This window comes from Streptomyces ficellus, from assembly GCF_030406405.1.
Classification (GTDB): domain Bacteria; phylum Actinomycetota; class Actinomycetes; order Streptomycetales; family Streptomycetaceae; genus Streptomyces; species Streptomyces ficellus_B.
This window is the reverse complement of sequence record NZ_JAUEPL010000002.1, coordinates 230,686-284,633: the sequence shown is the minus strand read 5'-3', so window position 1 is coordinate 284,633 and position 53,948 is coordinate 230,686. Positions and strand designations below refer to the sequence as shown.

The following is a 53,948-nucleotide window of genomic DNA, read 5'->3' as shown; positions in this document are numbered from 1 at the left end:
CCGTGGAGCACGGCGCGCAGATCGTGCTGCACAGCGCCACCAAGTACCTGGGCGGGCACGGGGACGTCCTCGCGGGCGTGGTGGCGTGCGACGAGGAGTTCGCCGGGAAGCTGCGCCAGGTCCGGTTCGCCACCGGCGGCGTCCTGCACCCGCTCGCCGGCTACCTGCTGCTGCGAGGGCTGTCCACCCTGCCGGTACGGATGCGGGCCGCCTCCACCTCCGCCGCCGAGCTGGCCCGCCGGCTCTCGGTCGACCCGCGGATCGCCCGGGTCCACTACCCGGAGATCGGCGGGGCCATGGTCGCCTTCGAGGTGTACGGAGACCCGCACGACGTGATCGCCGCGGTACGGCTGATCACGCCGGCGGTCAGCCTCGGCAGCGTCGACACCCTGATCCAGCACCCGGCCTCCATCAGCCACCGCATCGTGGACGAGGGAGACCGGCGCTCGGCGGGCGTCAGCGACCGGCTGCTGCGCATGTCGGTCGGTCTGGAGGACGTCGAGGACCTGTGGCGCGACCTGACGGAGGCGCTCAGCGCCCGGCCCGGTCGGCGTGCTGCCGGGAACGGCGTGCGGGAGCGCCACTCAGCCGGGCGGTGATCACCAGGGTGCCTTCCTCGATCTGGTAGTCGAGGGGCAGGTGCAGACCCCGCATCGCGGCGACCATGCCCGTGTTGGACGACTGGGTCACGGCGTACACGCTCTCGCAGCCGGCTTCCACCGCGAGCGCCACCAGCCGGCCGAGCAGTTCGGAGCCGATGCCCCGGCGCTGCCAGTCGTCCTCGACGAGCAGGGCGACCTCCGTCTCGTCGCCGTCCCACAGCAGGTGGCCGAGGGCGACGAGCCGGCCGGCCGCCGTCTCGACGGCGAGGGTGCGGCCGAAGCGGGGGCTGAGCAGATGGTTCAGATAGCGGTCGGCGTCGGCGACCGGGCCGTGGTAGCGCAGCCCGAGGGTCCGGTCCGAGCAGCGGTCGTGCATGGCCCGGGCGGCTTCCAGGTCGCCCTGGTCGGCGCGGCGGACGGTGATCTCGTTGCCCTCGGGGAGCGTCAGCACGTCCTGGCTGCGGGGGATACGGGGCCCGAGGCGGGCGTCGAGCTCCACGAGGGCGCGGGCCCGGGCGAACTCGGTGGGCGTGAAGGGCAGGTACGGGCGCTCGATGGTGAGGGTGCCGCCGTTCGGGTCGCGCAGCCGCATCACCGTCTCGCCCTCCTCCAGGGCGCCTTCCACCGGCGCGGTCTCGCCGGTGGGGCGCCCGGTCAGCGAGACGGCCGGAAGCGAGTGGATGGTGCACCGGCCGAGCAACTGGCGCAGGGCCAAGGGAAGTTCGGCGGCATCCAGGGCGGTACGGGTGGCGAGGCCCAGCACCCGGGTCGGGGTGTCCACCAGGTCGTGGGTGTCGGCGCGCTCGATCCACGTACCGCTGCCGCCCGCCCCGGAGACCTCCCGGGTCAGCTCCGCCGCCTGGAGGGAGGCCGGTGCCCGCAGCAGGAACTCGTCGACGGTGCCCTCGGCCAGTGGATGCGTCTGGAGGGTGAGGATGTCGACGTGGAGGTGGGCGAGCGCGGTGCACAGGGCGGCGAGGCTGCCCGGCTCGTCGCGCACGGTGGTCCGCATCCGCCATAGCGCGGTGGCCGTCTCGCTCCTGCGTGCCGTGACGGTGGCGGCCGGGGCGGGCCGCGCGGCGGGTGTCCCGCCGGTATCACCGGCCGGTGGCGCATGGCTGTGGCGGCGTGCCCACCAGGTGTGGAACGCGGCCGTGGCGATCAGGACGACCGCCGACACGGCGAGGAGGTACGGGCCGTCAGGACCGTGCGCGATGGTGTTCGCGATCGCGTCCGCCACGGCCACGGCGGTGAACAGGGCGGCCAGCTCGACGAGATCCCGCCGCCAGTGGTGATGACGGCGGGCGCTCTTCGGCGAAGTCACATCAGTCATGGCATCACTGTGACCCAGCGGTGTTGCGTGATCACGAACGCTTTGTGACTGATGGGTTAAGCGAGCATCTGGTCGTTTAGTTCTTGATTTGTCTAGTTTTACTGCTGGCCCGTATCACTCCTGGCCGACGCGGCCCGGCTGGAGCGTACGGGTGAACAGCGTCGCCCCGTCGTCCGCGCGCAGCCGTACGGTCAACTCCCCGCTGCCGCCGTCGATGTCGACCTCGCCGAAGTGCTGCGGCCACTCCATCGGCGAAACGTTCCCGCGCTCCGGCGCACGGACGAAGACCCGCCGCGGGCCGAAGGTGGCGTCGAGGGCGTTCGCCGGGAAGCCCCCCGCGGCCAGCGGCCCCGAGACGAACTCCCAGAACGGTGCGAAGTCCTTGAACGCCGCCCGCTCCGGCGCGTAGTGCTGGGCCGATGTGTAGTGCACGTCCGCGGTGAGCCACAGGGTGCCGGTGATCCGGCGGTGCTTGATGAACCGCAGGAGCTCGGCGATCTGGAGCTCACGGCCGAGCGGGGCCCCCGGGTCGCCCTGCGCCACCGCCTCGAAGTTCGTCGCCCCGTCCGGCACGACCAGCCCCAGCGGCATGTCGGCGGCGAGCACCTTCCATACCGCGCGGGAGCGGGACAGCTCCCGCTTCAGCCAGGCGAGTTGCTCGGCGCCCAGGATGCCGGTGGCGTCATCGGTCTGCCTGCCGGGCGAGTTGGCGTTGCGGTAGGTGCGCATGTCGAGGACGAACACGTCCAGCAGCGGCCCGTAGCGCACCACCCGGTGCATGCGGCCCTCGCGGAGCGTCGACACCGGGACGTACTCGCCGAAGGCCTGGAGCGCGCGGGCCGCGAGGACGTCGACGTCCTTCTCCGTATAGCGCGGGTCGTCCAGGATCTGGCCCGGGTACCAGTTGTTGCGCACCTCGTGGTCGTCCCACTGCACGACGGAGGGGACCTGTGCGTTGAAGGCGCGGACGTTGTGGTCGAGGAGGTTGTACCGGAAGTTGCCCCGGTACTCGTCGAGGGTCTCGGCGACCTTCGACTTCTCCGGGGTCGTGACATTGCGCCAGACGCGCCCGTCGGGCAGCGGCACCGCCGGCTCGATCACCCCGTCGGCGTAGACCGTGTCACCGCTGCACAGGAAGAAGTCCGGGTCCAGGCGGCGCATCTCCTCGTACGCGCGCATACCGCCGATGTCCGGGTTGATGCCCCAGCCCTGCCCCGCGATGTCGCCGGACCACAGGAACCGCACCCCGTCCCCGCGCCGGGCGGGCGCGGTGCGAAACGTTCCCCGGACCGGTTCGGCGGTACGCCGCGGGTCGTCCGGATCGGCGAGCGTGACCCGGTAGTGGATCTGCTCGCCCGGCGGCAGACCGCGCAGCGGGGTCGTCCCGGTGAAGTCCGTACCGGGGCCGAGCAGCGGACCGTGCCGGCGGCGGGCGTTGCGGAACGACTCGGTGGCCGCCGTCTCCACGATCATGCGGGCCGGCCGGTCCGACCGTACCCACACGAGCCCGGACGACGAGGTGACGTCGCCCACCTGCACGCCCCAGGCGGCCCGCGGCCGACCGGAACGGGCCAGCGCGGGGGCGGTGGCCGCCGTCAGGCCTCCGGCCGCGCCGAGCGACAGTGCCGCCGACGCGCGCAGCACCGTACGGCGGCCGGGCGACGGACTCGGGTGGTGGGACATGGGTGCGCCTCCAGTGGCTGTACGAGGGCGGTACGAGGTGTCGTGGCATGCCTAGCGGGCGGTGGAGGCGGGCACGGGAACCGCGCGTGAACACTCCACGGACGAGGCGAGGACGCACGCGGCCACCGACCGGTCGCCCTGCCCGGGCACGCTCCCTGTCCTGGCACCGTCGTGGAGGTGCTGTCCGTCACCATCGCCGTGCGGCGGCCGGGAGTTCAAGAGGCGTGACCTGCTGGACACGACGAGGGGTGTGGCTGAGAAATCCCCACACCCCGTGTCCGTACCGCGCCCGCACCCGGGCATTGGTCTTGACCAAGGGGGTGAGCCGCCTTATGGTCGCAGGGATAGTGCAGGAACCTTTAATAAACAAGGCACGGAAAGCCGCCGGAATCCCGGCGATTGCGGAGGATCAGGGTGGGGACCACGCAGCTGGAATCGGTGCCGGAGCCCAAGTACTGGCACCTCAAGACCGTGATCGGCGAAGCACTCGACACGGATTTCTCCGTGGGGGAGATCCTGCCCAACGAGCGTGAACTGGCCGCCCGTTTCGGCGTCGCCCGCGCCACGCTCCGGCAGGCGCTCGAACAGCTGGAACTGGAAGGCCGGTTGCAGCGCCGGCGCGGCGTCGGCACCACCGTCGCCCCGCCCCGTATGGGCGTGGACGTCTCCACCACGCAAGCCCAGTGGCCCGGCGCCGGCGAGGACACCTGGGAGTCCGTCGACTGCACGGCCGCCGCGCCGCCCGCCGCCGTGGCGCGCCTCCTCGATGTCGACACGGAAGCCGCCGAGCCGGTGCACACCCTGCGCCGCCTGCGGGTGACGAACGGCCAGGCCGTCGCCGCCGAGCAGCTGTACGTCCCCGCGGGCTCCGTGCCGGACCTCACCGCCATCGACGCCCCCTCCGGCGCGGCCCGCGCCCGCGCGGTGCTGCGGGAGTTGCGACGGCTCACCCTGGAGGGCCAGGACCGCGCCGTGGAGCTGGGCTCCGCCCGCGCGGACGACGCCAAGGAGCTCGACCGGCTGCCCGGCGCCCCGGTCCTCGTCGTCACCACCCGCTACTTCTCCGGCGGCCGTACAGCGGCGGTCTGCGTCGCCACCTACCGCGCCGACACCTGCCGGCTCACCTTCGGTGGCGCGGGGGACCTCCAAATCGCGTCCTGACCCTCACGACCGTGCCACGGCCCGTCGCTCAGCGGCGGGCCGTCACCGTGGTCTCGACCGCGAACAACTGCTCCTCCACATGGTCGAGCGCCAGCCGCAGCGCGCCCGTCGCCACGGCGGCCTCGCCCAGCAGCGACAGCGCCACCCGCGGCGGCCGCAGACAGAACCGCTCCAGCTCGTCCCGCAGCGGCTGCAGTACGCCGTCCAGGCCGGCCGCCCAGCCACCGACCACCACCAGCTCCGGATCGAGCGCCAGCACCAGCGCCGCCACATCGTGCACAAGGCGCTGAAGGAACCGGTCCACCGCCGCCCGGGCCCGCGCGTCCCCCTCCCGCGCCAGCGCGAACACCTCCGCCACCGCCTGCTCGTCCAGCGGGGTCAGCGGCTCGTCCGTGGTCGACAGCAGCGTCTCCGGCGTCGCGCCCTGCCCCAGCAGGTGCAGCGCGCCGATCTCCCCGGCCGCCCCGCCGAACCCCCGGTGCAGCCGCCCCCCGATCAGCGACCCGGCGCCCGGACTCAGCCCGGCCAGTACGAAGACGATGTCGTCCGAGTCGGTCGCGGCACCCTTCCACTGCTCGGCCACGGCCGCCGCGTTCGCGTCGTTCTCGACCAGCACCGGGCACCGGAACGACCGCCGCAGCCGCTCGCCCAGCGCCAGCCCGGTCCAGCCGGGCAACGCCGTACCGAGCCGGATCGTGCCGTCCGCCTCCACGATGCCGGGCGTGCCGACGCCGACCGCCCGCAGGCTGCCGCGCGCCACACCGGTCCGCCGCAGCACGTCGGCGACGACCGCCCGTACCCGCTCCAGCCGCTCGTCCGCCGACGCCGTCTCCGACACCTCCCGCGAACCGGCGCCGATGATCCGCCCGTCGAGCCCCGACATCAGCGCGGCCACCCGGCGCGGCCCGATCTCGATGCCCAGCAGATGCCCGGCCTCCGCCCGGAACCGGAACCGCCGCGCGGGCCGCCCCTGCCGCCGCGCCTCACCCTCCTCGGGCGCCGCCTCGACCACCAGACCCGTGCCGATGAGCCCCTCGATCACGCCCTCGACAGTGGGCCGCGACAGCCCCGTGATCCGGGTCAGGTCCGTGAGGGTGCGCGCGTCGGCGCCCCGCAGGGCATGGAGTACCACCGCGGAATTGATCCGCCGCAACAGCGAGGGATCCCCGCCGGTCAGCCGCCCCACGGTGTGTCCTCCCAGGTCGCGAGCGTGTGTCTGCCGGATGGTACTCAACGGCTGGACCACCGGCGACCGCCAGACCCCCGCCCCGCCGCTTCGTCACCAGCCGGCGAGAGTGCCGCTCCGCAGCCCGGGCCACGCCGCCGACGGGCTGGTTCCTGGTCGGGCGCCGGGCCGCGTCACGAGCCGCGCTCTCCTGACGGAACGCCAATTGTCAGTGGTGCGGGCTTTACTGGAGCCATGACCACCGCACGGCATCTGGCGACCATCGACCTGCTGCGCTCGCGTCCCTTCCCCGGCGAGCGCGGCAGATCCGATGTGGGCGACAGCGGTCCGGGCTACCACATCGCGGAACTCTCCACGAGCGAGGACTTCTGGGACGACGACGGCACGCGGCACCACATCATGGAGGACCAGTACGAGGCGGAGCGCGACGCGCTGGCGACGCTCCTGTCGGCCCGCTGGGGTGAACCGCAGGTCTTCAGCCTGTGGTCGGTGTTCGACCGGGGCATGGCGGGTGAGGAGATACCCGCCCCGTGGGGCGCGCTGAGCCAGTCCGTCCCCGACGTCCACCTCTGGCGGGTGGACGGGCACTGGATAGCCCTGGGCGTCTCGCAGTGGGACAAAGAGCTGCCCTTCCAGCTGGTCGCCGCCGTCACGGAGATAGACCCGCCCTAGGGTTCCTCCTGCGCCGCCTCGCGCAGCCGGGCGAACTCCTCCGCCATCGTCTGCACCGTCCAATGGGCGTTCAGCCCGCTGGGGTTGGGCAGGGCCCAGATCCGGGTGTCGCCGATCACACGGTCCTGCGGGCCTATCCGGGCCTTGGGGTCGTGGAAGGCCGCGCGGTACGCGGTGACACCCGCCACCGCCAGCCAGCGCGGCCGCAGCCGTTCCACCTTGAGGGCCAGCAGCCGGCCGCCCTCGCGCAGCTCCTCGTCGCTGAGCTCGTCCGCCCGCGCGCTCGCCCGCGCCACCACGTTGGTGATGCCCAGCCCGTACGACAGGAGCTCGTCCTGCTCGGAGGGCCGCAACTGGCGCGGGGTGAAGCCGGAGCGGTGCAGCACGGGCCAGAAGCGGTTGCCGGGCCGGGCGAAGTGGTGGCCCGTCGCCGCCGACATCAGGCCCGGGTTGATGCCGCAGAACAGCACGGACAAGCCGCCTGCGATCACATCCGGGACGACGCGGTCGCGAGCGGCTTGGAGTTCCTCAGGGGTCATACGGGTCGTGTGCCCCAAGATCAGAGGATCGCACCGGGCGTGTAACCGGCTGCCCGCGGGTGCTGCTTGGCGATCTCCTCGATCCGGGAGATCACCACGCCGACCTGGTCGGCGGCCGCACCCGTGAACGCCAGCTTGTCCGCCATCGCCGCGTCCAGCTGGGCCCGGTCCAGGGGGATGCGCTCGTCGGCGGCGAGCTTGTCCAGCAGCTCGTTGCGCTCGGCGCCCCGCTCCCGCATGGCCAGCGCCGACGCGACGGCGTTCTCCTTGATGGCCTCGTGCGCCACCTCGCGGCCCACCCCGGCGCGTACGGACGCCATGAGGACCTTCGTCGTGGCCAGGAAGGGAAGGTAGCGGTCCAGCTCCCGGGCGATGACCGCCGGGAAGGCGCCGAACTCGTCCAGCACGGTCAGGAACGTCTCCAGCAGGCCGTCGAGCGCGAAGAACGCGTCCGGCAGCGCCACCCGGCGCACCACCGAGCAGGACACGTCACCCTCGTTCCACTGGTCGCCCGCCAGCTCCCCGGTCATCGACGCGTAGCCGCGCAGGATGACCATCAGGCCGTTGACGCGCTCGCAGGAGCGGGTGTTCATCTTGTGCGGCATCGCCGACGAGCCGACCTGGCCCGGCTTGAACCCCTCGGTGACCAGCTCGTGGCCGGCCATCAGCCGGACCGTCTTCGCCAGCGACGACGGCGCGGCCGCCAGCTGCACCAGCGCGGTCACGACCTCGTAGTCGAGCGAGCGCGGGTAGACCTGGCCCACCGAGGTGAAGGCGTGGGCGAAGCCCAGGTGAGCGGCGATCCGCTGCTCCAGCTCCGCGAGCTTCGCCGCGTCCCCGCCCAGCAGGTCCAGCATGTCCTGGGCCGTGCCGACCGGACCCTTGATCCCGCGCAGCGGGTAGCGGCCGAGCAGCTCCTCCACCCGCGCGTAGGCCACCAGCAGCTCGTCGGCCGCGGTCGCGAAGCGCTTGCCCAGCGTCGTGGCCTGCGCGGCCACATTGTGCGAGCGCCCCGCCATCACCAGCTCGGCGTGCTCGGCGGCCAGCTTCCCGAGCCGGGCCAGCACCGCCACCGTACGGTCGCGCATCAGCTCCAGCGAGAGCCGGATCTGCAACTGCTCGACGTTCTCGGTGAGGTCGCGGGAGGTCATGCCCTTGTGGACCTGCTCGTGGCCGGCGAGCGCGTTGAACTCCTCGATCCGCGCCTTCACGTCATGACGCGTCACCTTCTCGCGCTCGGCGATCGACGCCAGGTCGACCTGGTCGAGCACCCGCTCGTAGTCGGCGAGCGCCGCGTCCGGCACCTCGATGCCGAGGTCCTTCTGGGCGCGCAGGACGGCGAGCCACAGCCGGCGCTCCAGCTTCACCTTCTGCTCGGGAGACCAGAGGACGGCGAGCTCCGCGGAGGCGTAGCGGCCGGCCAGAACGTTGGGGATGCGGGGCTTCGCAGTCTGAGCAGTCACGTGACCAGATTCTACTGTCGGTTTGTGCAGGCCAGCGCCACGGCCCCGGTTGTCGCTTGCTACGAGACGTGCGTCTCGTACGGCAGCAGCTCCGGTCGCTTGGCCGGCCGGCCATCGCCCGAGGACCGGCCGGTCAGCCGCCGCGCGATCCACGGCCCCAGGTGCAGGCGGGCGAACCGGGCGTCGCTCACCCGCTGGGCCAGCCAGCGCCCGGGCACGGCCGGGGGCAGTGGGGCGCGCCAGTCGTCCTCCGCCTCCAGGCCCAGCGTCTGCCACACCGCCTCGGCCACCCGCCGGTGCCCCTCCCCGGTCAGGTGCAGCCGGTCCAGGTCCCACAGCCGCGGGTCGCCCAGCACCTCGGCCCCGTACAGGTCGACCACCAGGGCTCCGTGCCGGACGGCCAGTTCGTCGACGTAGGTGAAGAGCTGCTCCATGCGTGGCCGGAACCGTTCCATGACCGGCCCGCGGCGGCCTGGGCTGCGCATCAGCACCAGCCGGCCGCACGACGGAGCCAGCCGTTCCACGGCCTCTTCCAGCAGTCCGCGCACCCTGCCCAGGTCGCACTTCGGGCGCAGCGTGTCGTTGAGCCCGCCGACCAGCGTCACCACGTCCGCCTTCATGGCCGCCGCGATGTCCACCTGCTCCTCGACGATCTGGCCGATCAGCTTTCCGCGTACGGCGAGGTTCGCGTACCGGAAACCGGGGGAGCGGGCGGCGAGGCGGGCGGCCAGCAGGTCGGCCCAGCCCCGGTAGGAGCCGTCGGGCAGCAGGTCCGACATCCCCTCGGTGAAGCTGTCGCCCACCGCGACGAAACTGTTGTAAGTGGCATTCATCTCCATGGCGGAGGGATCGTATCGCGTACCTGCCGTACGTCTCCCGCGCCGCCGAACCGGTCTCCCGACCCCGGGCGTACGGGCGGTACGGGCGGTACGGCGCCGACGACCGGCGGCCGGGAGAAGGGCCTCAGGCCGGCCGGCCCACCAGCTCCCGCAGCACGTCCTCCATGGTGACCAGGCCGGCCAGCTTGCCGTCCTCGTCCAGGACGGCCGCGAGGTGCGTACGGCTGCGCCGCATCGCCGTCAGGACGTCGTCCAGCGGGGTGGCCGCCCGCACCCGGGCGATCGGCCGCATCGCCGACACCGGGAACGGCAGGTCGCGCGGCGTCACGTCCAGCGCGTCCTTGACGTGCAGGTAGCCGAGGATGCGCCGGGTGGAGTCGACCACCGGGAAGCGCGAGAACCCGGAGTCGGCGGCCAGCGCCTCCAGTTCCTCGGGCGTGGTGCCGACCCGGGCGTACACCACCCGCTCCACCGGCATCACCACATCGCGCACCGGACGGCGCCCCAGCTCCAGCGCGTCGTGCAGCCGCTCGGCCGCACGGTCGTCAAGGAGACCCGCGTCGCCAGCGTCCTTCACCATCCGCGCCAGCTCGTCGTCCGAGAAGGTGGCGGAGACCTGGTCCTTGGTGTCCACGCGCAGCAGCCTCAGCAGCGCGTTGGCGAACGCGTTGATGGTGAAGATCACCGGCCGCAGCGTCCGGGCCACCGTCACCAGCGGCGGGCCGAGCAGCAGTGCCGCGCGCGTCGGCTCGGCCAGGGCGATGTTCTTCGGCACCATCTCGCCGAGCAGCATGTGCAGGTACGTCGCCAGGCTGAGCGCGATCACGAAGGAGATCGGGTGCACCAGGCCGTGCGGCACGCCGATCGTGTCGAACACCGGCTCCAGCAGGTGCGCGATGGCGGGCTCGGCGACGACACCGAGCACCAGGGTGGACAGCGTGATGCCGAGCTGCGCCGCCGCGAGCAGCGCCGAGACGTGCTCCAGGCCCCAGATGACGCTGCGCGCCCGCCGGTTCCCGGCCTCGGCCTCGGGCTCGACCTGACTGCGGCGTACGGAGATCATGGCGAACTCCGCGCCGACGAAGAAGGCGTTGACGACCAGCGTCAGAAAGCCGATCAGCAGCTGGATCGCGATCATCGTCCCGCCTCCCCGGAATCGTGCGCCGTCCGGCGATGGGCCTGCGGCCCGCCGGCCCGGGCGTCAGGCGCCCGGCGCCCCCGAGCCCCCGCATCCCCGGCCCCCGAGCCGCGAGCCCCGCTCTCCCCCGAGCCGGCCTCCGGCGTATCGGGCCATCCCGCCCCGGAGAAGGGCGGGTGCGGATGCTCCCGCGCGTCCTGCGCCGGCGCGTGCAGCAGCACGCGCGCCGCGCGCCGGCCGGAGGCGTCCACGACGTCCAGCCGCCAGCCGGCCAGCTCGACGCTGTCGCCGACGGTCGGGATCCGGCCCAGCTCGGTCGCGATGAGCCCGGCCAGGGTCTCGTACGGGCCGTCCGGCACGCGCAGCCCGACCGTCTCCAACTGGTCGGTACGGGCGGCACCGTCCGCCGACCACAGGGGCCTGCCGTCGGCGTCCTCGCCCGCACGCGCCAGGTCCGGCGTCTCGTGCGGGTCGTGTTCGTCGCGTACCTCGCCGACGACCTCCTCGACGATGTCCTCCAGGGTCACGACACCGGCCGTACCGCCGTACTCGTCGATGACGACCGCCATCGTCGTCTTGCCGGACAACTGGTCCAGCAGCCGGTCGACGGTCAGCGTCTCCGGTACGAGCAGCGGCTCGCGGAGGATCTCCAGGACCGGCGTGCGGTGCCTGCGCTCGGCGGGAATCCTCAGGACGTCCTTGATGTGCGCGACGCCGATGACCGAGTCCAGGCCGCCCCGGTAGACCGGGAAGCGCGACAGGCCGGTGGCGCGGGTGGCGTTGGCGACGTCCTCGGCGGTGGCCTGCGCCTCCAGGGCGGTGACCTGCACGCGCGGGGTCATCACGTTCTCCGCGGTCAGCTCGGCCAGGTTCAAAGTCCGTACGAACAGCTCCGCGGTGTCGGCCTCCAGCGCGCCCTCGCGGGCGGAGTGGCGGGCGAGTGCGATCAGCTCCTGCGGGCTGCGCGCGGAGGCCAGCTCCTCGGCCGGCTCCATGCCGAGCCGGTGCACGATCCGGTTGGCGGTGTTGTTGAGGTGGCTGATCAGCGGCCTGAACGCGGCGGTGAAGAGCCGCTGCGGGGTCGCCACCACCTTGGCGACGGCCAGCGGCGAGGAGATGGCCCAGTTCTTGGGGACCAGCTCACCGACGACCATCAGCACGATCGTGGACAGCACCGTACCGATGACCAGGGCGGCCGAGGAGGCCACCGACGACGACAGACCGATGTCCCGCAGCGGCCCGCGGATGAGTTTGGCGATGGACGGCTCGGAGAGCATGCCGACGATCAGGTTGGTGACCGTGATGCCGAGCTGCGCGCCGGAGAGCTGGAAGGTGAGGGAGCGTACGGCCTTCAGGGCGCCCGGCGCTCCTCGCTCCCCCCGCTCGACGGCCCGTTCGAGCTCGCCGCGCTCAACGGTCGTGAGGGAGAACTCGGCCGCGACGAACGCGCCGCACGCGAGGGAGAGCAGCAGCGCCACGAGGAGCAGAAGCACTTCGGTCATCGGTTCACCCCCGTCCCATGGTCCGGTACGGAGGGGTCGGATGCGCGATGTCGGCTACTGGGAGGCTCGCCCATGGGCGGACGCTCACACCTTTCGATCGAGGGTGAATGGTCCTGACTGGTCCACCCATCGTAAAGGAGCAGCAAAGCGATCACTCGTGCGTGACAACTCACTCCGCCATGGGCTCGCGCCCGGATGCTCTTGCCGGTGCTAGCGGGAACGCGCTAGCGTGAGCGTGTGGCCAAGACCCAGCTGAACGTACGCGTCGACGAGACCACCGCCGAAGCCGCCCGCCGCCGGGCGCAGCAGCGGGGCGTGAGCGTCAACCGGTACATCGAGGAGCTCGTCCAGCAGGACGCGGGCGAGGCGGGACGCACCTTCGTGGAGGCCGCGGCCGATTTCATGAAGCAGTACGAGTCCCTCTTCGCGGAGGAGTTCGGCGACCGGGACCGTACGCCCGGCAAGCGCTGACGGCGGACACCCTGCCCGTATGAACCTCTCGATCGACCTCGCCTGGCTCCTCATGATCGCCGAGCACAAGACGCCGGGCGACCCCCACGTCACCGACTGGGGCGCACTCGTCGCCGCCGTGAGCCGGCACGACGCGGAGATCTTCGGCGTACCCGTCTACCGCGACCCGCACTCGCGCGCGGCCGCACTGCTCCAACTCCTGCTGCACGTCCCGGCGCTGGAACACTCCAACGCCATGTACGCCTCCGCCGTCGCGTACGGCTACCTCGTCGCCTCCGGGCTGAAGGTCGTCACCTCGCCCGAGCAGGTCCGGGACCTGGCCCGGCTGGTCAAGGCCGGCCAGGCGGACGTCCGCGCCATCGCCGCCGAGCTGCGCCGCTGGAGCGAGTCGTAACCGATCGGTCCCGGCACGGCGCAGGTCCTACCCCGGGCGGCGCGCCACGCCCAGGACGCAGGGCGAGGTGGGCAGCCGCACGCCCTTCTCCGGTACGCGCAGTCTGCGGTACGTGACGATCTCGAACCCCGCAGCCTCGATCGCTGCCAGGGCGTCCCGCGCCGTGTGGCAGCCGCCGAACAGCACCGGCCACACCGTGCGGTCCAGCGCCCGCTGCATCCGGGCCATCGCCCGCCCCTCGGCCACCCCGTGCTCGAAGAACCGCAGCTCACCGCCCGGCCGCAGCACCCGCCGCAACTCCGCCAGCGCCCGCGGAACGTCCCGTACCGTACACAGCACCAGCGACGCGACCGCCGCGTCGAACCCCTCGCTCTTGACCGGCAGCGCCTCCGCCACCCCCGGCACCACGTCCACCGGCACCTCCGCGCGCAGCGCCGCGCCGACCGCCAGCTGCCGCAGCCGGCGCTCCGGTTCGATGGCGACGACCTCCGACACCGTGCCCGGGTAGTGCGCGAAGTTCAGGCCGTTGCCCGCGCCGATCTCGATGACCCGCCCCGACAGGCCGCTCAGCAGCTCCCCGCGGTGCGCGGCGATCCCGCCCTTGGTGTCCGCGGCCACACTGACCCGTGCGTAGAAGCGGGCGAAGACGGGGTGGTGGACGGTGTCCCGGTGGTGGACGGTGTCCCGCATCGCGGGCCTCCTTGCGAGAGGGGCAGGTGTGGACACCGTCAGTTTCCCCCCGTCAGCCGCCCACGAAGCAGAACTCGTTGCCCTCCGGGTCGCGCAGCACCTGGAAGTAGCCGTGGTCGTCCGTCACGATGCCGCCGGCCCGTACCGCCCCGAGCCCTACCGCCCAGGTCGCGGCGGCGTCCACGTCGCCCGCCTCCAGGTCCAGATGGAGCCGGTTCTTCACCGCCTTGCCCTCCGGTACGCGCTGGAAGGCGACCCGCGGGAAGCCGGGAGGGTCGACGTACGACCAGTCCGGGCTCCGGTCCACCGGCTCGCCGCCCAGCAGCGCGGCCCAGAACCGGACCAGCGCCGCCGGGTCGGCGCAGTCGAACACGATCTCGTTGACAGAAGCACGCATGGTCAGGAGCCTACGGCCGCGGCGAACACCGCCGCATCCCAGTGGCCGCCGAGCTCCGGGGCCAGCCACCCGGCCGCCCGCGCACGGAAGTCCGCCACGGCCAGCGCCCCGGCGCCGGCCGGCACCGCACCCAGCAGTGGCGCCCCGGCCACCTCCGGCAGGTCGGTCACATTGCACCGTTCCGCCAGCCCCGGCGCCTCCGGCCAACTCCCGACGACCACCCCGAGCTGGGTCAGCCCGCGCGCCCGCAATGCCTCACCGGTGAGCGTGGCCATGTTGAGCGTGCCGAGCCCGGCGGGGGCCACCACCAGCACCGGCGCGCCCAGCAGCCGAGCGGCGTCCGCGAGCGTGCGGCCCTCCTCGTCGTACCGCACCAGCAGCCCGCCCGCGCCCTCCACCAGGACCAGGTCGTGCTCATCGGCCAGCTTCCGGGCGGCCTCGGCCACCTCGCCCGGCCCGACCGGCGCCATTCCCGCCCGCCGCGCGGCCGTCGCCGGGGCCAGCGGCTCGGGGAACCGCGCCAGTTCGACGGGCGTGACGCCGTCCCCGGCGAGCCGTACGACCTCGTCGGCGTCACCCCGCTCGCCCGGCCCCACCCCGGTCTGCGCGGGTTTCAGCACGGCCACCGACCGCCCCGCCGCCCGCGCCACCGCCGCCACGGCCGCCGTGACCACGGTCTTGCCGATCTCCGTCCCGGTGCCACTGACCACCAGTACCGTCATCTCAGCCCTCCCGCGCCGCCGCGCACACCGCGCGGCAGATCCGTGCCAGGTCCTCGTCGCCCGTGACGTACGGCGGCATCACGTACACCAGGTCGCGGAACGGCCGCAGCCACACGCCCTCGCGCACCGCCGCCGCCGTCGCGGCCGCCATGTCCACCGGATGGTCGAGCTGTACGACGCCGATGGCACCGAGCGCGCGCACCTCACGCACCCCCGGCAGCTCGGCCGCCGGAGCCAGCCCGTCCAGCAGCCCCGTCTCGATCCGCTTGACCTCCCGCGCCCAGTCCTGGCCCAGCAGCAGGTCGATCGAGGCACAGGCCACGGCCGTCGCCAGCGGGTTGCCCATGAACGTCGGCCCGTGCGCCAGCACCGGTACCTCGCCCCGCGAGATGCCCTCTGCCACGCGCGCGGTGCACAGGGTCGCCGCCAGCGACAGGTAGCCGCCGGTCAGCGCCTTGCCCACGCACATGACATCGGGCGCCACGCGCGCGTGCTCCGCCGCGAAGAGGGTGCCCGTGCGCCCGAAACCGGTAGCGATCTCGTCGAACACCAGCAGCACGTCGTGCGCGTCGCACGCCTCCCGCAGCACCCGCAGATACGCCGGGTCGTGGAACCGCATCCCGCCCGCGCCCTGCACCACCGGCTCCACGATCACGGCGGCCACCTCGTCCGCGTGCCGCCCGATCAGCTCGCGCAGCTCATCGGCGTACGACTCCTCGTATGCGACCGGCGGCGGACCCGCGAAGACCTGCCGCGGCAGCACCCCGGACCACAGCTCGTGCATGCCGCCCTCGGGGTCGCACACCGACATCGGCTGCCAGGTGTCGCCGTGGTAGCCACCCCGCCAGGTCAGCAGCCGCCGCTTCGCCGGGCGCCCGAGCGAGCGCCAGTGCTGGAGGCACATCTTCACCGCGACCTCGACCGACACCGAGCCCGAGTCGCACAGGAACACATGCCGCAGCGGCTCCGGCGTGATCTCCACCAGCCGGGTCGCCAGCCGCACGGCGGGCTCGTGGGTGAGCCCGCCGAACATCACATGGCTCATCCGGTCCAGCTGCCCGCGCGCCGCCTCGTTGAGCACCGGGTGGTTGTAGCCGTGGATGGCGGACCACCAGGACGACATGCCGTCGACCAGTTCGTCCTGCCCGTGCGCCGGTTCGGCGAGCCGCAGCCGTACCCCGGAGGCGGACTCCACGACCAGCGGATCGGTACGGCCGGGCATGGGGCCGTACGGATGCCAGACGTGCGCCCGGTCCAGGGCGATCAGCTCGGCCGGCGGGAGCGGCTCAGGCATTGGGCGCGAGGTCGGTGCCGGCGCCCCGGCGGCGTACCGCCACCAGGTCGGTACGGGCGGCGGGCACCTCCGGCGCCTCGTCCGACGAGCACAGGGAGCCCGAACCACAGCCGCCCTCCGCCCGGTGCTCGGGCAGCGTCGTCGTGTCCGTACCCTCCACCTCGAACCCGGCGTCCGCGATCATGTCCAGGTCGGCCTTGCCGGCCTGGCCCTCACTGGTGAGGTAGTCGCCCAGGAAGATCGAGTTGGCGAGGTGCAGCGCGAGCGGCTGGAGCGTGCGCAGGTGCACCTCGCGGCCGCCCGCGAGCCGGACCTCCACGTCGGGGCAGACGAACCGCACCATGGCCAGGATGCGCAGCGCGCGCTGCGGCGTCAGGTTCCACTCCTTGGCCAGCGGCGTGCCCTCGAACGGGATCAGGAAGTTCACCGGCACCGAGTCCGGGTCCAGCTCGCGCAGCGCGAAGACGACGTCGACCAGGTCCTCGTCGCTCTCGCCCATGCCCGCGATCAGCCCGGAGCAGGCGGACAGGCCCGCCGCGTGCGCCTTCTGCACGGTGTCGACGCGGTCCGCGTAGGTGTGGGTGGTGGTGATGTCCCCGTATGTCCCCTCGGACGTATTGAGGTTGTGGTTGTACGCGTCGGCGCCCGCCGACCGCAGCCGCTCCGCCTGGCCGTCCGAGAGCAGCCCGAGGCACGCGCACACCTCGACGCCCTCGTTCTCCTCCTTGATCGCCTCGATGGTCTTCGAGACACGGTCGACGTCCCGGTCCGTCGGCCCCCGGCCGCTGGCCACCAGGCAGACCCGCTTGGCGCCGCCCGCGACACCCGCGGCGGCCGCCTTCGAGGCCTCCTCCGGCTTCAGCCAGGTGTACTTGAGGATCTCGGCCTTCGAACCGAGCCGCTGCGAGCAGTACGAGCAGTCCTCCGGGCAGAGCCCGGACTTGAGGTTGACCAGGTAGTTGAGCTTCACCCGCCGCCCGAACCACTGACGGCGGACCTTCCCGGCCGCGGCCACCACATCCAGCAGCTCGTCGTCGGAGGTCGCCAGCACGGCGAGCGCTTCTTCGCGGGTCGGCAGCTCGCGCCGAAGCCCCTTCTCCACCAGCGTGTTCAGCAGGTCCATGGCGCTGATCCTGGCCTACGGCACGGCCCCGGGCCAAGGAGGAACTCCACAGGAGAGCCGGTTTCGAGTGTGTGTATAACCACACTCCGGCCGCACCCCACCACCATTAGGGTCTGTTCGCTGTCTACAAAAGGACCCGAGACATGCCCCAGGCCCCATTCGACTGGACCGATACCGAGGCGCGCCGCCGCGCGGACGCCGGTCTGGTCCGTACGCTGCGCCCCCGCCCCGCCGAGCCCGATGTGCTGGACCTCGCGAGCAACGACTACCTCGGGCTCACCCACCACCCGGACATCACCGCCGCGGCCGCCGCGGCCGCCCGCCGCTGGGGCGCGGGCGCCACCGGCTCGCGCCTGGTGACCGGCACCACCGAGCTCCACGCGGAGCTGGAGCGGGAGCTCGCCGCGTTCTGCGGGTTCGAGGCCGCGCTCGTCTTCTCGTCCGGGTACGCGGCGAACCTCGCCGCCCTCACCGCGCTCAGCGCCCACGGCTCGCTGATCGTCTCCGACGCGGGCAACCACGCCTCGATCGTGGACGGCTGCCGGCTCTCGCGCGCCGAGACCGCGGTCGTCCCGCACGCCGACCCCGCCGCCGTCGCCAAGACCCTGGAGGCCCACCCCGGCCGCCGGGCCCTGGTCGTCAGCGACTCGGTGTTCTCGGTGGACGGTGACGCGGCGCCGCTGGGCGGTCTCGCGGCGGCCTGCCGGGCGCACGGGGCGGCGCTGGTGGTGGACGACGCCCACGGCCTCGGGGTGCTGGGCGAGGGCGGGCGCGGGGCGCTCGACGCGGCCGGGCTCGCGGGCGGCGCGGACGTGGTCGCCACGCTCACCCTCTCCAAGTCCCTCGGCAGCCAGGGCGGAGCGGTACTCGGCCCGGCGCGGGTCATCGACCACCTGGTCAACGCCGCCCGTACGTTCATCTTCGACACGGGCCTCGCCCCGGCGGCCGTGGGCGCCGCGCTGGCGAGCCTGCGGCTGCTGCGCGGCGAGCCGGGCCTGGCCGTCCGTGCGCGTACGGTCGCGGCCACCCTGCACGCCCGGCTCACCGCCGCCGGCCTGACCGCCGTGCGGCCGGACGCCGCCGTCGTGTCCGTCCGCGCCCCTTCGCCGGAAGCGGCCGTGCGATGGGCCGCCGACTGCCGCGCCGAGGGGCTGGCGGTCGGCTGCTTCCGGCCGCCGTCGGTGCCGGACGGCATCTCGCGCCTGCGGCTCACCGCCCGGGCGGACTTGACGGCGGATCAGATCGAGACGGCCGTGGCCACGATCCTGCGGACGGCGCCGCCCGTCAGCCCGCCTCCTTCAGAGAGGTGACGAACGACGCCCAGGCCGCCCCGGAGAACCGCAGCGGCGGCCTGGTGGTGTTCTTCGAGTCCCGTACGGCGAGTTGTGCGGCGCCGAGGCGGGCGGCCTCGACGCAGTTGTTCATGCCGACGCTGCGGCTGCTGCGCCGCCAGCTGAGGCTGGTCTGTGCGAGGTAAGCAGACATGTGGGGTGCCTCTCCCTACGCGCCGTCACCGATCCCGGCGATGAGTTCCGACGTGTCCTCGGGCGACAGGGCGTGCGCCTGCATGGTGCGGAACGCGGCGCAGTACGCCTCAAGGTCTTCCGTGCGTTCGAGATAGAGGCTACTCGTCAAGTGGTCAAGAGCAACCACGTCCAGATCAGAAATGTTCGGAAAGGAGAAGATAACGAAAGACCCGGAGAGGCCGACGTACCCGCCCATGGAGAACGGCAGTACCTGTAGCCGCACATGAGGCAGCCGCGCCAGCTCCACCAGCCGCCGCAACTGCTCCCGCATCACCCGCGGACCGCCCACCTGCCGCCGCAGCACCGCCTCGTCGAGGACCGCCTCCAGCCGCAGCGGCGGATCACCGTGCAGGACCTCCTGGCGTGCGATCCGCACCCGCACCAACGAGTCGACCGTCGCCGCCGGCAGCCCCTCCAGCGCCGCCCGCGTCACCGCCCGCGCGTAGGCCGGCGTCTGCAACAACCCCGGCACCACCGACGTCTCCAGCGTCCGCGCCGTGCACGCCTGCGCCTCCAGGCTGATGAAGTCCTGGTACGGCGGCGGGATCACGCCCCGGTACGCATGCCACCACCCCGTCCCGCCGGCGTCCGCCGCCGCCCCGGTCAGCGCCTCCAGCAGCGCGCGCAGCCGGGCGTCCCGGACCCCGTAGGCGTCCAGCAACCGCGTCACATCGGCGCTGGTCACCCCGCTCGCACCCGTCTCGATCCGGCTCACCTTCGACTGGTGCCAGCCGACCAGCCGCGCGGCCTCCCGGCTGGTGAGGCCCGCACCCAGGCGCAGCCCGCGCAACTCCTCACCGAGCTTGCGCCGACGCACCGCCGGGCCGTGCCGCGCGCCCCGCATGACCGCCTCCTCCCGACCTAGGTCGCGTCCGCAAAGTCCCGTCTGCCCGTCGACGCCTGGCACGCGCGCTCGCGGCGTTGTCGTCAGTCGCCAATGTCCCCCGTAGCCCTTCGGGCACGGGAGGTGCCCCCACCGCAGTGGCTCCTTCCTCCGCCTTGCGATCGCACGCACCAGACGCCGCCGGGCCCGCCCTGCGGGCGGACGACGCTACTTTGCGGACACTCCCTAGGGCCAACCCGTCAGTTTGCCGTCCACATCCGTTCTCGCGTCGCAGAGTTCACCGCTTCGAGCGACAGATATATGCACATCTTGGGGGATCGCCCCCGCCGGGGGCGACATCAGTGGCAGTCTGGCGCGAAGCACAATCCGAGGCCGTCCTCACAAAACATCCGCGTCATGTCGGAGTCCGGCCCCGGTGGGAAAGGGACAGCCTCGCCATGGCAGACCATCAGGAAGCATCCGTCACTCTGCCGAGCGATCCCGCCTCGGTCTCCGCCGCCCGCAGATACGTGGCGGGCGTCCTCGCGGAATGGGGCCTCCCCGACGAGGCCGACACGGCCGATACGGTCCGGCTGATCGTCTCGGAACTCGCCACCAACGCCGTCCAGCACACCTTCGGCCAGTCACCGACCTTCACGGTCGACGTACGTCTCGAACGCGACGAGCGGCTGCGCATCGGCGTCACCGACAGCCACCCGCGCTGGCCGCAGCGGCTGCCCGCCGCCGTGCAGCAGGACAACGGCCGCGGGATGGTCATCATCCGCTGGCTCACCGCGGAGTGCGGGGGCCGGCTCTCGGTCACCCCGACCAAGGAGGGCGGCAAGACGGTCTGGATCGCCCTGCCCTGGACGGCCCCCGTCCAGAGCTGAGATCCAACCCTCACGATCCGTTACCGGCGGCGCGTTCGCCGCCCTTGGTGCGGTCCTTCCGGCTGCGGTGGCGCGACGCCGAGCCGGCGCCGTACGAGGTGGGGCAGCACGCCCCACAGCCCGACGCACACCAGCAGCGTGAACCCGCCCGCCGCCAGCCCCTCGGGCCTGCCGTACACCACGTCCACGACCAGCAGCACCGAGCAGGTCAGCGTCAGCGCCAGGACGGCCAGCCCGATCCTGGCCAGCCGTGACGAGATGGACACGATCCGTGCCTTGGCGCCCCGCTGGAAGAGCGTCCGGTGCAGTGCGGCCGGGGCGGTGAACAGCGTTGCCGCCACCACGGCCAGCAGCAGCGTCCCCACGTACGTGCCTCGCTGGTAGGAGTCGAGGAAGGCGAACCGGGGGGTGAAGGCCAGGGTCAGCAGGAAGGCGAACAGGATCTGGATGCCCGTCTGGGTGACGCGCAGTTCCTGGAGCAGCTCGGCGAAGTTGCGGTCGGCACGCTCCAGGGGCGTCTCGTTACGCGCGGTACAGGGGCTCTCGCCGGACATTTGGGACGAGTACCCCCGTACCACGGATCATGCCCTGCCACGGGGATCAGCGCACCCGGCCGTACCAGACCGACTTCGACCAGATCTTGTCCAGCTTCACCACGGAACCCGACTTCGGTGAGTGCCAGATCTTGTTGTTACCCGCGTAGATCCCGACGTGGTAGACGCTGCTCCCACGGTGGAAGAACACGAGGTCGCCCTTGACCCGGCTGGAGGCGGAGATGTGGCGCGTCTTGTTGTACTGCTGCTGCGCGGTGCGCGGCAGGCTCTTGCCGGCCTTCTTGTACGCGTAGAGCGTCAGGCCGGAGCAGTCGAACCGGGACGGGCCCGCCGCTCCGTACCTGTACGGTGCGCCCTTCTTGGACGCGGCGATGTTCAGTGCCTTGGTCGCGTGCGCCGGTGCGGCCTGTGCCTCGGATGTGGCGCCGGGCGCCAGCATCGTGCCGCCGACGGCGGCGAGGGTGAGTGCCGAGACGGCACCGGCCCGGGACAGCAGAGACGGGACATGAATCTGCGCGGTCATAGCGCAACCCTTCGTCAGCCGCCTGTGAAGGATGACCTGTCGGGTTCGGGCTGGCGAAGTTGCCCGGCCGCTGACGCGGCTTCACCCCAAGGACGACCGGCTGGACGAACATCGTCCGGTCACCCGTACTGCTTGGGTCCTCCACTCCTGCCGATCCACTCCTGTCGACCAGTCATCCGGACGGCGGCAGGACTCGGCGTCCGCCCGGACCGCCCCGCCGCGGCGGCGGGGGCTTGTCGTCAGACGGATCTTGACCCATGGCGCGGGGAAATTCCGAGTCGAAACGGCCTTTTGTGAGGCTCCTCACGACTGATCCGTTCGGGTGGACAGAGGTGATTTGGCCTCGTCCGGCGTAGGCCTGACGATCCCCGTACCAGGGGTGGAAGCTGATATTCCGCCAGATGAGTAGTGCACGTGCGCAACTCGCGCCGTACGAAATTCGTCCGCTTGCGTACGCTGAACGAGGGAGCGTTTCTCGTACTCCTGAGCCCATCCGGGCGAGCCCTACGTCGGTCCCATGCCTCGATCCTGAGGCACCGTCACGCGACCCGCGCGCCGTTCGCCGTCAAGGACCCGCAGCGCGCGCGCCAGCGTATGGGCATGCACCTCGCTCTCGCCGCGCTCGTGCATCGAGGTCAGGGCGTCGCGGAGCGCCGTCGCGCGCCCGACGAGGGCCTGCGCCGCGCGCAGGGCGCCGTAGGTGTGGGTGGAGCGCGCCGGGTTGATGCGCCCCAGCAGGTCGACCACTTCGAGCCAGCTGTCGACGAACGCGCATTCGGCACGGGTGAGGGCGGGGAGCGGCGGAGGTTCCGGGGCAGCAACGCTCACCTCTTACGGCTGGGGACGACGTGGTCCACGAGGCCGTACGTCACCGCGGCGGACGCGTCGAAGACCGTGTCGCGCTCGATGTCGGCGTCGATGCGCTCACGGCTCTGACCGGTGTGGCGGGCCAGCATCGTGGCGAGTTGCTCGCGCAGCCGCAGCAACTCCCGGGCGTGGATGTCCAGATCGCTCGGCTGACCCCGCAACGGCTCTTCCATCGCCGGCTGCCGGACGAGCACCCGGGCGCCGGGCAGGGCCATGCGCTTGCCGGGCGTGCCGGCGGCGAGCAGGACGGCGGCGGTCGACGCGGCCTGGCCGATGCACGTCGTCTCCACGTCGCAGTTGATGACCTGCATCGTGTCGTAGATCGCCGACATGGCGCTGATGGGGCCGCCGGGGGAGTTGATGTAGAGCGAGATGTCCCGGTCCGGAGCGGCGTACTCCAGGTGCAGGAACTGCGCGATGACGTCGTTGACCGCGGTGTCGTCGATGGGGGTGCCGAGGAAGATGATCCGCTCCTCCAGCAGCCGGGAGTACGGGTCGAGGCTGCGGGTTCCGGTGCTGGTGCGTTCGGTGAACTCGGGCAGCACATAGCGCGCGGCGTGGTTCATGACGGTGACCTCCTCTATGCCTGCATGCTTCTGTGCAAAATGTACAGGACGTACAGGCCGTTATGATGGGGAGCATGGCCTACGAGATTCCGGTGACGCAAGCCCGCGCAGAGCTCGCCGAACTGATCAACCGCGTCGTCTACGGCGGCGAGCGGGTGGTCGTGACCCGTCACGGCAAGCCGCTCGTGGCCCTGGTATCGGCCGCTGACCTGGAGCGACTCGAAGCGGAGCAGGAGGCGGCGCAAGCCCCGGCGCAGGAGCAGGTGATCCGCTCCGTCTCCACCGTCCGTGACGTTCCGTCCGCTCCCGGCGAACGCGGCCGCTTCGGTATCGCCGCGGAACACCGGCCGGGCGGCGACGCGTCGGGGTACCGGCCCGGAGGCCCGCGGCGCCCGGACGCCTGACGGGCCCGGGGGCCGGGGGCGCCCGACATGCCGGCTGGGCCCGGAGGGCGGGGGTGTCCGACGTGCCGGCTGGCCCGGAGGCCGAGGGCGTTCGGCACGCCTGACGGGCCCGGTACCGGGTGAGGACGCGCGCCCGGTGCGCTACAGCGGGGACACGCGGCCGGTCGGGTGGGGCGCGCGGGACCGGGCGGGCCAGCGGGTCGAACCGCGCGTGCCGGTTCGTGGGGCGGGCCCGCTCGCGCGGTCGCGGTGAGCGGTCGCGGCCCTCGCGGTCCGGCGACCACGGCGCTCCGTATACGACCCGCTCCTCGATGGCGGTACGGGCGGCGCTGCTTCCGCTCCGTACCCGTCTCCGACCTCCAGGACCGGCTGCGCGGCCTGATGTCCATGGCCGGGCAAAGGGCCGGTTAACCTCCCGGAAAAACTTCTGCCCGAGATTGAAATATCTCTCCGCCACACTCGTTATCGCAGGTCAACAGAGTGTTGAAGCCGGATAGGGTCCCGCTGCGCCCGGGACCGGATCCGGCGGGAGACTGTGAGGTGGAATGTGCAACTGACCCCGCACGAGCAGGAGCGCCTGCTCATTCATGTGGCCGCCGACGTGGCGGAGAAGCGCAGGGCGCGCGGGGTGAGGCTCAACCACCCCGAGGCCGTCGCCCTCATCACCTCCCACATCCTGGAGGGTGCCCGCGACGGCCGCACGGTGGCCGAGCTCATGGCGTCCGGGCGCAAGGTGCTCAGCCGTGACGACGTCATGGACGGCATCGCCGAGATGATCCGCGACGTCCAGGTCGAGGCCACTTTCCCGGACGGCACCAAGCTCGTCACCGTCCACGACCCGATCGTCTGACGGGGGAGTACCACCGATGATCCCCGGAGAGATCCTGTACGCGGACGAGCCCGTGACCCTCAACGAGGGCCGCCCCGTCTCCCGCCTGACCGTACTCAACGCCGCCGACCGGCCCGTCCAGGTCGGCTCCCACTACCACTTCGCCGAGGCCAACCCCGGCCTGGAATTCGACCGTTCGGCCGCGCGCGGCCTGCGGCTCAACATCGCCGCCGGTACCGCCGTGCGCTTCGAGCCCGGCATCCCCGTCGACGTCGAACTCGTCCCGCTCGCCGGACTGCGCGTGGTCCCCGGTCTGCGCGGGGAGACCGGAGGTGCCCTCGATGCCTGAGCTCGACCGCATGGTGTACGCCGACCTCTTCGGCCCCACCACCGGCGACCGCGTCCGCCTCGCCGACACCGACCTGCTCGTCGAGATCGAGCAGGACCGCTGCGGTGGCCCCGGACGCGCGGGCGACGAGGCGGTGTTCGGCGGCGGCAAGGTGATCCGCGAGTCCATGGGCCAGTCCCGTACGACCCGCGCCGAAGGCGCCCCCGACACCGTCATCACCGGCGCCGTGATCATCGACCACTGGGGGATCGTCAAGGCCGACATCGGCATCCGCGACGGCCGGATCACCGGCATCGGCAAGGCCGGCAACCCCGACACCATGGACGGGGTGCACCCCGACCTCGTCATCGGGCCCGAGACCGAAGTCATCGCCGGCAACGGCAAGATCGTCACCGCGGGCGCGATCGACGCGCACATCCACTTCATCTCGCCGACGATCGTCGAGCAGGCGCTCAGCTCCGGCATCACCACCCTCGTCGGTGGCGGTACCGGACCCGCCGAAGGCACCAAGGCCACCACCATCACACCCGGCCCCTGGCACTTGGCCCGGATGTTCGAGGCGCTGGAGACCTACCCCGTCAACATCGGCCTGCTCGGCAAGGGCAACACCGTCTCGCGCCAGGCCATGCACTCCCAACTGCGCGGTGGCGCCCTGGGATTCAAGATCCACGAGGACTGGGGAGCCACCCCGGCGGCCATCGACGCCTGTCTGAACGTCTGCGACGAGACCGGCGCCCAGCTCGCCATCCACACGGACACCCTCAACGAGGCCGGGTTCGTCGGCGACACCCTCGCCGCCATCGCCGGCCGCACCGTCCACGCGTACCACACCGAAGGGGCGGGCGGCGGGCACGCGCCCGACATCATCACGGTGGTCTCCGAGCCGTACATCCTGCCCAGCTCCACCAACCCCACCCGCCCGCACACCGTCAACACGCTCGAAGAGCACCTCGACATGCTGATGGTGTGCCACCACCTCAACCCGGCCGTCCCCGAGGACCTGGCCTTCGCTGAGTCCCGCATCCGGCCCTCGACCATCGCGGCCGAGGACATCCTCCACGACCTGGGCGCCATCTCGATCATCTCCTCCGACTCCCAGGCCATGGGCCGCGTCGGTGAGGTCATCATGCGGACCTGGCAGACCGCGCACGTGATGAAGCGGCGCCGGGGCGCGCTCCCGGGCGACGGCCGCGCCGACAACCACCGGGCGCGTCGCTATGTCGCCAAGTACACGATCAACCCGGCCGTCGCGCAGGGCCTCGACCATGAGATCGGCTCGGTCGAGACCGGCAAGCTCGCCGACCTGGTGCTGTGGGAGCCGGCGTTCTTCGGGGTCAAGCCCCAGACCGTGATCAAGGGCGGCCAGATCGCGTACGCGCAGATGGGCGACGCCAACGCGTCGATCCCCACGCCCCAGCCGGTCATGCCGCGCCCGATGTTCGGTGCGCTCGGTACGGCACCGGCGGCCAACTCGCTCAACTTCGTCACCGAAACGGCGATCGAGGACGACCTGCCCGAACGGCTGGGCCTCGGCAAGCGGTTCGTGCCCATCCGCAGCACCCGGCGCGTCGGCAAGGCGGACATGCGGGAGAACGACGCCCTGCCGCGTGTCGAGGTCGACGCCGACACGTTCACGGTGACGATCGACGGCGAGCCGGTCGACCCGGCGCCCGCCGCCGAACTGCCCATGGCCCAGCGCTACTTCCTCTTCTGACGGCCCGCCGATGACACGCGCTGCTCTTCTCGTTCTCGCCGACGGCCGGTTCCCCGCCGGTGGCCACGCCCACTCCGGCGGCGCCGAACCGGCCGTCAAAGCGGGACGCCTGCGCGACGCCCGCGACCTGGAGGACTTCTGCCGGGGCCGCCTGCACACCGCCGGGCTCACCTCCGCGGGCCTGGCGGCCGCGGCCGCCCTGGGCCTGGACCCCGTGGCGCTCGACGAGGCCGCCGACGCCCGCACCCCCTCGCCCGCGCTGCGCGCCACCGCCCGCAAGCTCGGCCGCCAGATGCTGCGGGCGGCTCGCGCGACCTGGCCGAGCCCCGAACTGGACGCGCTCGCCCGGTCGTTCCCGCGCGGCGCGCACCAGCCGGTCGTGCTCGGGCTCGCCGCGCGGGCGGCGGGACTCGGGCCCGAGGACGCCGCGCACTGCGTCGCGTACGAGACGGTCAGCGGGCCCGCCACCGCGGCGGTACGCCTGCTGAGCCTGGACCCCTTCCAGGCCACCGCCGTGCTCGCCCGCCTCGCGCCCGACATGGACCAGGTGGCCGCCCGGGCCGCGGTTGCCGCCCGGGACGGCATCGACGCGCTGCCCGCCGCGTCGGCGCCGCTGCTCGACATCACGGCCGAGCAGCACGCCACCTGGCCGGTACGCCTCTTCGCCTCGTAACGCCGTGTCCCTCGTAACGCCCCGTAACCCTCGTAACGCCTCATCACGACAAGGAGAGCCATGCACCTCGACCACAGCCACGACAAAGAAGCCCCCGCCGCCCTCAGCGCCGACGCCCACCGCCCCGACGGCACCCGCCGCGCCCTGCGCATCGGCCTCGGTGGGCCCGTCGGCTCGGGCAAGACCGCCACTGTCGCCGCCCTGTGCCGGGAACTGCGCGACCAGCTGTCCATCGCGGTCGTCACCAACGACATCTACACCCGCGAGGACGCCGAGTTCCTGCTCCGCAACGCTGTGCTCCCGCCCGAGCGCATCCAGGCCGTGGAGACCGGCGCCTGCCCGCACACCGCGATCCGCGACGACATCTCCGCCAACCTCGAAGCCGTCGAGGACCTGGAGGACACCGTGGGCCCGCTCGACCTGATCCTCGTCGAGTCCGGCGGCGACAACCTCACCGCCACCTTCTCCAAGGGCCTCGTCGACGCCCAGATCTTCGTCATCGACGTGGCGGGCGGCGACGACATCCCCCGCAAGGGCGGCCCCGGCGTCACCACCGCCGACCTGCTCGTCATCAACAAGACCGACCTCGCCCCGTACGTCCGCTCCGACCTGGAGCGCATGGCCCGCGACGCCAAGGAGCAGCGCGGCGACCTGCCCGTCGCGTTCACCTCGCTCACCGGCGAGCAGGGCGTCGGGCCGGTCGCCGACTGGGTACGGGCGCGGCTGGCCGCCTGGGCGGCATGAGCGTCCACGCCACCGCCCGGATCGTCGCCACCACCGCCGGGCTGCCGGTCCTGGAGAGCGACGGGCCGCTCGCCCTGCGCCGCACCCGCGCGACCGGCCCGTACACCCGCGTCACCGTCGTCGGCGCGATGACCGCCCCGCTCGGCGGCGACCGGCTGGCCATCGAGGCGGACGTACGGGACGGGGCGCGGCTCGCCGTCGACTCGGCGGCCGCGACCGTCGCGCTGCCCGGCCGCGCCGCCGAAGAGGCCCGTTACGAGGTACGGCTGAGGGTCGGTGAGCAGGCGGAGCTGCGCTGGCTGCCCGAGCAGCTCATCTCCGCGTACGGCTCGGACCTGCGGATGCGTACGGTGGTGGAGCTCGCCGGCAGCGCGCGGCTGGTGCTGCGCGAGGAGCAGATCCTCGGCCGCCACGGCGAAGCGCCAGGCACCCTCGCCACCCGCCTCACCGTCCGTCGCGCCGGCCGCCTCCTGCTGGACCAGGAACTGCGCTACGGCCCGGGAGCGCCCGGCGGCTGGGACGGGGGAGCGGTACTGGCGGGGCGCCGGGCGGTGGGCCAGCTGCTGGTGGTCGACCCGGAACTGGCCGACAAGCCCGCGAAGCCGCGCCTGCTGGGCGAGACGGCGGCGCTCACCCCGCTCGCCGGCCCCGCGCTCCTGGTCACCGCGGTGGCCGGCGACGCACGGGAGCTGCGGCACGTCCTGGACGAGGCGCTGGCCACCCTGTGAGGCCCGGCCCGCCGGCCCGTGTCCGGGCGCGGGTGCGCGGCCCGGCGCCCGCCGGGACACGGCGCGCCCCCGGGCGATTCCGCCGCGGGCCGGGCGGGTGCTCAGCGTCGCAGCCGCGGGAACTTCCGTGGCTGGCCGGCCTGTTGGGCCGCCTTCACGTCGGCCGCGTAATCGTCCACGTACTCCTGACCGGACAGCGCGAGAATCCGGTACATGATCTCGTCGGTCACGGCCCGGAGCACCGTCTTGTCGTTCTCCATCCCCGCGTACCGCGAGAAGTCCAGTGGCTCGCCGAACCGGATCGTCACCCGCTTGATCTTCGGTACGACCTGTCCCGGCGGCTGGATCTCGAACGTGCCGACCATCGCGCACGGGATCACCGGAACGCCCGCCTTCAGGGCCATGACGGCGACCCCGACCTTGCCCTTGTAGAGCCGCCCGTCGTGCGAGCGCGTGCCTTCCGGGTAGATGCCCAGCAGCTCACCCTTGCTCAGCACGCCGAGCCCTTCGCGGATCGCCGCCTGCCCGGCCTCCTTGCCGGACCGGTCCACCGGAATCTGGCCGGCGCTGCGGAAGAAGGCGGCGGTCAGCCGGCCCTTGATGCCGGGCCCGGTGAAGTACTCCTGCTTCGCCAGGAAGGTGATGCGCCGCTTGAGGACGACCGGCATCAGGAAGTGGTCCGAGAACGACAGGTGATTGCCCGCGACGATCGCGGCGCCCTGGTCCGGAATGTGCTCCAGTCCCTCGGTCCTGGGCCGGAACAGCAGCCGCAGCACCGGCCCGAGGAGGACGTATTTGAGCAGGTAGTAGAACACTGGCTGGCTCCCCACTGCACCGGACGGACCCTGAGCTGGTGTGGCCACCTTCGAACGGACAGGGCGTCAGGTAATTCTGCCCCATTGTCCGGCGCTTACCGGTCCATCCCCTGCGGCGGAAGCGGGGCGCGAGAGGAGAGTCAGAGCTTCCGGGTGTCGCGGGGTTCGACATAGGGCTCTTCGCCGGGTGGGTGACCTGTGCCGATGGCTCGCTCGCGTTCGAGCTCGGCGTTGAACTCCAGGCCGAGCAGGATGGCGATGTTGGAGATCCACAGCCAGATCAGGAAGATGATGACGGCCGCCAGGCTGCCGTAGGTCCTGTCGTAGCTGGAGAAATTGGCCACGTACAGCGCGAAGAGGGCGGAGGCGACGAGCCAGATGAGCACGGCCAGAAGGCTGCCGGGGGAGACCCAGCGGAACCCGCGTTTGACATTGGGGGACGCCCAGTACAGCAGGCCGATGATCACGCTGAACAGGAGGACCATCACGGGCCATTTGGCGATGTTCCACACCGTCATGGCCGTGCCGCCGATACCGAGGATGTCCCCGGTCTTCTGGGCGAGGGTGCCGGTGAAGACCACACCGATGGCGATGAGCGCCAGGAGGACCACGACCACGAGAGTGATGATCAACCGGGTGGGCAGTGTCTTCCACACCGGGCGGCCTTCGCCGATGTCGTAGATGGCGTTGGAGGCCCGCATGAACGCGGCGATGTAGCCGGAGGCCGACCACAGCGCCACCACCAGGCCGATAACGAGCGCGAGGCCCGCCTTGCCCTGCCCGCGTTGGAGCTGTTCGAGCAGGCTGGTGAGGATGTCGCGGGCGGCGCCGGGGGCCAGCGTGCCCAAGTTGTCGATCAAGGGTCTGATGGTGCCGGAGCCCAGCAGGCCCAGGATGGAGAGCAGGGCCAGCAGGGCGGGGAAGATCGACAGCACGCCGTAGTACGTGAGGGCGGCGGCCCAGTCGGTGAGGTTGTCGTCCTTGAACTCTCTGACGGTTCGCTTCAGCACGGCCCCCCAGGACCGCTTGGGCATCCGGGTAGGTGCCTCGGCCGGCTTCCTGCCTGTCGTCTGCCCCTGCTGGGGTGCGCCGTTGTCGTCCCGCGCGTTCCGGGCCATGGCCGCGTCCTCCTTCCGGTGCCGCCACGCATCGCCGGGCGGGAGGAACCGTGGACCCGGCCCGCGCGGCGGCAACCTTGATCAGTTTCGTACGGGCGGTCCGCCGGGCGGCGGGCTCGCGCAGGCGGGCGGCGGGCCCGCCCACGCGGCGGCCGTCCCGGCGGCGCGACTACGGGGTACCGGCGGATCCGGTGGTACCTGCGGGGCCGGTGCTCTGCCCGCGTGCTTCGCCGGCCACCTGCTGCCCGGACTCACGGGCCTGCTCGGTCACCTGAGTGGCCTGCTCCCGCGCCTGTTCCTGGGTGCTGCGGGCGGCGTCCGCGGCGGTGTCCTTGACCTGCTGGGCCGCCTGCCTCGCGGTTTCGGTGGCGTCCTCCTTCAGGTGCTCGACGGACTCCACGGCCGCCTGCTTGACCGGCTCGATGGCCTCGCTCGCCCGGTCGGCGATCCGGCCGGCCGCCTGCTGTTCGGCCTGGGACTCCGGCAGGAGGGAGGCGGCCAGCAGTCCGGCGCCGAAGGCGATCAGGCCGGCGGCGAGCGGATTGCCCTGTGTCTGCCGTATCACCTGTTCGGGAGCCTGCTTGGCCGCCTCGCCCACCTGCCCCACGCTCTGCTGGGCGGACTGCGCCGCCTGCCGCGTCCCGTCGGCGGCCTGGCCGCCGACGTCCGACGCGGCCCCCATGACGCGCTCGCGCAGACCCGATGCCGCCGAGCGCACCCGGTCGGTGCGCCGGCGCACCATCCGCTTGGGACTCGTGCGGTCGGTCAGCCGGTCGACGTTCTCCGAGAGCCTTTCGCGCGTCGCTTCGATGTCGGCCCTCACTTGGTCGGGTGACGTGCCCACTGTGCGTCCTCCTTCAGCGTCTCGACGGTCTGCTCAGGCTTGGGCGACACGGTGCGCATCCGCGAGCGGCCCATCACGAACAGCACGGCCATGATTCCGGCCCACACGGCGGTGACGATCAGCGCCGCCCAGCCCGTATCCATCACATTGGCCAGTCCGAACATGGCCGCCAGCGACAGGAACAGGGCCACCATGTAGCCGGCGAACCCGGCCCCGCCGTACATCCCGGCGGCCTTGCCCGCCTTGGTGGCCTCCTCGCGGATCTCCGCCTTGGCCAGTTCCACTTCCTGCCGGAACAACTGCTGCACATCCGCGGTCACCGCGGACAGCAGCTCACCGACCGAGCGGTCCTCGCCGGGGCGGTTCGCGCCCCGCTGTTCGGGCGAACGCGGCGAATGCGGTGAGATGGATGACATGTCACACCCCCGGATACCCCGGCAGCTCGGGCCGCGCCGCGCCGCCCTGCGGCAGCGTCTCCTGTGGAGCCGGAGCCGGCTGGACCTGAGCCGAACCCGGAGCCTGAGCCGGACCCGGAGCCTGGCGGGCGCCGTCCGAGGACTGGGCCGCCTTGCCGGCCTTCGCGAGACGGCCGACCACCAGTCCGGCCAGCGCCGCTCCGCCCAGGAACGCGCCGGGGCGCCGGCGCGCGAAGTTCTGGAGGTCTCCGACCAGGCCCTCGACGCCGTTCTTGCCGAGGTAGTCGGCGGCGCGATGGCCTTGGTCCGCCGCCTGGGCGGCCATGCTGCGGGCCGGAGACTCGCGCGGGGCGTTCTCCGCCAGTCCCGCGAGATCGTCCGCCCACTGGCGCACGGTACCGGCCAGGCGCTCGGCCTGCGCCTGGCTCTCGTCCGTCAGGCGCTGCCGGAGGTCACGTACGGCGCTCCCGGCTTGCTGACGAGCCTCACCGGCCACCACCCTGGCCTGCTCGGCAGCGGTGCCGGCCACCTCGCCGGCGGCCTGACCGGTACGAGAAGCCGCGGCCGCGGCCTGCTCCTTCGCCGCCTGCCCGGTCTGCTGGACACGTCCGGCTTCACTCATAGCCATGCCTCCTCTCTCGGATCACAGTCCGCGGAGTCGGTGCCTCCGGATTCGTGATCGTCGAGCGGGTACCACCGCATAGTGGTGCGAAACAGCAACGCGCTCGCTTCTCCAAGGGGACGATCATGGTGTGAGGTCACCCCGCCGGGGAAGCTGCGGGTCATGGGAGTGATGTCGGTTCTTCGTGAAGGTGATCGCCGAGTGACCAAGCGGCTGGCGTCATGGAATTCCCCCTGGGGGCGGCCGCTGCTGCTCGCGGCGGAGGACGCGGCCGAGAACAGCAAGCTGTGGTGCGGCGCGGCTGTGCTGATGGCCTGTACAGGCGGCGGGCGGGGCCGTAAGGCAGCGGCGGCGGGGCTCGGCAGCCTGACGGTGGCGCAGGTGCTGTCGAACGCCGTGTGCAAGCAGCTGTACGAGCGGCGACGGCCACCCGTGGAGTGGATCCCGCATCCAGAGGTGCATGAGCGGCCGGACAGCTCGTCCTTCCCGTCGGGTCACACCGCGGCCGCCGTCGCCTTCACCGCCGCGGTGGCGCCCGTGTGGCCATGGGCCGGCGGTGCGTGTGGCGTCGTGGCCGCGATGGTCGCGGCGCAGCGGGTCCACAGCGGAGCCCACTATCCCAGCGACGTGGCCGCCGGCGCCCTGATCGGCCTGGCCGCCGCGGCCCTCGTACGCAACTCGCCCCGGCTGCTGCTGCGCCTGGCGCTATGACACCGCGAGGGCCGGCCCCGCGCCGGGCTGAGGGAGGCGGGCCACCGGCCGTCACCAGCCCGGGCGGGATTGCCCCTGCCAGGGCGTACCGGGCCGTGCCCGCCTTCCCCATACCGCCCCCGGCGGCTCGGGTGGCGGCAACGTGCCCCGGCGCAGCGGCCAGGCGAGCAGCATTCCCGCCGCGAAGCCCAGCACGTGCGCCAGATACGCCACCGTCCCGGCCTGGGAGACACCCGCGCCGTACGAGTACACCGCCTGGAGTGCGAACCACGCTCCGAGGACCGTCCAGGCGGGCAGCCGCAGGGGCAGGAACAGCAGGAACGGCACCAGCACCCACACCCTGACCCTGGGGAACAGCGCCAGGTAGGCGCCCAGGACCCCGGCGATGGCTCCCGAGGCGCCGATCATGGGGGTGCCCGAGTCGGCGTTGACGAACGCGAAGCCGTACGCGGCGGCGTAGCCGCAGACGCCGTAGAACAGCAGGTAGCGCACGTGGCCGAGGCGGTCCTCGACGTTGTCGCCGAAGATCCACAGGAAGAGCATGTTGCCGAGCAGGTGCAGCCAGCTGCCATGCAGGAACATCGAGGTCAGGACGGACAGCGGGGGCGACTTGTCGTAGTCGGGCGGGCCGACCAGACAGCCGGGTCCGGCCGGACCCACGCCCACCTGTCCGGTCGGAACCAGGCGCGGCAGCCGCTCATGGATCAGTTCGCGCGGCACGGCCGCCCACTGGTCCAGAAACGACTCCAGACGGCACAACTGCGCCAGGCCGCCTTCGCCCGTCACCGAACCGGCCATGCCGGGGGTGCGCAGGAAGACCACGAAGCCGGCGGCGATCAGCGCGTACGTCACCCAGGGGGTTCGCCGCGTCGGATTCACGTCATGAACGGGGATGACCACAACGGATCATTTGCCCGGCCGTCGCCGCCCGAATCCGGCCGTTCCCCGCCGACCGCGCCTCGCCCGCCCTCCCGTGGGCGGGACCACCCCCTGCCGCCAGGTCGTGCGCGACACCTGATGCCGCACAGGAGGCCGACGTCTCCACCGGCGGCGCCCGGCGGGGAACGCGGCGCGGCGTGGGTGGATTCCGGGGGGCCGGGGCACAAGGGGGGCATGACTGTGCCGAAGACCAGTGTCCTGGTACTGGACAGCGCCGAACCCGAGGCTCTGGCGGAGTTCTACGCCAAGCTGCTGGGCGCGCGGACGCAACGCGGAACCGATCCCGACTTCATCGAAGTGGTGGGCCACGACGGCGTACGCATGGCCGTACGGCGTGATCACGGCTACGCCCCGCCCAGTTGGCCGCGGCCCGACGACTCCCAGCAGGCGCACCTGCAGATCCTGGTGGCCGAGGACGACATGGACGCGGCGGAACGCGAGGCCGTCGGCCTTGGCGCCCGCCCGGTGGAGACCCGGGACAACTCCGGCCCCCGTGACGTCCGGACGTACGCCGACCCCGCCGGTCACTCCTTCACGCTGGCCGCCCGCGAGGGCCGCTCGGCGACCTAGGCGGGACGGCGGGGCGCGGCGCGGCGCGGAAGGTTACTCGTGCGTTCCGCACGGTCGGTTGCTGACGGCTGTGACTGTTGGAGGCCCCTCACCGGGTGACACCGTCGTCTCCGTCGCCGACCGAGGGAGCAGGTGTGATCAAGGGCTACGCCGCCTTCTGCGACGCGGACCGTCACTTCTACGACGCGCCGTACCGGCTGTCCGCCGAGGGCACCGACCACAGGGGCACGCTGTACGCGGCGGCGCTGGCGCCCGTACCCGAGGGGTGGCGCCGGCACCGCAGCGGTGACTGGCTGGCCCTGCGCCCGGTCGACCACACGCTGCCCGCGCAGGGCTGGAAGATCCACGTCTCGGCGTGCCTGGACAATGCGGAAACGATTCTCTCCCGGGTCGCGGACTACTGCTTCGCCCGTCGCGTCGCCTTCAAGTTCGTCCCGAGCCGCTATCTGCTGCACACCCGCAACGCCAAGTACGCCGACCGGGCCGCCGGCGGCAAGTTCATCACCGTCTACCCGGCCGGCGACGAGCAGTGCCGCCAGATCGCCGACGACCTGGCGGAACTGCTCGCCGGCGAGCCCGGCCCGTACATCCTGAGCGACCTGCGCTGGGGAGACGGTCCCGTCCACGTCCGCTACGGCAGCTTCACCCGCCGGCACTGCTACGGCGACGACGGCGAGCTGTGCCCGGCCGTCGAGGACCCCGAGGGGCGGCTCGTGCCCGACCTGAGGGGGCCGGTGTTCCAGGTGCCGGAGTGGGTGACCCCGCCCGCGTTCCTGCGGCCCCACCTCGACGCGCGGGCCGCCGTGACGGTGACCGGCATCCCGTACAGCGTCGACAGCGCCTTGCACTTCTCCAACGGCGGGGGAGTGTACGTCGGCCATGACCGGCGTACCGGCGAGAAGGTCGTCCTCAAGGAAGCCCGGCCGCACGCCGGGCTGGCCGCGGACGGTGCCGACGCGGTGACCCGGCTGCGGCGCGAACAGACGGCGCTGGAACGGCTGGCGGGGCTGCCGTGCACGCCCGAGGTGCGGGGCGCGTTCGTCCTGGGCGAGCACCACTTCCTCGCGATGGAGTTCATCGAGGGCAAGCCGCTCAACACCTTCTTCGCCCGCCGCCACCCGATGATCGAGGCGGACCCCGCGCCGGGAGCCCTCGCCGAGTACACCGAATGGGCCCTGCGCATACACCGGCTGGTGGAGGAGGCCGTCGACGCGGTGCACGCGCGCGGAGTGGTCTTCAACGACCTGCACCTGTTCAACATCATGGTGTCCGAGGACGAGTCGTCCGTGACACTGCTGGACTTCGAGGCCGCCGCCCACATCGACGAGGGACGGCGCCAGACCGTCGCCAACCCCGCGTTCGTCGCGCCCGCGGACCGGCGCGGGTTCGCCGTCGACCGCTATGCGCTGGCGTGCCTGCGGATCGCCCTGTTCCTGCCGCTGACCAGCCTGCTCCCGCTGGACCCCGAGAAGGCCCGGCACCTCGCCGACATCGCGGCCGCCGACTTCCCCGTACCGCGCGGCTTCCTCGACGAGGCGGTGGAAGAGATCACGGGCGGCGGCCGGGGGCCCGGCGGCGGGGAGCGCAGCTGGATACCCGGCGGGGAGCGCCGTCAGGTACCCGGCGGGGAGCGCCCTCGCGGGCCGTACCTGCCCGTGGAGCCGGGGGACTGGCCGCGCAGCCGCGACTCCATGGTGCGCGCCATCCTCGCCTCCGCCACACCCGAGCGCGAGGACCGGTTCTTCCCCGGGGACATCGCCCAGTTCACCACCGCCGGCGGCGGGCTGACGTTCGGTTACGGCGCCGCCGGCGTCCTGTACGCCCTCGCCGAGACTGGCGCCGGGCGGTGCGGGGAAGCCGAGGAGTGGCTGCTGCGGCGCACCAAGGAACCCGAGTCCGGCACACCGATCGGGTTCTACGACGGCCTCGCGGGCATCGCCTGGACCCTGGACCGCCTCGGCCACCCCGAACGCGCCCTGGAACTCGCCGAACCGGCCCTCCAGCTCCCCTGGGAGAACATCGCCCCCGACCTGCACAGCGGCCTCGCGGGCGTCGGCCTGGCCCTGGACGCGCTCGGCCTGCGGGACGCCGCCCTGCGCTGCGCCGGCCTCGTCGCCCGGGCCCTGCCCGGCGTCTCACGGGCCGGGCTGCTCCACGGCGCGTCGGGCGCGGCCCTGCTCTTCCTGCGCCTGTACGAACGCACCGGCGACACCGGCCTGCTCGACCTGGCCGCCGACGCGCTCCGGCGCGACCTGGCGCGCTGCGTACGGAGCGCGGGCGGCACCCTCCAGGTCGACGAGGGCTGGCGGACCATGCCGTACCTCGGCGCCGGGAGCGTCGGCATCGGGATGGTGCTCGACGACTACCTCGCCCACCGCGACGACGCCGACTTCGAGGAGGCCCGGCACGAGATCGTACGGGCCGCCCAGGCCACGTTCTACGCCCAGCCCGGGCTGTTCCGGGGCGCGGCCGGCATGGTGCTCCACCTGAGCCGGACCACTACGCCCGCGCCGGGTGCCGACACCGCGGGCGTACGGCGCCAGATCGACGCGCTCGCCCGGCACGCCGTGCCGTACCGGGGCGAACTGGCCTTCCCCGGCGAGCAGATGATGCGGCTGTCCATGGACCTCGCCACGGGCACGGCCGGATGCCTGCTCGCCCTCGGCAGCGCGGCGTCCGGCGGACGCACGCACCTGCCGTTCCTCCCGCCGTCACGACGGCGGCCCACAAGCCGGCCCCATCCGGGGCCGTGACCGAGCACACCGTCCCCATGAAGGAAAGGAAACCATCATGACCCTTCTCGACCTGCAGTCGATGGAGACCCCCAAGGAAGAGGCCACGGGCGACATCGCCACCGGCAGCCGCGCGAGCCTGCTGCTCTGCGGCGACAGCAGCCTGAGCGTCACGACCTGCCACTGACCCGCCCGGCCGCGCGGTGCCGAATGCCGCGCGGCTGAACGGATCACCCGGTCCCGGGCGGCTCACCCCGCCCGGGACCACCCACACCCCCGCGGAGGACACCCACCGATGACCTCCCCGCCCCCGAACGCCCCCGGGCCGGCAGCCCCCATGCGACCCGCCGGGCCCTTCGGCCATGCGCGGGCGCCTGGGCCCGCCGGCACCTCCCGGCCCGCCTCCCGCGCCTCGTGCGACGGCAAGCAGCACGCGGCGGACCGGGCCGAGCGGGTGCTGTGGGGGGCTGGGCGGCACAGCGGGGGGCGGGCCGTGGCGGTGCTGGTCTGCTCCGTGGCGTCCGCGCTCGCCGCCCTTGCCGAGCCCGCCGTACTCGGCCGCAGCCTCGACCTGCTGCTTGCCCGCGATCCCGGCGCGTCGCGCTGGGTCACCCTGTGCGCGGCACTCATCGCCGCGGAGGTGGTTCTCGACGCGCTGGTGGCCCTGCTGACCGGTACCGTCAACGCCCGCTCCACCGCCTGGCTGCGCCAACGCGCCCTCGCCCGCCTCCTCACCGCCTCCCCGCACCACGCGGCCCGCTTCGCCCCCGGCGACCTCGCGACGCGGCTGACCGCCAACGCCACCGAGGCCGGCACCGTGCCCGCCACGGCCGCGGGCGCCGCCGCCGCGCTCCTCCCGCCGCTCGGGGCGCTCGTCGCGCTGCTCCTCATCGACCTGTGGACGGCGGCCGCGTTCCTGGCCGGCGCCCCGCTGCTCGTCCTGCTGCTCCGGTCCTTCGCCCGTACCTCCTCCGGCACCGTCTCCCGTTACCAGCGCGCGCAGTCCGCCATGGCGGACCGCCTCGTCGAGGCGCTGGCCGGCGCCCGTACCATCGCCGCCGCCGGAACCGTCGTACGCGAACAGCGGCGCGTCCTCGCGACGCTGCCCGAACTCGCCGCCGAGGGGCGGACGATGTGGCTCGTCTACGGCCGCGCCGTCGCCCGCAGCGGTGTCCTCATGCCCCTGCTGGTGTGCGTCGTCCTGGCCGTGGGCGGCGCCCGGCTGGCGTCGGGAGCCCTGGACGTCGGCGACCTCGTGGCGGCCTCGCGGTACGCCTCCCTCGCCGCCGGCATCGGCGCGGTGGCCGGCGTCCTCGGCGCCCTGGTCCGGGGCCGCACGGCCGCCCGCCGCACCGCGGAACTCCTCGCCCTGCCCGCCGTCCCGCACGGTCGCGGCGCCCTGCCCGCCGGCGGCACCGGCACCCTCGAACTGCGCGGCGTCACCGTCCTACGGGACGGGAAGCCCGTGCTGCGCGGCGTCGACCTCCTGGTGCCCGGCGGCGCGACCGCGGCCGTGGTCGGCCGGTCGGGCGCGGGCAAGTCGCTGCTCGCCGCCGTCGCGGGGCGGCTCGTGGACCCCGACGAGGGCAGCGTCCTGCTCGACGGCGTACCCCTGGACTCCGTCGAGCCGGGGCAGCTCCGCCGCGAGGTCGGCCACGCGTTCGCCCGCCCCGCGCTCTTCGGTACGACGGTCGGCGACACCATCGCGTTCGGCACCGACGTGCCCGCGCCGGGCGCCGTGCGGTCCGCCGCCCGGGCGGCCGGCGCGGACGGGTTCGTTACACGGCTGCCCTACGGCTACGACACGCCCCTCGCCGACGCGCCGCTCTCGGGTGGCGAGCTGCAACGCCTCGGCCTGGCGCGGGCGTTCGCCCACGCGGGACGGCTGTTGATCCTCGACGACGCCATGTCCGGCCTGGACACCGTCACCCAGCGGCAGGTCGAGCGGGCCCTGGCCCATGACGTCAGGCCGGGCACCCGGCTGGTCGTCGCCCACCGGCTCTCCTCCGCCGCCCGGGCGGACCTGGTGGTGTGGCTGGACGGCGGCCGGGTACGGGCCGCCGGGCCGCACCGGACGCTGTGGCGGGACCCGGCGTACCGAGCCGTCTTCGCCACGGCGGGGGCGGCGGACGCATGACGGAGCGCCGGGTCCTGGCCGAGGGGCGGCGTTTCCTGCTGCGGAGGAAGCGCGACCTGGTGCGGCTGGCCGCCTGGTCACTGCTGGAGTCCGCCCACACGTTCCTCGGTGGGTACGGGGTCGCCCGCGCCCTGGACGACGGTTTCCTCGCCGGGCGCACCGGCACCGGCCTGTTGTGGCTCGCCGTGGCCGCCGCCGGGACGCTGCTCGGCGGGTTCGCCGTACGCGGGGTGTTCGGCGGCCTCGCGGGCCTGGTCGAACCGCTGCGCGACGGCCTGGTACGCCGGGCCGTGTCGCAGGCCCTCGCGGCGGCGGTGGCGGACCCGGCACGTGCCGAGAGCGCGGCCGGCGGCACGGCCGTCTCCCGGCTCACCCACCAGACCGAGATCGCCCGCGACAGCTTCGCCGGACTCGTCCTGACCGCCCGCTCCTTCGTCTTCACCGCCCTCGGCGCGCTGCTCGGCATGGCCTCCCTGGAGCCCGCGCTGACGCTCGTCGTCCTGCCGCCGCTCCTGCTCGGACTGGCGATGTTCCTCGCCACCCTCGCCCCCATGGCCGCCGTGCAACGCGCGTTCCTCGACGCCGACGAGGCACTGTCGGCCCGGGTCGGCGCGGTCGGCGCCGGGCTGCGGGACGTGGTGGCGTGCGGCGGCGAGCGGCACGTCACCGCCGACGTCGGACGGCTGATCGACGCCGAAGCCCGCCTCTCGCGCCGCCTGGCCCGCTGGGCGGCCGTCCGCACGCTCGCCCTCGGCGCGGCGGGCCGCCTGCCGGTCATCGCGCTGCTGCTGGCCACCCCGTGGCTCCTGCGCCGCGGGGTCACGGCCGGCACCCTGCTCGGCGCCCTCACCTACCTCATCCAGGCCCTCCTGCCGGCCCTCGACGCCCTGATGACCGCCCTGGGCACGGCCGGAACACGCCTCCTGGTGGTCCTGGAACGCTTCACCGCCGCCCCGTCCGAGCTCCCGGCGCGCCCGGAGCGCCCGGCGTCCATCAAGTCCGCCGTCCTCCTGCGCCCCACTCCGCCCGCCGCCGAACTGCGCGGCGTCAGCTTCGCCTACGGCCCCGGGGCGCGCCCGGTGCTGGACGGACTCGATCTCGTCCTCCATCCGGGGGAGCACCTCGCCGTGGTGGGACCGAGCGGAATCGGAAAGTCCACCCTGACCGCCCTGCTCGCCGGGCTCCTGGCTCCGACCGGCGGCACGGTCGCCGTGGCCGGCGTACCCGCGCTGCTGCCGCAGCAGGCGTACGTCTTCACCGGCACCGTCCTCGACAACCTCCGCTACCTCCGCCCCGACGCCACGCCCGCCCAGGTCCGGCAAACGGTGGACGCGCTCGGGCTGGCGCCCCTCCTGCAGCGGCTCGGCGGCCCGGACGCGGTGATCGCCCCGGGCAGGCTGTCGCAGGGCGAGCGGCAGCTGCTGGCGCTCGGCCGGGCGTATCTGTCGCCCGCCCCGCTGCTCCTGCTGGACGAGGCGACGTGCCATCTGGACCCCGACACCGAGGAGCGGACCGAGCGGGCCCTCGCCGCCCGGCCCGGCACCCTCATCGTCGTCGCCCACCGCATCTCGTCCGCCCTGCGGGCCGACCGGGTCCTGGTCCTGGACGGGGACCGGGCGCAGTGCGCCCCGCACGGCGAGCTGCTGGCGCGCTCGGCCCTGTACCGCGACCTCGTCGGCCTCTGGCACCCCGACGCGGCCTGAAGCCGCCCCCGGCCTGATCCGCTCACGTGACCCGGACCGCGCCCGGCCCGACCCGCCACCCGGCCCGAGGCCGTCACCCGACCTGAACCGCCGCCGACCCGCCACCCGGCCTGATCCGTCGCGGGCTCGAACCGTCGCCCGGCCTACCCGCCACCCCGCCCGCAGCCGTCACCCGACCTGAACCGCCGCCGACCCGCCGCCCGACCCGCCCCGCCGCCCGGCTTGATCCGTCGCGGGCTCGAACCGTCGCACGGCCTGATCCGTCGCCGGCTCGAACCATCGCCCGGGCTGACCCGCCACCCCTCCCGAAGCAGCCCCCCGCCTGCGGCCGTCACCCGGCCACGGACCCCCAACCCGGCCACGGACCCTGGACCCGGCCACGGATCCTGAGCGCGGCCCCCTCACACCCATCCGGCACCCTGCGAGATTCTTATCGCGTCGATCCGGTTGCGCGCGCCGACCTTCCGCGTGGCCGACGCCATGTAGTTGCGGACCGTTCCGTTCGACAGATGCAGGCCCCGCGCTATCTCCGCGATCGACTCGCCCTCCGCCGCCCGCGCCAGCACGCTCAGCTCACGCGCGGTCAACGGCATCCGCGACGCCTCCAGAAAGCCGAAGGCGAGCGATTCGTCGACGAACCGCTCGCCTTCCGCGACCTTCCGGATGCCCCGCACCAGGCGGTGGGGCGAGCCGTCCTTGTCGACGTACCCCAGCGCCCGTGCCTCGAACGCCCGGCGCAGTCTCCCCGGCCTGCCCGCCGACGCGAGCACCAGCAGTCCGCTGCGCCCGCCCCACGCCCCCAGGCCCGGCTCCGCCTCGCCCTCCAGCAGCGCCGAGGCCCCCGGGCAGTCCAGGTCCACCACGCACACGTCCGGCCGTAAGGACTGTGCGTGACGGTTGGCGGTACGCCAGCCGGCCGCGACCACGTCGAACGACCCCTCCGATTCCAGCAGCGCCGCCAGCGCCGACCTCAGCAGGCTGACACTGTGCAGCACGAGAACCCTCGTCATGCCCCATCCCCTCCCGGTCATCCACCCGGCTCCCCCCGCCGGGCTTCCGTATGGTCACCCATGCGGTTGCCCACGGCGGCGGGGTAAGAACATCGCCGCGAGTCGTAGGGGGCGCGTGCCACCGCCGACGAGCGCCCCCCTCACGCCACCGTGCGCAGGAATGTGCGCCCCTGCCCCCGGCCGCCTCCCCGCTGCCCCGCGTGACGCGACAGGCGACGCGACAGACGACGCGACAGACGGCGCCCGGCCCCTGCCCGCGTGGTGCGAACCCGCGCGGCTGACGAAGATGGCTGGTGAAGAGCGGATGACGGGGTACGTGTGGTCCCCACGGAATCCCTGTGGCTCTCCAGGACTCCTGTGGCTCCCCAGGGCTCCCTTCCGTCAACGACACGACTCCGTACGACAAGGAGGGTGAGGCTCCATGACCGACACGGCCGGCCGGAGAGCGGCCCCCGACGGCATGACCGTGCTGCCCACCGTGCGCTCCCTGGAGGAGCTCGGTGAACTGGTGGAACGCCATGGATCTCTCTACGTCCGGTGGTCCAGGGGCCCGTCCCATGACCTCGGCAAGACCCGTAGCGTGGATGAACTCACCGGCATCCCGATGCCCGGCCTGTCCGCCAACCCGCTCCAGGTGGAGCGGTGGTGGGGCGACCGCTCCCTGCGGTTGTGGGTGGCCCGGCGGCTGTACGACTACCACCACCTGCGCCGCGAGCGGGACGGTGACGTACGCCCCTGGACGCTGCGCGGCCGCGAGGTGGCCCGTGGCCCGGACAACGAGCCGCTCCTGTGTGACATCGAGCCGGTCAGCTGGATCGACCTGGCGGTCATCGACGAGGCCAAGGAGGAGGTGGCGCGCCAGCGCCGCCCCTGGGGCCCGATGCGCCGCTGACACCGCCGCCCCGCCTCACATGTCGCGGATGGCGGCCATCCCGATCGTCACCAGCCCGAGCACCACCCAGGCGAACCACAGCCAGCCGTTGCTGCCCAGTGCCACCGTGTACGCCGTCGTCAGTACCAGCGCCCCCACGGTGAGCACACCCATCGTCTTCGTGGAACCGGACATGCGCGCCCTCCTCCCGGCCGCGGCCGTAAGGCCATGGTCACCCGGGAGGAGGCCCGGGCGCTACTGCCCGGCGCGCTGATTCCCGCCCCCGCGGTCCGGAGCCGGGCCGCTACCGGCCGCGCGCCTGAAGTGAGGCCAGGTAGGCGTTGTACGCCTCCAGCTCCTTGTCGCCGTCCCGGTCGGCCGCCCGGTCCGTGCGGACCGCCTGGCGCTGCTCGGAGCGGTACCACTGGTACACCAGCGCGATCAGGACCAGCACGGAGGGGATCTCGCTGAACGCCCAGGCGATGCCGCCCGCCGCGTTCTGGTCGGCGAGGGCGTCGATACCGAGGGAGGCGGGCGGATTCTCGTACGCCTTGACCATCGGTTCCGTCGCCATCATCAGCGCGATACCGAAGAAGGCGTGGAACGGCATGCCCGCGAAGAGCTCCAGCATCCGCATCACATAGCCGGGCCGGTGCGGGCCCGGGTCCACGCCCATGATCGGCCAGAAGAAGACCAGCCCCACCGCGAGGAAGTGCACCATCATCGCGATGTGTCCGGGCTTGGAACCCATCAGGAAGTCGAAGAGCGGCGTGAAGTACAGGGCGTACAGGCTGGCGATGAACAGCGGGATCGTGAACACCGGGTGCGTGATGATCCGCATGTAGCGGCTGTGCAGCAGTGACAGCAGCAGCTCGCGCGGCCCCTTGCTGCCCCGCCGGGACGCGACCGGCAGGGCCCGCAGCGCCAGTGTCACGGGCGCCCCGAGCAGCAGCAGGATCGGCGACAGCATGCTGATGATCATGTGCTGGACCATGTGCACGCTGAACATGACCATGCCGTAGTCGTTGAGCCGGGTGCACATCACCAGTGCCACGGTCAGCACACCCGCCAGGAACGACACGATCCGCCCGGCCGGCCAGGCGTCGCCGCGCCTGCGCAGCCGGACGACGCCCCACCCGTACAGGCCGAGCGCCAGCAGGCAGCCGACGAGGAAGAAGGTGTCCGGCGAGTACGCGAGCCCCCGCCCCAGCGTGAACGGCGGCAGATCCATGGTCATGCCGTGCCCGCTGTGATCCATGCGCCGGCTCCTGTTTCGTACGGGGTTGTCCGCTTGCCGGTCCAGACTAGAGCCGCCCCCGGCCGCTTCTGCGACCGGGGGCGGGTGGTTCGGTACGAAACGGAAATCTAGAGGACGGTCTCGGCCTCGTCGTACCGCTCCGCCGGAACCGTCTTGAGCGTCTCCACGGCCTGGGCCAGCGGCACCATGACGATGTCCGTGCCGCGCAGCGCGGTCAGCATGCCGAACTGGCCCCGGTGCGCCGCCTCCACCGCGTGCCAGCCGAACCGCGTCGCGAGGACACGGTCGTAGGCGGTCGGCGTCCCGCCCCGCTGGACATGGCCGAGGATCACCGCGCGGGCCTCCTTGCCGAGCCGCTGCTCCAGCTCGCCGGCCAGCTGCTGGGCGACGCCCGCGAACCGCTCGTGCCCGTAGATGTCCTTGCCGCCCTCGTTGAACTTCATGGTCCCCTCGCGCGGCTTGGCACCCTCCGCCGCGACCACGATCGCGAACTTCTTGCCCGCCTCGAACCGCGCACCGACCCGGGCGGTCAGCTCGTCGATGTCGAAGGGGCGCTCGGGGACGACGATCGCGTGAGCACCGGCCGCCATGCCGGAGTGCAGGGCGATCCACCCGGTGTGGCGCCCCATGACCTCCACGATCAGCACACGCTGGTGGGACTCGGCGGTGGTCTTCAGCCGGTCCAGCGCCTCCGTGGCCACCCCGACGGCCGTGTCGAAGCCGAAGGTGACGTCGGTCGAGGCGATGTCGTTGTCGATGGTCTTCGGTACGCCGACGATGGGCAGCCCCGCCTCGGAGAGCAGGTTGGCCGCCTTGAGGGTGCCCTCCCCGCCGATCGGGATGATCGCGTCGAGGCCCAGCTCGGCGACGTGCCCCTTGGCGCGCTCCACACCGTCACGCAGGTGCGCGGGCTGCACGCGGGAGGAGCCGAGGATGGTGCCGCCACGGGCGAGGATGCCGCCCACCGCGTCCAGGTCGAGCTTGCGGTAGTCGCACTCCAGGAGGCCCTTCCAGCCGTCGTGGAACCCGATCACCTCGTCGCCGTGGTCGACGACGGCACGGTGCACGACGGAACGGATGACGGCGTTCAGACCGGGGCAGTCGCCCCCGGAGGTGAGCACACCAATGCGCATAGCCCGAAATACCTTTGCAACGTGGGCCGACTCCCGGACCACGTCGTCCGGTTGGATCCCCGCCACCCTACCGAGAATGGGTGACGGGGCCGAACCGAGCGTCCGTCTACTGGACGGTATTCGGATGAACCGACAATGGACGCGGTATCAGAAGAGCCGGCGTCCGCTCAGGCGGGCTGGCTCGCCGCCGCGATCCGCTCGGCGCGCAGCGCGTCGTACCACCGGTCGTCGGTCGGCGGCAGCGCGTTCACATCGAGGGCCAGCTTCAGCAGCAGGTCCGCGATCTGCGGGTTGCGCGCCATGACCGGCCCGTGCATGTACGTACCGAAAACGGTGTCGTTGTACGCGCCTTCGGTGCCGTCCCCGGTGCCGTTGCCGTTGCCGAACACGGTGCGCGCGAACGGGCGGGCGGTGGGGCCCAGGTGCGTGATGCCCTGGTGGTTCTCGAACCCGGTCAGCTGGGGCAGGCCCAGGCGCGGGTCGATGTCGGCGAGCACATCACCCACGCACCGGGCGCCCTCACCACGGGTCGAGATCACGTCGATCAGGCCGAGGCCCGGCTCGCGCTCACCGAGGTCGTTGATGAACTCGTGGCCCAGGATCTGGTACCCGGCGCACACCGAGAAGATGATCGCGCCGTTCTCGGCGGCCCGGTTCAGCCCGCCGTCCCGGCGCAGCCGCTCGGCCGCCAGCCGCTGCGGGCGGTCCTCGCCGCCGCCGATCAGGTAGATGTCACCGGACGTCGGGATCGGCTGGTCGCTGCGCACGTCCACCCGCTGCACGTCCAGGCCGCGCTGGCGGGCGCGGCGCTCCACCACGAGGGCGTTGCCCTGGTCTCCGTACGTACTGAGCAGGTCGGGGTAGACCCACACCAGACGCAGACTGCTGTCGCTCATGCTCATTGTCCTTCAGCCTTGAAGCGGGGTCAGTTGCCGACGCGGCGGCGTACGTCCTGGAACGCGGTGTAGTTGGCGATGAGCTCGATCCGCCCGGGCGGAGCCAGCTGGACCGCCTCGTCGACCGTCTCGCACACCCGGAAGTCCAGGCCCGCGACCTCCAGGCGCACCGCCAGGTCCAGGCGGCGGTCACCGATCACGAAGATCGGGTGCCCGGCCAGCCGCGTGTAGTCGACGTCCCACAGCCAGGACGTGTCCGTGCCGTCCGCGCCCCGGGCGTTGACGGAGAGGATCACCGGTGTGGGCGGCGGGTCGATCAGCGAAAACGTTTCGAGCCAGCCCGCCGGGTTCTTCGCCAGCAGCAGCCGCAGCTCACGGTCCTGGAAGTTCACCACGTCGTACCGGCCGGCCACCGCCTGCACCTGGTACATGCGCTCCAGCGCGACCTGCGGCGGCACGCCGAAGACGGCGGCGACGGCGGCGGAGGTGGCGGCGTTCGCCTTGTTGGCACGGCCGGGCAGCTGGAGGTGGATCGGCCAGGCCGAGCCGTGCGGGTCCAGGACGTAGTCGCCGCTGAGCGCCCAGCTCGGGGCGGGGCGGCGGAAACCGCACTCGCCGCAGAACCAGTCGTCGCCGGGGCGCTGCATGACACCGCCGCAGGCGGGGCAGGACCAGGCGTCGTCCTTCCACTCCTGACCGGCCGCCACCCAGACGACATTGGCGGAGGAGGACGCGGCCCACACGATGAGCGGGTCGTCGGCGTTGGCCACGACGACCGCCTTCGTACCCGACAGGCCCTCGCGCCACTTCTCGGCCAGCATCCGCGTCTCCGCGGCGCGGTCGAGCTGGTCGCGCGAGAGGTTGAGCAGCGCGATGGCCTTGGGCTCCACATCGCGCGCGACACCGGCGAGGTACTTCTCGTCGACCTCGATCACGCCGTACTTGGCGTCCGAGCCGCCCGCGAGGGCGGAGGTGATGCCCGCGGGCATGTTCGCGCCGAGGGCGTTCGAGACGACCGGGCCGCTGGCCCGCAGCGCCTCGGCGATCAGCCGGGTGGTGGTGGTCTTGCCGTTGGTCGCCGACACCAGGATCACGTCCAGATGCTGCGCCAACCGCCCCAGCAGGTCGGGGTCGAGCTTGAGCGCCACCCGGCCGCCGATCACCGATCCGCTGCCGCGTCCCGCCGCGCGAGACACCGCCGCTGCGGCCTTGCCCGCCGTCACGGCCAGCTTGGCGCGCGGCGACAGCGGCTCTGCGTTGCCAGGGTGTCCTGCCATCGTCCTTGTTCCTCCTAGCGTGGGTGCGGGCTCAGCCTATCGAGATCCGGCCCGGGCGCCCGAACCGCGCCACCTGCCGGAACCGGCGGGGCGGCGCGGAACGTACGCTGGGCGCCATGCGAAACCGGCCGATCCCCGGCAGTTCCGGCCATGTACGAGCCATGACCCTGCTCGGCGATCCGGTGCTGCACACCCCCTGCGAGACCGTCACCGATTTCGGTCCGTCCCTGTCCCGGCTGATCGAGGACATGTTCGCCACGATGTACGCGGCCGGGGGCGTGGGCCTCGCCGCGAACCAGGTCGGCGTGGGCCTGCGGGTCTTCGTGTACGACTGCCCCGACGACGAGGACGTCCGGCACCTCGGTCACCTCGTCAATCCGCGCCTGGTGGAGGCGGACGGGGTGACGGTACGCGGCCCGGAGGGCTGCCTGTCCCTGCCGGGCATCGAGGCGGGGACGGAGCGTTTCGACCGCGCGGTGGTGGAGGGCGTCGACCTGCTGGGGGCGCCTTTGCGTGTGGAGGGCACGGGGTTCTTCGCCCGCTGCCTCCAGCACGAGTGCGACCACCTGGAGGGCACCGTCTACACGGACCGCCTCACCGGCTGGCGCCGCGCCAAAGCCCTGCGGGCGGCGCGCCGGGCGCAGTGGGCGCGCACGCGCTGAGGAACCGGGGCTTCCGCCTCGGACCCCGTACGGCCTTCGGCCGTGTCCTCGAACGCCGGACGGGCTGAAGGTTCAGCCTCGCCGGCGATTGGGGCGCGCGGGTCCGGGGGGCCGAGCCCTCGGTCACGCCGAAGGGGCGGGGTGGGGGAAGGCCCCGCGCAGCGGACGCCTTCGTCAGAACCCCGGGCCGCCCGCCCTGTCGTCGACCTCCGCCAGGCGTCCCCACAGCAGATCGGCCAGCCCCCGTACCAACTCCTCGCGGGTGCAGGGTCGTTCGCCGAGCCACCAGTCGCCGGCGGCGTGCATCATGCCGACGATGCCGTGGCCCCACACCCGGGCCAGCGCCTCGCTGGCCGGGCCGAGTTCGATGCGCTCGGCGATGACCTGGGCGAGCTCCTCGCCCATGCGGCGCAGCAGCGGCGCCGAGTGCCGGCCCACGTCGAAGGCGTGCTCCGCGTGCTGCCCGGCGTCCTCGGCCGGGTGCATCAGGAAGCGGTACACCTGCGGCCGCGCCTCGATCGCCGCCAGGTACGTGTCGAGGGTCGCCTCCACCCGCTCGCGGCGCTCGGCGGGAGCGTCGAGCGCGGCGCGCAGGGCGGCCAGCAGGGCGTCCGTGTGCCGCTTGGCCAGCGCGCGGTACAGGCCGCCCTTGTCGCCGAAGTGCCGGTAGAGGATGGGCTTGGTGATACCCGCCTCGGCGGCGATGGCGTTCATGGAGGCCTGCGGTCCGTCGCGGAGGACCACCCGGTCGGCCGCCTCGAGCAGTTCGCGTCGACGCTGGTCGGCCGACCGTTGCTGGTCGGTCCGGTGTGTGGTGCCCATAGCGTGTGTCTCCCCGCCCGTGCGATGTCCGTAAGGCTTGCGCAACGTAACACTCCGCCCCAGGGTGGCTTCTGGTTGACAGCCGCTACTTACCGGTAACAGACTGCGGTTACCGCAAGTAACACCCCGGGAGGGAACATGGCCGAGTTCACCCTTGAACTCAACGACGACCAGCAGCAGGTCCGTGACTGGCTGCACGGCTTCGCCGAGGACGTGATCCGGCCGGCCGCCGCCGAGTGGGACGAGCGCGAGGAGACCCCCTGGCCGATCATCCAGGAAGCCGCCAAGGTCGGCATCTACTCCCTCGACTTCTATGCCCAGCAGTTCTTCGACCCCACCGGCCTCGGCATCCCCATGACCATGGAGGAGCTCTTCTGGGGCGACGCGGGCATCGCCCTGTCCATCGTCGGTACGGGCCTGGCGGCCGTCGGCGTCCTCGCCAACGGCACCGAGGAGCAGATCGGCACCTGGATCCCCCAGATGTACGGCGACCCCGACGACGTCAAGGTCGCCGCCTTCTGCTCCTCCGAGCCCGACGCCGGCTCGGACGTCGCCGCCATGCGTACCCGCGCCGTCTACGACCGGGCGAACGACGAGTGGGTCCTCAACGGCACCAAGACCTGGGCCACCAACGGCGGCATCGCCAACGTCCACGTCGTCGTCGCGGTCGTGGACCCCGAACTGGGCTCCAAGGGCCACGCGTCCTTCATCGTGCCGCCGAACACCCCCGGCCTCTCCCAGGGCCAGAAGTTCAAGAAGCACGGCATCCGCGCCTCCCACACGGCCGAGGTGGTCCTCGACGACGTGCGCGTCCCCGGCCACTGCCTCCTCGGCGGCAAGGAGAAGCTGGACGAGCGCCTCGCCCGCGCCCGTGAGAAGGCCGCGAAGGCGGGCAAGGACGGGGAGCGCCTGAAGAACGCGGCCATGGCCACCTTCGAGGCGTCCCGCCCGGCCGTCGGCGCGATGGCCGTGGGCACCGCCCGCGCCGCGTACGAAGTGGCCCTCGACTACGCCAAGACCCGCCACCAGTTCGGCCGCCCCATCATCGACAACCAGGGTGTCGCCTTCCAACTGGCCGACATGCGCACCCAGATCGACGCCGCCCGCCTGCTGGTGTGGCGCGCCTCCTGGATGGCGACGACCGGCAAGCCCTTCACTTCCGCCGAGGGCTCGATGTCCAAGCTCTACGCGAGCGAGGTCGCCAAGAAGGTCACCGCCCAGGCCGTCCAGATCCTCGGCGGCAATGGCTTCACCCGCGAGTACCCGGTCGAGCGGATGCACCGGGACGCCGCGATCTACACCATTTTCGAGGGCACCAGCGAGATCCAGCGCCTCGTCATCGCCCGCACGCTGTCGGGCATGCCGATCCGCTGACCCGGCGGCGGGGCGCCTCCCCCGTGTGAGGCGCCCCGCCCGTACCCGTGACCTCACTTCACGGACCCCGCCATCACCCCCTGGACGAAGTGCCGCTGGAAGGCGAAGAAGACCACCACCGGCACGATCAGGGAGAGGAAGGCCCCCGGCGCCAGGACGTCGATGTTGCTCCCGAACAGCCGCACCTGCGACTGGAGTTCCACGGTCAGCGGCTGGGAGGAGCTGTCGGCGAACAGCAGCGCCACCAGCATGTCGTTCCACACCCACAGGAACTGGAAGATCGCCAGGCTGGCGATGGCCGGGCGGCCCACCGGCAGCACGAGCCGGGTGAAGATCCGCCACTCGCCGCCGCCGTCCATGCGCGCCGCCTCCAGCATTTCGCGCGGGATGTCGGCGAAGTAGTTGCGCAGCAGGAAGATGGCGAACGGCAGCCCGTACGCGACGTGGAACAGCACCACGCCCGGGATCGTGCCGAACAGGCCCAGCTGTCCGAAGAGCTTGGCGACCGGCAGCAGGCCCACCTGGACCGGGACCACCAGCAGGGCCACCACCAGCAGGAAGATCCAGTCGCGCCCCGGGAACTCCAGCCAGGCGAAGGCGTATCCGGCCAGCGCCGCGATGACGACCACGAGTGCGGTCGTCGGCACCGAGATCAGCACGGTGTTCCAGAAGGCGCGGGTGATACCGGCGTTGCCCAGCAGCGCCGTGTAGTTGTCGAGCGACAGCTGCCCCGGCGCGGTCAGTGCCGTCCACCAGCCGCTCGCCGCGTTGTCGCTGGCCGAGCGCAGCGAGGACAGCAGGAGCCCGGCCACCGGGGTGACCCAGACAAGGCCCACGACGACGAGGAACGCCCGCACCAGGCCGTTGCCCAGCCACCGGCGCAGCCGGCCGCCCGCAGCCCGCCCGGGCACGGGCCGGGACGTCGGGGCGGGAGCCGGCGCGGGCGCCTTCGAGGGGGGTGCGGTGACGGTCGCGCTCATGACTGACTCCTGCGGAAACGGCGGACGTTGAACACCATGGCGGGGATCACCAGCAGCAGGAGCAGCACACCGAGCGCACTGCCGAGCCCCTGGTTGTTGCCGCCGCCGAAGGAGACCAGCCACATCTGGGTGGCCAGTACGGTGGCGTCCTCCTGCACCGGCCCCGGCGCGATGATGTAGATCAGGTCGAAGACCTTCATCACATTGATCACGAGGGTCACGAAGACGACGGTCAGTACGGGAGCCAGCAGCGGCACGGTGATCCGCCGGAACACCTGCCACTCGCTCGCCCCGTCCATCCGCGCGGCCTCCAGCGCGTCACGCGGCAGCGACGACAGCCCCGCGCCGATGAGCACCATGGCGAAGCCCGTCCAGATCCACAGGTACGCGCCGATGATCGCCGGGGTGACCAGGGCCGGACCGAGCCAGGAGACGCCCTCGTAGGGCGGCGCGAAGTTCGCCGCGGGCAGCCGCACGGTGTACGAGCCCGCCGCCAGCTCACCGAAGCGGAACGAGCCGTCCGCCGCCGTCGTCGCCGTGGCGACCGCCCTGCCGTCCCGTTCCGCCTCCACCGTCATCCCCGGCAGCCCGCGCTCGGCCGCGTCGACCACGCCCGGCCTGCCGCCGCCCCCGGGCGTGAAGTCCAGGTAGACGGCACCGCCCAGCTCGCCTGCCCCCGCCCGGACCGGGGCGGCGGGCTTCGCCCCGGCGGGCACGTCCGCGGGCGGCACGCCCACGAACCCGAGGGTGACCGTGTCACCCGGCGAGACGGCACCGGTCGTGCGGTACGAGCCGTCAGGAGCCCTGTCCAGGCCCTGGCCTTCCCGGGCCCGGGCGGTCGGATAGGAGGACGACTCCTTGAACGCGTCGTGCACACCGACCACCGCCGCGTTGAGCACACCCTTGTCGGGGTCCTCCTCGTAGGCGAGCCGGAAGATGATGCCCGCCGCGAGGAACGAGACCGCCATCGGCATGAACAGCAGCAGCTTGAAGGCGGTCGCCCAGCGGACCTTCTCCACCAGCACGGCGAGGATCAGCCCGAGCCCGGTCAGCAGCGTCGGGGCGACCACCACCCAGATCGCGCTGTTGCGGATGGCCGTGAGCGTGGCCGGGTCGCGGAACATCTCCGCGTAGTTCTCCCCGCCGACGAACCGGCTCCCGGACGCGTCGAAGAAACTGCGGCCGACGGAGAACAGGACGGGGTGGACGACCAGCGCGCCGAGCAGCAGCAGCGCGGGCAGGACGAAGGCCAGGGCGATGATCCGCCGGCGGCGCTCGGCGCGGCGCCGGGGACTCGCGCCCCGCGCCGGGGCGGCGCCCACGGGGGTGGTGAGGGTGGTCATCCGCCTCAGCCCTTGTACGCCTTGGCCGCCGCGGCTTCGAGCCGCGCCGCGGTCGCCGCCGGGTCGGACGGGTCGCGCAGGAAGTCCTGGAGGATCTTCCATTCGCCCATGCCCTTGGTGCCGCCGAACGCGGCCGGCGCCTGGTCCGACATGTCGAAGCGCACCGAGTCCCCGGCGGTTATCAAGGACTTGGCGGTCTCCCGCAGGGTGTCGTCACCGTACGACGCCAGGTCCAGCTTCTTGTTGGGGGAGAGGAACCCGCCCGCCCGCGCCCACACGGCGGCCGCCTCGGGCGTCGCGAGGAACTCCAGGAACGCGGTCGCGGCCTTCTGGTTCCTGCCGTCCTTCAGCACGACGGCGGCGTCACCGCCGCTGACCACCGGTGCCTTGCCGCCGGTGACCGCGGGGAAGGGGAAGAAGCGCGCCTCCTCGCCGATCTTCCGGCCGAACTGGTCCTTGGCGACACCGGCGACGAAGTCCCCCTCGTACACCATCCCGGCCTCCGGCTCGGGGCCGAAGACCTTCTCGACGGAGCCGGGGAAGTCGGTGCTGAGCGCGCCCTTCTGGCCGCCAGCGATCAGCTTCTTGTCGGCGAACAGCTTCCCGAGGGTGGTCAGGGCCTTCACCACGGTCGCGTCGGTCCACGGGATCTCGTGCTTGGCGAGCCGGTCGTACTTCTCGGGACCTGCCTGCGAGAGGTAGACGTTCTCGAACCAGTCGGTGAGCGTCCAGCCGTCCTCACCGGCGACCGCGAAGGCCGGCAGACCGGAGTCGGAGACGGCCTGCGCGGTCCTGAGCATCTCCTCGTACGTCTTCGGTGGCTTGACGCCCGCCTGCTCGAACGCCTCCGGGCTGTACCAGACGGTCGACTTGTGGGCCGCCTTGAAGTACAGGCCGTACAGCTTCCCGCCGACCGAGCCGTACTCCTTCCAGACCGGCGCGTAGTTGGCGCCGACGGCCTTCTGGGTGGTCGCCGACAGCGGGGTGAGCCAGTTCTTCTTCGCGAACTGCTGGAGCACACCCACCTGGGGGACCATCACCACGTCGGGCGCGTTGCCGCCCTCGATCTTGCTGCCGACGACCGTGGAGACGTTGTCGCCGGTCGACACGTACTGGGTCTTGGCGCCGGTCTTCTCGGTGAAGGCGTCCAGCACCTTCTGGAAGTTCTTCTGCTCGGCGCCGGACCAGACACCGGCCACACTGAGGGTCTGGCCGCCGAACTCCTTGCTCCCGCCGCCCGCGCTCACCGGGCCGCCGCCGCACGCCGTGGCGCCGAGCGCCAGGGCGAGTGCGCAGCAGCCGGCCATCGTCATCCG

At 72.6% G+C, this 53,948-nt stretch carries 58 protein-coding genes and 1 riboswitch (2 of these 59 only partly in view); of the genes, 23 read left to right on the top strand and 35 right to left on the bottom strand.

What is annotated here, in order from left to right:
- Nucleotides 1–599, top strand: partial view of a trans-sulfuration enzyme family protein gene (locus tag QWM81_RS02710; protein WP_290109785.1) — the final stretch only. The gene continues 613 nt to the left of window position 1, outside the view; only the last 599 of its 1,212 coding nucleotides appear in the window; the start codon falls outside the window, past its left edge; its stop codon occupies nucleotides 597–599.
- Here QWM81_RS02710 and QWM81_RS02705 read toward each other — a convergent pair.
- Both QWM81_RS02705 and QWM81_RS02700 read right to left on the bottom strand, forming a co-directional pair.
- Complete coding sequence (locus QWM81_RS02705; RefSeq protein WP_290109784.1) at nucleotides 532–1,935, bottom strand: GNAT family N-acetyltransferase; 1,404 nt, start codon at nucleotides 1,933–1,935, stop codon at nucleotides 532–534. The two genes, QWM81_RS02710 and QWM81_RS02705, sit on opposite strands and share 68 nt — an antisense overlap.
- A gap of 114 nt (nucleotides 1,936–2,049) precedes the next feature.
- Nucleotides 2,050–3,618 (bottom strand): alkaline phosphatase D family protein, encoded by a 1,569-nt coding sequence (locus QWM81_RS02700; protein WP_290109783.1) that lies wholly within the window; start codon nucleotides 3,616–3,618, stop codon nucleotides 2,050–2,052.
- Nucleotides 3,619–4,032: 414 nt separating this feature from the next.
- Here QWM81_RS02700 and QWM81_RS02695 point away from each other — a divergent pair, with 414 nt between their 5' ends.
- Complete coding sequence (locus QWM81_RS02695; RefSeq protein WP_290109782.1) at nucleotides 4,033–4,779, top strand: GntR family transcriptional regulator; 747 nt, start codon at nucleotides 4,033–4,035, stop codon at nucleotides 4,777–4,779.
- A gap of 28 nt (nucleotides 4,780–4,807) precedes the next feature.
- Here QWM81_RS02695 and QWM81_RS02690 read toward each other — a convergent pair whose 3' ends face one another.
- Nucleotides 4,808–5,965 (bottom strand): ROK family transcriptional regulator, encoded by a 1,158-nt coding sequence (locus tag QWM81_RS02690; protein WP_290109781.1) that lies wholly within the window; start codon nucleotides 5,963–5,965, stop codon nucleotides 4,808–4,810.
- A gap of 234 nt (nucleotides 5,966–6,199) precedes the next feature.
- Here QWM81_RS02690 and QWM81_RS02685 point away from each other — a divergent pair, with 234 nt between their 5' ends.
- Entirely contained in the window at nucleotides 6,200–6,637 is a 438-nt protein-coding gene (locus QWM81_RS02685; RefSeq protein WP_290109780.1) for a hypothetical protein, read from the top strand.
- Here QWM81_RS02685 and mug read toward each other — a convergent pair.
- The 5 genes from mug to QWM81_RS02660 form a co-directional block, all read right to left on the bottom strand.
- On the bottom strand, nucleotides 6,634–7,176 hold the full coding sequence (gene mug, locus QWM81_RS02680; RefSeq protein WP_290109779.1) for a G/U mismatch-specific DNA glycosylase: 543 nt from the start codon (nucleotides 7,174–7,176) through the stop codon (nucleotides 6,634–6,636). The genes QWM81_RS02685 and mug overlap by 4 nt on opposite strands.
- Before the next feature lie 20 nt (nucleotides 7,177–7,196).
- On the bottom strand, nucleotides 7,197–8,639 hold the full coding sequence (gene purB / locus QWM81_RS02675; RefSeq protein WP_290109778.1) for an adenylosuccinate lyase: 1,443 nt from the start codon (nucleotides 8,637–8,639) through the stop codon (nucleotides 7,197–7,199).
- 59 nt (nucleotides 8,640–8,698) lie between these two features.
- On the bottom strand, nucleotides 8,699–9,478 hold the full coding sequence (locus QWM81_RS02670; RefSeq protein ID WP_290109777.1) for an SGNH/GDSL hydrolase family protein: 780 nt from the start codon (nucleotides 9,476–9,478) through the stop codon (nucleotides 8,699–8,701).
- A 124-nt stretch (nucleotides 9,479–9,602) separates the two neighbouring features.
- Complete coding sequence (locus QWM81_RS02665) at nucleotides 9,603–10,616, bottom strand: hemolysin family protein (protein ID WP_290109776.1); 1,014 nt, start codon at nucleotides 10,614–10,616, stop codon at nucleotides 9,603–9,605.
- A complete protein-coding gene (locus tag QWM81_RS02660) occupies nucleotides 10,613–12,118 on the bottom strand; it encodes a hemolysin family protein (RefSeq protein WP_290109775.1) in 1,506 nt (501 codons plus the stop codon). The genes QWM81_RS02665 and QWM81_RS02660 overlap by 4 nt, the downstream gene beginning before the upstream one ends.
- Before the next feature lie 237 nt (nucleotides 12,119–12,355).
- Here QWM81_RS02660 and QWM81_RS02655 point away from each other — a divergent pair, with 237 nt between their 5' ends.
- Nucleotides 12,356–12,589, top strand: a complete 234-nt coding sequence (locus QWM81_RS02655; protein WP_290109773.1) for a toxin-antitoxin system HicB family antitoxin — start codon at nucleotides 12,356–12,358, stop codon at nucleotides 12,587–12,589.
- A 19-nt stretch (nucleotides 12,590–12,608) separates the two neighbouring features.
- The gene (locus QWM81_RS02650; protein ID WP_290109772.1) at nucleotides 12,609–12,983 is read left to right on the top strand and encodes a fic family toxin-antitoxin system, toxin component; all 375 of its coding nucleotides are present in this window, start codon (nucleotides 12,609–12,611) and stop codon (nucleotides 12,981–12,983) included.
- Nucleotides 12,984–13,010: 27 nt separating this feature from the next.
- On the opposite strand, the gene QWM81_RS02645 is transcribed toward QWM81_RS02650, so the two are convergent.
- From QWM81_RS02645 to bioB, 5 genes are read right to left on the bottom strand one after another with little or no spacing between them, the layout of a single operon-like run.
- Nucleotides 13,011–13,673 (bottom strand): class I SAM-dependent methyltransferase, encoded by a 663-nt coding sequence (locus QWM81_RS02645; protein WP_290109771.1) that lies wholly within the window; start codon nucleotides 13,671–13,673, stop codon nucleotides 13,011–13,013.
- A 52-nt stretch (nucleotides 13,674–13,725) separates the two neighbouring features.
- Complete coding sequence (locus QWM81_RS02640) at nucleotides 13,726–14,070, bottom strand: VOC family protein (protein WP_290109770.1); 345 nt, start codon at nucleotides 14,068–14,070, stop codon at nucleotides 13,726–13,728.
- A 2-nt stretch (nucleotides 14,071–14,072) separates the two neighbouring features.
- Nucleotides 14,073–14,792 carry a dethiobiotin synthase gene (gene bioD / locus QWM81_RS02635; protein WP_290109769.1) on the bottom strand — a complete coding sequence of 240 codons (720 nt, stop codon included), beginning with the start codon at nucleotides 14,790–14,792 and terminating at the stop codon, nucleotides 14,073–14,075.
- A gap of 1 nt (nucleotide 14,793) precedes the next feature.
- Nucleotides 14,794–16,086, bottom strand: a complete 1,293-nt coding sequence (locus tag QWM81_RS02630) for an adenosylmethionine--8-amino-7-oxononanoate transaminase (RefSeq protein ID WP_290109768.1) — start codon at nucleotides 16,084–16,086, stop codon at nucleotides 14,794–14,796.
- Nucleotides 16,079–17,209, bottom strand: coding sequence for a biotin synthase BioB (bioB, locus tag QWM81_RS02625; protein ID WP_290109767.1), 1,131 nt, complete (start codon nucleotides 17,207–17,209; stop codon nucleotides 16,079–16,081). The genes QWM81_RS02630 and bioB overlap by 8 nt, the downstream gene beginning before the upstream one ends.
- A gap of 143 nt (nucleotides 17,210–17,352) precedes the next feature.
- Between bioB and QWM81_RS02620 the strand changes: the two genes are divergently transcribed.
- Nucleotides 17,353–18,519: an 8-amino-7-oxononanoate synthase gene (locus QWM81_RS02620; RefSeq protein WP_290109766.1), complete on the top strand. Its 1,167-nt coding sequence runs from the start codon at nucleotides 17,353–17,355 to the stop codon at nucleotides 18,517–18,519.
- Here QWM81_RS02620 and QWM81_RS02615 read toward each other — a convergent pair.
- A complete protein-coding gene (locus QWM81_RS02615) occupies nucleotides 18,494–18,694 on the bottom strand; it encodes a DUF397 domain-containing protein (protein WP_290109765.1) in 201 nt (66 codons plus the stop codon). The two genes, QWM81_RS02620 and QWM81_RS02615, sit on opposite strands and share 26 nt — an antisense overlap.
- A 15-nt stretch (nucleotides 18,695–18,709) precedes the next feature.
- On the bottom strand, nucleotides 18,710–19,579 hold the full coding sequence (locus QWM81_RS02610) for a helix-turn-helix domain-containing protein (RefSeq protein WP_290109764.1): 870 nt from the start codon (nucleotides 19,577–19,579) through the stop codon (nucleotides 18,710–18,712).
- A gap of 437 nt (nucleotides 19,580–20,016) precedes the next feature.
- Here QWM81_RS02610 and QWM81_RS02605 point away from each other — a divergent pair, with 437 nt between their 5' ends.
- On the top strand, nucleotides 20,017–20,448 hold the full coding sequence (locus QWM81_RS02605) for an ATP-binding protein (RefSeq protein WP_290109763.1): 432 nt from the start codon (nucleotides 20,017–20,019) through the stop codon (nucleotides 20,446–20,448).
- Between the two features lie 20 nt (nucleotides 20,449–20,468).
- On the opposite strand, the gene QWM81_RS02600 is transcribed toward QWM81_RS02605, so the two are convergent.
- From QWM81_RS02600 to QWM81_RS02585, 4 genes are all read right to left on the bottom strand, one after another.
- Nucleotides 20,469–21,002, bottom strand: a complete 534-nt coding sequence (locus QWM81_RS02600; protein WP_290109762.1) for a DUF6328 family protein — start codon at nucleotides 21,000–21,002, stop codon at nucleotides 20,469–20,471.
- A gap of 46 nt (nucleotides 21,003–21,048) precedes the next feature.
- A complete protein-coding gene (locus tag QWM81_RS02595) occupies nucleotides 21,049–21,525 on the bottom strand; it encodes a C40 family peptidase (RefSeq protein WP_290109761.1) in 477 nt (158 codons plus the stop codon).
- Nucleotides 21,526–21,529: 4 nt separating this feature from the next.
- Nucleotides 21,530–21,702, bottom strand: a riboswitch (cyclic di-AMP (ydaO/yuaA leader).
- A gap of 327 nt (nucleotides 21,703–22,029) precedes the next feature.
- Nucleotides 22,030–22,353, bottom strand: a complete 324-nt coding sequence (locus QWM81_RS02590; RefSeq protein WP_290109760.1) for a hypothetical protein — start codon at nucleotides 22,351–22,353, stop codon at nucleotides 22,030–22,032.
- Complete coding sequence (locus QWM81_RS02585; RefSeq protein WP_290109758.1) at nucleotides 22,350–22,958, bottom strand: ClpP family protease; 609 nt, start codon at nucleotides 22,956–22,958, stop codon at nucleotides 22,350–22,352. Before QWM81_RS02585 ends, QWM81_RS02590 begins: the two co-directional genes overlap by 4 nt.
- Before the next feature lie 74 nt (nucleotides 22,959–23,032).
- Between QWM81_RS02585 and QWM81_RS02580 the strand changes: the two genes are divergently transcribed.
- From QWM81_RS02580 to QWM81_RS02550, 7 genes are all read left to right on the top strand, one after another.
- A complete protein-coding gene (locus QWM81_RS02580) occupies nucleotides 23,033–23,362 on the top strand; it encodes a type II toxin-antitoxin system Phd/YefM family antitoxin (protein ID WP_290109757.1) in 330 nt (109 codons plus the stop codon).
- Between the two features lie 547 nt (nucleotides 23,363–23,909).
- On the top strand, nucleotides 23,910–24,212 hold the full coding sequence (locus QWM81_RS02575; RefSeq protein ID WP_290109756.1) for an urease subunit gamma: 303 nt from the start codon (nucleotides 23,910–23,912) through the stop codon (nucleotides 24,210–24,212).
- Between the two features lie 16 nt (nucleotides 24,213–24,228).
- Nucleotides 24,229–24,540, top strand: coding sequence for an urease subunit beta (locus QWM81_RS02570; protein WP_290109755.1), 312 nt, complete (start codon nucleotides 24,229–24,231; stop codon nucleotides 24,538–24,540).
- Nucleotides 24,533–26,254 carry an urease subunit alpha gene (locus QWM81_RS02565; protein ID WP_290109754.1) on the top strand — a complete coding sequence of 574 codons (1,722 nt, stop codon included), beginning with the start codon at nucleotides 24,533–24,535 and terminating at the stop codon, nucleotides 26,252–26,254. The genes QWM81_RS02570 and QWM81_RS02565 overlap by 8 nt, the downstream gene beginning before the upstream one ends.
- Nucleotides 26,255–26,264: 10 nt before the next feature.
- Nucleotides 26,265–26,927 (top strand): urease accessory protein UreF, encoded by a 663-nt coding sequence (locus QWM81_RS02560; protein ID WP_290109753.1) that lies wholly within the window; start codon nucleotides 26,265–26,267, stop codon nucleotides 26,925–26,927.
- 60 nt (nucleotides 26,928–26,987) lie between these two features.
- Entirely contained in the window at nucleotides 26,988–27,671 is a 684-nt protein-coding gene (ureG, locus tag QWM81_RS02555; protein ID WP_290109752.1) for an urease accessory protein UreG, read from the top strand.
- Nucleotides 27,668–28,399: an urease accessory protein UreD gene (locus tag QWM81_RS02550; RefSeq protein ID WP_290109751.1), complete on the top strand. Its 732-nt coding sequence runs from the start codon at nucleotides 27,668–27,670 to the stop codon at nucleotides 28,397–28,399. The genes ureG and QWM81_RS02550 overlap by 4 nt, the downstream gene beginning before the upstream one ends.
- A gap of 101 nt (nucleotides 28,400–28,500) precedes the next feature.
- Here the strand turns inward: QWM81_RS02550 and QWM81_RS02545 are convergent, their stop codons facing one another.
- From QWM81_RS02545 to QWM81_RS02525, 5 genes are all read right to left on the bottom strand, one after another.
- A complete protein-coding gene (locus QWM81_RS02545; RefSeq protein ID WP_290109807.1) occupies nucleotides 28,501–29,214 on the bottom strand; it encodes a lysophospholipid acyltransferase family protein in 714 nt (237 codons plus the stop codon).
- A 140-nt stretch (nucleotides 29,215–29,354) separates the two neighbouring features.
- A complete protein-coding gene (locus QWM81_RS02540; RefSeq protein ID WP_290109750.1) occupies nucleotides 29,355–30,332 on the bottom strand; it encodes a YihY/virulence factor BrkB family protein in 978 nt (325 codons plus the stop codon).
- 169 nt (nucleotides 30,333–30,501) lie between these two features.
- Nucleotides 30,502–31,176: a DUF3618 domain-containing protein gene (locus QWM81_RS02535; protein WP_290109749.1), complete on the bottom strand. Its 675-nt coding sequence runs from the start codon at nucleotides 31,174–31,176 to the stop codon at nucleotides 30,502–30,504.
- Nucleotides 31,152–31,592: a phage holin family protein gene (locus QWM81_RS02530; protein WP_290109748.1), complete on the bottom strand. Its 441-nt coding sequence runs from the start codon at nucleotides 31,590–31,592 to the stop codon at nucleotides 31,152–31,154. Before QWM81_RS02530 ends, QWM81_RS02535 begins: the two co-directional genes overlap by 25 nt.
- A gap of 1 nt (nucleotide 31,593) precedes the next feature.
- Complete coding sequence (locus tag QWM81_RS02525) at nucleotides 31,594–32,214, bottom strand: hypothetical protein (protein ID WP_290109747.1); 621 nt, start codon at nucleotides 32,212–32,214, stop codon at nucleotides 31,594–31,596.
- A 201-nt stretch (nucleotides 32,215–32,415) separates the two neighbouring features.
- Between QWM81_RS02525 and QWM81_RS02520 the strand changes: the two genes are divergently transcribed.
- Nucleotides 32,416–32,925, top strand: coding sequence for a phosphatase PAP2 family protein (locus QWM81_RS02520; protein WP_353938272.1), 510 nt, complete (start codon nucleotides 32,416–32,418; stop codon nucleotides 32,923–32,925).
- A gap of 51 nt (nucleotides 32,926–32,976) precedes the next feature.
- On the opposite strand, the gene QWM81_RS02515 is transcribed toward QWM81_RS02520, so the two are convergent.
- Nucleotides 32,977–33,825 (bottom strand): rhomboid family intramembrane serine protease, encoded by an 849-nt coding sequence (locus tag QWM81_RS02515; protein WP_290109745.1) that lies wholly within the window; start codon nucleotides 33,823–33,825, stop codon nucleotides 32,977–32,979.
- A 213-nt stretch (nucleotides 33,826–34,038) separates the two neighbouring features.
- Here QWM81_RS02515 and QWM81_RS02510 point away from each other — a divergent pair, with 213 nt between their 5' ends.
- The 5 genes from QWM81_RS02510 to QWM81_RS02490 all read left to right on the top strand — a co-directional run bounded on the left by QWM81_RS02510 (nucleotide 34,039) and on the right by QWM81_RS02490 (nucleotide 41,006).
- Nucleotides 34,039–34,434: a VOC family protein gene (locus tag QWM81_RS02510; RefSeq protein ID WP_290109744.1), complete on the top strand. Its 396-nt coding sequence runs from the start codon at nucleotides 34,039–34,041 to the stop codon at nucleotides 34,432–34,434.
- A gap of 134 nt (nucleotides 34,435–34,568) precedes the next feature.
- Nucleotides 34,569–37,187 carry a class III lanthionine synthetase LanKC gene (gene lanKC, locus QWM81_RS02505; protein ID WP_290109743.1) on the top strand — a complete coding sequence of 873 codons (2,619 nt, stop codon included), beginning with the start codon at nucleotides 34,569–34,571 and terminating at the stop codon, nucleotides 37,185–37,187.
- 37 nt (nucleotides 37,188–37,224) lie between these two features.
- A complete protein-coding gene (locus QWM81_RS02500; protein WP_290109742.1) occupies nucleotides 37,225–37,353 on the top strand; it encodes a SapB/AmfS family lanthipeptide in 129 nt (42 codons plus the stop codon).
- 108 nt (nucleotides 37,354–37,461) lie between these two features.
- On the top strand, nucleotides 37,462–39,303 hold the full coding sequence (locus QWM81_RS02495) for an ABC transporter ATP-binding protein (protein ID WP_290109741.1): 1,842 nt from the start codon (nucleotides 37,462–37,464) through the stop codon (nucleotides 39,301–39,303).
- The gene (locus QWM81_RS02490) at nucleotides 39,300–41,006 is read left to right on the top strand and encodes an ATP-binding cassette domain-containing protein (RefSeq protein WP_290109740.1); all 1,707 of its coding nucleotides are present in this window, start codon (nucleotides 39,300–39,302) and stop codon (nucleotides 41,004–41,006) included. The genes QWM81_RS02495 and QWM81_RS02490 overlap by 4 nt, the downstream gene beginning before the upstream one ends.
- A 401-nt stretch (nucleotides 41,007–41,407) precedes the next feature.
- Here the strand turns inward: QWM81_RS02490 and QWM81_RS02485 are convergent, their stop codons facing one another.
- Nucleotides 41,408–42,016 (bottom strand): response regulator transcription factor, encoded by a 609-nt coding sequence (locus tag QWM81_RS02485; RefSeq protein ID WP_290109739.1) that lies wholly within the window; start codon nucleotides 42,014–42,016, stop codon nucleotides 41,408–41,410.
- A 421-nt stretch (nucleotides 42,017–42,437) separates the two neighbouring features.
- On the opposite strand from QWM81_RS02485, the gene QWM81_RS02480 reads away from it, so the two are divergent.
- Entirely contained in the window at nucleotides 42,438–42,908 is a 471-nt protein-coding gene (locus QWM81_RS02480) for a DUF6098 family protein (protein ID WP_290109738.1), read from the top strand.
- Between the two features lie 15 nt (nucleotides 42,909–42,923).
- On the opposite strand, the gene QWM81_RS02475 is transcribed toward QWM81_RS02480, so the two are convergent.
- The 5 genes from QWM81_RS02475 to QWM81_RS02455 form a co-directional block, all read right to left on the bottom strand.
- Nucleotides 42,924–43,082, bottom strand: coding sequence for a hypothetical protein (locus QWM81_RS02475; RefSeq protein ID WP_290109737.1), 159 nt, complete (start codon nucleotides 43,080–43,082; stop codon nucleotides 42,924–42,926).
- A gap of 109 nt (nucleotides 43,083–43,191) precedes the next feature.
- The gene (locus QWM81_RS02470) at nucleotides 43,192–44,145 is read right to left on the bottom strand and encodes a cytochrome c oxidase assembly protein (RefSeq protein WP_290109736.1); all 954 of its coding nucleotides are present in this window, start codon (nucleotides 44,143–44,145) and stop codon (nucleotides 43,192–43,194) included.
- A gap of 107 nt (nucleotides 44,146–44,252) precedes the next feature.
- Nucleotides 44,253–45,278 (bottom strand): 6-phosphofructokinase, encoded by a 1,026-nt coding sequence (locus QWM81_RS02465; protein WP_290109735.1) that lies wholly within the window; start codon nucleotides 45,276–45,278, stop codon nucleotides 44,253–44,255.
- Nucleotides 45,279–45,445: 167 nt separating this feature from the next.
- Nucleotides 45,446–46,174, bottom strand: a complete 729-nt coding sequence (locus QWM81_RS02460) for a type 1 glutamine amidotransferase (RefSeq protein ID WP_290109734.1) — start codon at nucleotides 46,172–46,174, stop codon at nucleotides 45,446–45,448.
- A gap of 29 nt (nucleotides 46,175–46,203) precedes the next feature.
- The gene (locus QWM81_RS02455) at nucleotides 46,204–47,451 is read right to left on the bottom strand and encodes a Mur ligase family protein (protein WP_290109732.1); all 1,248 of its coding nucleotides are present in this window, start codon (nucleotides 47,449–47,451) and stop codon (nucleotides 46,204–46,206) included.
- Nucleotides 47,452–47,567: 116 nt separating this feature from the next.
- Between QWM81_RS02455 and def the strand changes: the two genes are divergently transcribed.
- Nucleotides 47,568–48,113: a peptide deformylase gene (gene def / locus QWM81_RS02450; protein WP_290109730.1), complete on the top strand. Its 546-nt coding sequence runs from the start codon at nucleotides 47,568–47,570 to the stop codon at nucleotides 48,111–48,113.
- A 174-nt stretch (nucleotides 48,114–48,287) separates the two neighbouring features.
- Here the strand turns inward: def and QWM81_RS02445 are convergent, their stop codons facing one another.
- Complete coding sequence (locus tag QWM81_RS02445; protein ID WP_290109728.1) at nucleotides 48,288–48,935, bottom strand: TetR/AcrR family transcriptional regulator; 648 nt, start codon at nucleotides 48,933–48,935, stop codon at nucleotides 48,288–48,290.
- 138 nt (nucleotides 48,936–49,073) lie between these two features.
- Between QWM81_RS02445 and QWM81_RS02440 the strand changes: the two genes are divergently transcribed.
- Complete coding sequence (locus QWM81_RS02440; protein WP_290109727.1) at nucleotides 49,074–50,309, top strand: acyl-CoA dehydrogenase family protein; 1,236 nt, start codon at nucleotides 49,074–49,076, stop codon at nucleotides 50,307–50,309.
- 53 nt (nucleotides 50,310–50,362) lie between these two features.
- On the opposite strand, the gene QWM81_RS02435 is transcribed toward QWM81_RS02440, so the two are convergent.
- The 3 genes in view from QWM81_RS02435 to QWM81_RS02425 are tightly spaced (at most 5 nt apart) and all read right to left on the bottom strand, a layout consistent with a single transcriptional unit that may run on beyond the window.
- On the bottom strand, nucleotides 50,363–51,289 hold the full coding sequence (locus QWM81_RS02435; RefSeq protein ID WP_290109726.1) for a carbohydrate ABC transporter permease: 927 nt from the start codon (nucleotides 51,287–51,289) through the stop codon (nucleotides 50,363–50,365).
- Complete coding sequence (locus QWM81_RS02430) at nucleotides 51,286–52,632, bottom strand: carbohydrate ABC transporter permease (RefSeq protein WP_290109725.1); 1,347 nt, start codon at nucleotides 52,630–52,632, stop codon at nucleotides 51,286–51,288. Before QWM81_RS02430 ends, QWM81_RS02435 begins: the two co-directional genes overlap by 4 nt.
- A gap of 5 nt (nucleotides 52,633–52,637) precedes the next feature.
- Nucleotides 52,638–53,948: the 3' portion of an ABC transporter substrate-binding protein gene (locus QWM81_RS02425; RefSeq protein WP_290109724.1), read on the bottom strand. It continues 15 nt past the right edge of the window; only the last 1,311 of its 1,326 coding nucleotides appear in the window; its start codon lies off the right edge, out of view; it ends in the stop codon at nucleotides 52,638–52,640.

Excerpts from the sequence above, each read along its gene's own strand:
- QWM81_RS02470 (WP_290109736.1), bottom strand. The coding sequence starts at position 44,145 with ATGGATCACAGCGGGCACGGCATGACCATGGATCTGCCGCCGTTCACG.
- QWM81_RS02495 (WP_290109741.1), top strand. The coding sequence starts at position 37,462 with ATGACCTCCCCGCCCCCGAACGCCCCCGGGCCGGCAGCCCCCATGCGA.
- QWM81_RS02560 (WP_290109753.1), top strand. The coding sequence starts at position 26,265 with ATGACACGCGCTGCTCTTCTCGTTCTCGCCGACGGCCGGTTCCCCGCC.
- QWM81_RS02445 (WP_290109728.1), bottom strand. The coding sequence starts at position 48,935 with ATGGGCACCACACACCGGACCGACCAGCAACGGTCGGCCGACCAGCGT.
- QWM81_RS02455 (WP_290109732.1), bottom strand. The coding sequence starts at position 47,451 with ATGGCAGGACACCCTGGCAACGCAGAGCCGCTGTCGCCGCGCGCCAAG.
- QWM81_RS02565 (WP_290109754.1), top strand. The coding sequence starts at position 24,533 with ATGCCTGAGCTCGACCGCATGGTGTACGCCGACCTCTTCGGCCCCACC.
- QWM81_RS02600 (WP_290109762.1), bottom strand. The coding sequence starts at position 21,002 with ATGTCCGGCGAGAGCCCCTGTACCGCGCGTAACGAGACGCCCCTGGAG.
- QWM81_RS02605 (WP_290109763.1), top strand. The coding sequence starts at position 20,017 with ATGGCAGACCATCAGGAAGCATCCGTCACTCTGCCGAGCGATCCCGCC.
- QWM81_RS02480 (WP_290109738.1), top strand. The coding sequence starts at position 42,438 with ATGACCGACACGGCCGGCCGGAGAGCGGCCCCCGACGGCATGACCGTG.
- QWM81_RS02510 (WP_290109744.1), top strand. The coding sequence starts at position 34,039 with ATGACTGTGCCGAAGACCAGTGTCCTGGTACTGGACAGCGCCGAACCC.
- QWM81_RS02460 (WP_290109734.1), bottom strand. The coding sequence starts at position 46,174 with ATGAGCGACAGCAGTCTGCGTCTGGTGTGGGTCTACCCCGACCTGCTC.
- QWM81_RS02595 (WP_290109761.1), bottom strand. The coding sequence starts at position 21,525 with ATGACCGCGCAGATTCATGTCCCGTCTCTGCTGTCCCGGGCCGGTGCC.
- QWM81_RS02615 (WP_290109765.1), bottom strand. The coding sequence starts at position 18,694 with ATGTCTGCTTACCTCGCACAGACCAGCCTCAGCTGGCGGCGCAGCAGC.
- QWM81_RS02640 (WP_290109770.1), bottom strand. The coding sequence starts at position 14,070 with ATGCGTGCTTCTGTCAACGAGATCGTGTTCGACTGCGCCGACCCGGCG.
- QWM81_RS02465 (WP_290109735.1), bottom strand. The coding sequence starts at position 45,278 with ATGCGCATTGGTGTGCTCACCTCCGGGGGCGACTGCCCCGGTCTGAAC.
- QWM81_RS02530 (WP_290109748.1), bottom strand. The coding sequence starts at position 31,592 with ATGTCATCCATCTCACCGCATTCGCCGCGTTCGCCCGAACAGCGGGGC.
- ureG (WP_290109752.1), top strand. The coding sequence starts at position 26,988 with ATGCACCTCGACCACAGCCACGACAAAGAAGCCCCCGCCGCCCTCAGC.
- QWM81_RS02475 (WP_290109737.1), bottom strand. The coding sequence starts at position 43,082 with ATGTCCGGTTCCACGAAGACGATGGGTGTGCTCACCGTGGGGGCGCTG.
- def (WP_290109730.1), top strand. The coding sequence starts at position 47,568 with ATGCGAAACCGGCCGATCCCCGGCAGTTCCGGCCATGTACGAGCCATG.
- QWM81_RS02490 (WP_290109740.1), top strand. The coding sequence starts at position 39,300 with ATGACGGAGCGCCGGGTCCTGGCCGAGGGGCGGCGTTTCCTGCTGCGG.
- QWM81_RS02670 (WP_290109777.1), bottom strand. The coding sequence starts at position 9,478 with ATGGAGATGAATGCCACTTACAACAGTTTCGTCGCGGTGGGCGACAGC.
- QWM81_RS02440 (WP_290109727.1), top strand. The coding sequence starts at position 49,074 with ATGGCCGAGTTCACCCTTGAACTCAACGACGACCAGCAGCAGGTCCGT.
- QWM81_RS02430 (WP_290109725.1), bottom strand. The coding sequence starts at position 52,632 with ATGACCACCCTCACCACCCCCGTGGGCGCCGCCCCGGCGCGGGGCGCG.
- QWM81_RS02500 (WP_290109742.1), top strand. The coding sequence starts at position 37,225 with ATGACCCTTCTCGACCTGCAGTCGATGGAGACCCCCAAGGAAGAGGCC.
- QWM81_RS02570 (WP_290109755.1), top strand. The coding sequence starts at position 24,229 with ATGATCCCCGGAGAGATCCTGTACGCGGACGAGCCCGTGACCCTCAAC.
- QWM81_RS02645 (WP_290109771.1), bottom strand. The coding sequence starts at position 13,673 with ATGCGGGACACCGTCCACCACCGGGACACCGTCCACCACCCCGTCTTC.
- QWM81_RS02620 (WP_290109766.1), top strand. The coding sequence starts at position 17,353 with ATGCCCCAGGCCCCATTCGACTGGACCGATACCGAGGCGCGCCGCCGC.
- QWM81_RS02660 (WP_290109775.1), bottom strand. The coding sequence starts at position 12,118 with ATGACCGAAGTGCTTCTGCTCCTCGTGGCGCTGCTGCTCTCCCTCGCG.
- bioD (WP_290109769.1), bottom strand. The coding sequence starts at position 14,792 with ATGACGGTACTGGTGGTCAGTGGCACCGGGACGGAGATCGGCAAGACC.
- QWM81_RS02650 (WP_290109772.1), top strand. The coding sequence starts at position 12,609 with ATGAACCTCTCGATCGACCTCGCCTGGCTCCTCATGATCGCCGAGCAC.
- QWM81_RS02685 (WP_290109780.1), top strand. The coding sequence starts at position 6,200 with ATGACCACCGCACGGCATCTGGCGACCATCGACCTGCTGCGCTCGCGT.
- QWM81_RS02540 (WP_290109750.1), bottom strand. The coding sequence starts at position 30,332 with ATGGCCCGGAACGCGCGGGACGACAACGGCGCACCCCAGCAGGGGCAG.
- QWM81_RS02665 (WP_290109776.1), bottom strand. The coding sequence starts at position 10,616 with ATGATCGCGATCCAGCTGCTGATCGGCTTTCTGACGCTGGTCGTCAAC.
- QWM81_RS02580 (WP_290109757.1), top strand. The coding sequence starts at position 23,033 with ATGGCCTACGAGATTCCGGTGACGCAAGCCCGCGCAGAGCTCGCCGAA.
- QWM81_RS02630 (WP_290109768.1), bottom strand. The coding sequence starts at position 16,086 with ATGCCTGAGCCGCTCCCGCCGGCCGAGCTGATCGCCCTGGACCGGGCG.
- bioB (WP_290109767.1), bottom strand. The coding sequence starts at position 17,209 with ATGGACCTGCTGAACACGCTGGTGGAGAAGGGGCTTCGGCGCGAGCTG.
- QWM81_RS02610 (WP_290109764.1), bottom strand. The coding sequence starts at position 19,579 with ATGCGGGGCGCGCGGCACGGCCCGGCGGTGCGTCGGCGCAAGCTCGGT.
- QWM81_RS02585 (WP_290109758.1), bottom strand. The coding sequence starts at position 22,958 with ATGAACCACGCCGCGCGCTATGTGCTGCCCGAGTTCACCGAACGCACC.
- QWM81_RS02485 (WP_290109739.1), bottom strand. The coding sequence starts at position 42,016 with ATGACGAGGGTTCTCGTGCTGCACAGTGTCAGCCTGCTGAGGTCGGCG.
- QWM81_RS02550 (WP_290109751.1), top strand. The coding sequence starts at position 27,668 with ATGAGCGTCCACGCCACCGCCCGGATCGTCGCCACCACCGCCGGGCTG.
- QWM81_RS02705 (WP_290109784.1), bottom strand. The coding sequence starts at position 1,935 with ATGACTGATGTGACTTCGCCGAAGAGCGCCCGCCGTCATCACCACTGG.
- QWM81_RS02700 (WP_290109783.1), bottom strand. The coding sequence starts at position 3,618 with ATGTCCCACCACCCGAGTCCGTCGCCCGGCCGCCGTACGGTGCTGCGC.
- QWM81_RS02435 (WP_290109726.1), bottom strand. The coding sequence starts at position 51,289 with ATGAGCGCGACCGTCACCGCACCCCCCTCGAAGGCGCCCGCGCCGGCT.
- mug (WP_290109779.1), bottom strand. The coding sequence starts at position 7,176 with ATGACCCCTGAGGAACTCCAAGCCGCTCGCGACCGCGTCGTCCCGGAT.
- QWM81_RS02525 (WP_290109747.1), bottom strand. The coding sequence starts at position 32,214 with ATGAGTGAAGCCGGACGTGTCCAGCAGACCGGGCAGGCGGCGAAGGAG.